Here is a 57449-nt window from a genome sequence, read left to right on the forward strand (position 1 = left end):
ACTTCGACAGCCCGGAGGAGGCTGCGGCTGACTACGCGCGCCGCCTGGCCGAAGCGGCAGCCGCGGAGCACGCGGCCGACATGTCCGATGACCGTCCGGCGAACCCGGGCACGCTTCCCCGGTTCGATGTGGTACTGCTCGGTGTGGGTCCGGATGCCCATGTGGCCTCGTTGTTCCCCGAGCAGGCTGGCATCCGCGAGAAGGAGCTCACTGTTGTGGGTGTCCGGAATTCGCCCAAGCCGCCCCCGGAACGGATTTCCCTCACCCTGCCCGCGATCAACACCGCCAGTGAAGTCTGGATGGTTGTTGCAGGCGAGGACAAGGCCGGCGCCGTCGGACTGGCTCTGGCGGGCGCAAACCCCGTTCAGGTCCCGGCGGCAGGACCGACCGGACGCTCACGGACCCTGTGGCTCATCGACGAGAACGCCGCTTCCAGGGTTCCGGAGCAGCTAGTCCGAAAAGGTCCCGCGGGCTCTTAGCCGTTCCAACGCTCCAGCCAGTACGTCTTCGGCGTCCTGGCTGGAGCGTCGTTCTTTAACGTACTCAAGGTGGCTCTTGTAGCCCTCGTCGGGACGGTGTGGAAGCTCCGCCGGGGACTCGTCCCGCGTCGCTGTGCCCCCGCAGCGGCGGCAGTCCCACACGACCGGGATCTGGTCCTCCGGGAGCTTAATGAAAACAGGCCGCGTCTCGTGTCCCTTGGCGCACCAATAGGAAACACGAATACGCGGCAACCGCTCACCGACAAAATCATTAGGCTGGATGTTGGGGCCCGACCCCTCTGTTACACCCACGCGGGTTCCCCGAAACCCTGAAGTAGCATGCACCATCGGGAACTCCTGGCTACTCGACTGACGGACTGTTGCAAGCAACAGCCACAGTTTAGTTCGGAGTTCCCGACGGCGGCAGGGCCGTTAGTACCGGTCGTGTAAATTCCCGGGAAATTCCGGGCCCGGTGTGTATCCGGCAGAAACTGCTAGGAGTCCCCGCCCGAGGAAAAGCGCATCAGCAGGCCAAGGGCGATGATAACAACGCCCCACGTGATGCCGAGGATAACCGTGAACCTGTTCAGGTTCCGTTCCGCCACGCCTGACGAGCTGAGGCCCGAGCTCATGCCGCCGCCGAACATGTCCGACAGACCGCCGCCCCGTCCCTTGTGGAGCAGGATGAGCAGCGTCAGCAGGAGGCTGGTGATGCCCAGGAGGATCTGCAGAATGACATGAAGAACGTCCACGACGGCCTTTCAGAAGTTGATGATTGCGGAGGTCAAGCCTTGTGTCCGGACTAATCCGTCAGCAGGTGACTCTCGAACCTGACAATATTAGCAAACTCAGCGGGATCGAGGCTGGCCCCGCCAACCAACACGCCGTCAACGTCGCGTTCGTCCAGGATGGCCGCCACATTGTTGGCCTTGACCGAACCGCCGTAGAGCAGGCGGACCTTCGCAGCAACTTCGTCGCCAAACAGGGTGGTCAGTTCAGCACGGATGGCTGCGCACATTTCCTGCGCGTCCTCCGGGCCTGCCACCTCGCCGGTGCCGATGGCCCAGACGGGTTCGTAGGCAACCACAAGGGCGGCTGCTTCTTCGGCTCCGAGGCCCTCGACGTCGGCGCGCAGCTGGTCCAGCGTGTGCTGGACGTGCGTGCCGGCCTGCCGGATCTCGAGGCCCTCGCCGACGCAAAGCACCGGTGTAACCCCGTGGCGGTAGGCGGCCTTGACCTTGGCGTTGAGGACATCGTCCGACTCGTTGTGGATGGTGCGGCGTTCGCTGTGGCCCACCAGGACGTACTTGCAGCCCAGCTTGTTCAGGAACTGGCCCGAAATGTCACCAGTGTAGGCGCCCGAATCGAACTGCGACAGGTCCTGGCCACCGTAGACAACGTCCAGCTCATCGCCCTGGACCAGGGTCTGAACGCCGCGAAGGTCTGTGAACGGGGGGAAAACAGCAACTTCAACGCGGCTGTAATCATGCTTGGCATCGGACAGAGTCCAGGCCAGTTTCTGCAGCAGCGTGATGCCCTGGACGTGGTCCATGTTCATCTTCCAGTTGCCGGCAATGAGGGGCGTGCGGTCGAACTTGCCATTCGTTGACGTTGTCACGTGTTCTCCAAAAAGTGCTTGTCATGTGAACAGCCGGCAGGGCGCCCGAGATATTCGGTAGGGCGCCCTGCCGGCTGGAGGATCTAGCGGTCCAGGACGCTGAGGCCCGGCAGTTCCTTGCCTTCGAGGTACTCCAGGCTGGCGCCGCCACCCGTGGAGATGTGACCGAACTGGTCGTCGGCGAAGCCCAAGGTACGGACAGCAGCCGCGGAGTCGCCGCCGCCAACCACCGTGAAGGCATCCGCTTCCGTGAGGGCCTGGGCGATGGCACGGGTGCCGCCGGCAAAGGCTTCGAATTCGAAGACGCCCATGGGGCCGTTCCAGAACACGGTTTTGGCGCCCTTGATCCGGTCCGCAAATGCGGCGGCCGAATCGGGTCCGATATCCAGGCCGATGCCCTGGGCACCGAAGCTGCTGCCCTCGATGCCGTCAGCCGGGACCGTCTCGTGATCAGCGTCCGCGGCGAACTTGCCCGCCACTTCAACGTCAGTGGGCACGATGAACTCGGTGCCGGCGTCGGCCGCCCGCTTCAGGTAGTCCTGTACAACGGGGATCTGGTCTTCTTCCAGCAGGCTGCCTGCCACCTTGTGGCCGGCAGCTGCGAGGAAGGTGAACAGCATGCCGCCGCCGACCAGGATCGTGTCGGCCTTACCGATCAGGTTGTCGATGACCGCAAGCTTGTCCGAGACCTTGGATCCGCCGAGGACAACGACGTAGGGCCGCTGGGTGTCGGTGGTGAGCTTGCGCAGCACCTCGACCTCCGTGTGCACGAGGTCGCCCTGGTAGGACGGCAGCCGGGTGGCGACGTCGTACACGCTGGCGTGCTTGCGGTGGACGGCGCCAAAGGCGTCATCCACGTAGGCGCCGTTGTCTCCGGTCAGCGCAACCAGTTCATCCGCGAAGGCGCCGCGCTCGGCGTCGTCCTTGCTGGTCTCACGGGCGTCGAACCGGACGTTCTCAAGGATCAGCGCTTCGCCGTCCTGCAGCGACGCGGCCAGCTCCTTTGCCGAGGCACCGACGGTGTCCCCGGCAAGGGTGACCTTGAAGGAGGCCAGTTCGGCCAGCCGCGTCGCGGCCGGCTTGAGGGAATATTTCTCCTCCGGGGCGCCCTTGGGGCGTCCGAGGTGGGCTGTGACCAGCACGCGGGCACCGGCGTCCGTGAGCTTCGTCAGTACTGGCAGGGAGGCCTGGATGCGGCCGTCGTCAGTCACTTCAGAGCCGTCGAGCGGCACATTCAGGTCACTTCTGACCAGAATGTACCGCCCGCGGACACCATCAGCGATCAGTTCGTTGAGGGTGTGGAATGTCATGTGTCTAACCCTAGCCCAGCTTGGATGCGACGAGCTCCGTGAGGTCGACAAGCCGGTTCGAGTAGCCCCATTCGTTGTCATACCAGGAAACAACCTTGACCTGGTTGCCAATGACCTTGGTCAGTCCTGAGTCGAAGATGGAGGATGCGGGGTCGCCGACGATGTCCGAGGAGACGATCGGCTCATCCGTGTAGGTCAGGAAGCCCTGGAGGGCCTCGGACTCAGACGCCTTCTTCAGGGCTGCGTTGACTTCCTCAACGGTGGTCTCGCGCGAAACGGTGACCGTAAGGTCGGTTGCGGAGCCGGTGGGGACCGGTACGCGGATGGCGTAGCCGTCCAGCTTGCCCTTGAGCTCCGGGAGCACCAGGCCGATGGCTTTGGCCGCACCGGTGGAGGTGGGGACCATGTTGATGGCGGCGGCGCGGGCGCGGCGGAGGTCGTTGTGCGGGCCGTCCTGCAGGTTCTGGTCGGCCGTGTAGGCATGGATCGTGGTCATCAGGCCGCGTTCGATGCCGAACTCGTCGTTGATGACCTTGGCCAGGGGGCCGAGGCAGTTCGTGGTGCAGGAGGCGTTGGAGATGATGTTGTGGGCTGCGGAGTCGTAGAGCTCGTGGTTCACGCCCATCACAATGGTGATGTCCTCGTCGGAGGCGGGGGCGGAGATCAGGACCTTCTTGGCGCCGGCGTCGATGTGCTTCTGCGCAGCGGCGGCCTTCGTGAAGAAGCCGGTGGACTCGATGACGATGTCAACACCGAGCTCGCCCCACGGGAGGTTGGCGGGATCGCGCTCGGCCAGGACCTTGATGACGTTGCCGTTGACAACGATGTTGCCGTCCTTGACCTCGACGGTTTCCTTCAGGCGGCCGCCGACGGAGTCGTACTTGAGCAAGTGGGCCAGCGCTTCGGGGCTGGTGAGATCGTTGACGGCAACGATTTCGAGGTCCGCACCCTGTGCGAGTGCAGCGCGGAAGTAATTGCGGCCAATGCGGCCAAAGCCGTTGATACCAATACGGGTCGTCACTTTTTTAGTCTCCTTGGTGCTTGTAGAAGCACAACTAGTTAAGCGGGCGTTCAAGCCAACTAACAGATCCCGCACGCCATTGGGCAGAGATGATTACCAGATCGGAGGGCGACCAGCCACATTGCTGAAGGCTAACCGCCTTCCGTGATCCATCTTACGTTTAAGAAGGTCTGCCCCCGCAAGTGCGGGGGCAGACCGTCCACGATTCGGCCCGAAACGGCCCAAATGTGAACTTTGTTACATGTGGATGTCTTCCACATCACACCAGAAGCGCATTACAGGGTAATGAGGCCCGTTGCGTTCTTGCGTGCACCTTCGAAGCGCTTGGCGACGTCGGCCCAGTTCACGATGTTCCAGAAAGCCTTGACGTAGTCGGCCTTGACGTTGACGTAGTCCAGGTAGAAGGCGTGCTCCCACATGTCGAGCATCAACAGCGGAGTGGTGCCGAGCGCCACGTTGCCCTGCTGATCGTAAAGCTGCTCGATGACCAGGTTTCCGCCGATGGGCTCGTAGGCCAGGAAGCCCCAGCCGGAGCCCTGCAGGCCGAGTGCTGCGGCGCTGAACTGAGCGCGGAACGCGTCAAAGGAACCGAAGGCGTCGTCGATGGCTGCTGCCAGCTCGCCCTCGGGCTTGTCGCCGCCGTCCGGGGACAGGTTGTTCCAGAACACGGAGTGGTTGACGTGGCCGCCGGTGTGGAAGGCCAGGTCCTTCGAAAGGCGGTTGATGTTGGCGAAGTCGCCCTTTTCGCGTGCCTCGGCCAGCTGCGCCAGCGCGTTGTTGGCGCCGGCAACGTAGGCAGCGTGGTGCTTGCTGTGGTGCAGCTCCATGATGCGTGCGGAGATGTGGGGCTCCAGCGCTGCGTAATCGTAGCTGAGTTCAGGCAGTACGTACTCGGTCACAAAATCCTCCAATGTCGTGGACAGGTTGTCCGGTTTGGTAACTCTCGGATTGTGCATCCGGATGACAGGTCACCCGGAAATCTATAGGGGACGGAATCCGGCGGGATCCGGCAGGCCATGGCTCCCAGGGGGCACAACCGCCGAACGCCGCGAGGTATTTCCGTCACCCGGTCTCGATTCTAGGGGCGCCGCTACTCGTCCAGCATTTCCGGCGTCACATTGGCCTCGGTCCCGGGAATCCCCAGGTCCAGGGCACGTTTGTCCGCCATTGCCAGCAGCCTGCGGATCCTGCCGGCGATGGCGTCCTTGGTCATGGGCGGATCAGCCAGACGGCCGAGTTCGTCAAGGCTCGCCTGCTTGTGGGCCACACGGAGCTCACCGGCATATTTGAGGTGATCCGGGACGTCGTCTCCGAGGATCTCCAGGGCGCGGTCCACCCTGGCGCCGGCGGCCACCGCGGCCTGGGCGGAGCGGCGGAGGTTGGCGTCGTCGAAGTTGGCCAGCCTGTTGGCGGTGGCGCGCACCTCTTTGCGCATGCGGCGCTCTTCCCACACCATCAGCGCGTCGTGGGCACCCATCCGCGTGAGCAGGGCGGCGATGGTATCACCGTCCCGGATGACCACCCGGTCCACTCCCCTGACCTCTCGTGCCTTGGCCTGGATGCCGAGCCGGCGGGCCGCGCCGACCAGTGCAAGGGCAGATTCAGGACCGGGGCAGGTGACCTCCATGGCCGAGGACCTCCCCGGCTCTGTCAGCGACCCGTGGGCAAGGAACGCGCCGCGCCATACGGCCTCGGCGTCGGCGGCCGAGCCGTTGACCACCGCCGAAGGCAGGCCCCGGACGGGGCGGCCGCGCGCGTCCAGCAGCCCGGTCTGGCGTGCCAGCGCCTCACCGTCGCGCACCACCCGCACCACGTACCGGTTGCCGCGGCGGAGACCGCCGCCGGAGACCACGATGATCTCGCTCTGGTGGCCGTACACCTCGGCGATAGCGGCACGCAGCCGGCGCGCCGTGGAGGCGAGATCGACCTCGGCCTCAATGACGATCCGGCCCGAGATAATGTGCAGGCCGCCGGCGAAGCGCAGCATTGCGGAGACTTCAGCCTTGCGGACCGAGGACTTCTTTATGTCCAGGCGGGACAGTTCTTCCTTGACTGATGATGTCAGTGCCATGGCACCTTCCTAACTGTTCCCGAAAATATCGTGGTACGCCGTTGCCAGACGCAGGGGGTCGTGGATCGGACGGCGGCTCGACGCCCCTACTTTACCCAACACCACCTCGGCACCGAGCATCCCCGCGGCCCGCTTGAACTCCTCAATGTCCGGTACGGACACCGGGTCCGCAAGCACGACGTCGATGCTGAAGTCGGGCGCGTAGTTTCGCAGCACATGCAGGTGGTCGGCAGCGGACATCCCAGACGTTTCCTTGGTATCCGTGGCCAGGTTCATGGTCAGGCACCGCTTGGCCGGGGTGTCCGACAGTGCCTGGCGCATTTCCGGCAGCAGGAGGTGCGGCAGCACGGACGTGTACCAGGAGCCCGGGCCGAGGATGACCCAGTCCGCCAGCTCGATGGCCGTCAGGGCCTCAGTGCAGGCCGGGGCCGACTCCGGCAGGAGCCGGACGCTCTCCAGCGAGCCCGCCACAGCGCATTTGGCCTGGCCCCTGACGGTCTCCAAGGTGAAGCCACCGTCCGGTCCGGGCACCCGGACATCGCCTTCGATGGTCAGCGGCTCACTGGACATGGGAAGGACCTGCCCGCGGGCGCCCAGGAGGGCGCCGGCCCACTTCAGGCCGCCCACGGTATCGCCCAGCAGTTCCCAGAGCGTGACGATCAGCAGGTTGCCCATGGCGTGGTCGTCGAGTGAGCCGCCACGGCCTGCCCCGGGCTGGAAGCGGTGCTGCATAACGTCCCGCCAGGTCCGGCCCCAGTCGGTGTCGTCACACAGTGCGGTGAGCGCCATCCGGAGGTCGCCGGGCGGGAGGACGCCGTACTCCTCGCGCAGGCGCCCGGAAGACCCGCCGTCGTCCGCTACGGTGACGATGGCGGTCAGCTCGGAGGTCAACAATCTCAAGGCGGACAGCGAAGCTGACAGTCCGTGGCCACCGCCGAGGGCGACGACGGACGGACCTTTGTCCAGCTGCGCGCCGCCGGTGCCACTCGCCGGCGGCACAAGGGGCAGCGGCCCGGTAAGCATCCCCATTATTCGCGGCCCAAGTCCCGATGAGTGGTGGTCACGGTGACGCGGGGGTACTGTGCCAGCTTCTTGGACAGTTCCATGGCGACGGCCACCGAACGGTGCTTGCCGCCCGTGCAGCCCACGGCGATGGTGGCATAGTGCTTGTTTTCCCGGCGGTAGCCGTCCAGCACAGGCTCGATGGCCAGCACGTAGCGGTCCACGAAGCTCTTGACCCCTTCGGCTTCGAGGACGTAGTCGCTGACGTCCTTGTCCAGACCGGTGTGCGGGCGCAACTGCGGAACCCAGTGCGGATTCGGGATGAAGCGGGCATCGACCACAAAGTTCGCGTCCACCGGCAGCCCGTACTTGAAGCCGAAGCTCATGACGTTAAGCCGCAGGGCCACCGGACCGGTTTCGCTGAAGAGCTCCGTGATGGCCGTGGCGAGGGCGTGGACGTTGAAGTCGGAGGTGTCCAGCACGATGTCCGCGGAATCGCGCAGTTCATGCAGCAAATCCCGCTCCGCGGCGATTCCGTCGAGGATCCGCCCGCCTTCCTGGAGCGGATGCGGACGGCGGCCCTGCTCGAAGCGGCGCACCAGGACGTCGTCGTTGGCGTCCAGGAACAGGACACGGAACGTGACGCCGCTGGCCTCGAGGGTTTTCAGCGCCGCCCGGATGTCGGCGAAGAGAGCCGTGCTGCGCACATCAACCACCACGGCGAGCTTGGGGATGGACTGCGGGGCGTGGGACACGAGTTCGGCCAGCGTGCCGAGCATCTGCGGTGGCAGGTTCTCAACGACATACCAGCCATGGTCTTCGAGGGCATCCGCGGCGGTGCTGCGCCCCGCCCCGGACATACCCGTCACCACGAGCAGTTCCGCTTCAACGGGCCTGACGGGCGTCATGCCGTCCTGTTCCGCTTCGGATCCTGCCGTTGACTCTGCCATGAGCAATGCCCCATTCCTGCTATGTAATTCGACGCAACCGCGCGTTCCGCTTCAGCTCCTTACCCTAGCTAAGTTTCAATGATTTCGCCGGTCGTCATATTGATTGACGGCCCTTCCGCACCGGAGGCCGCGGCGCCGTTGCTGAAATGGCTGACGATTGCGTCCGCCAGCGAGGGGCCGATGCCCTTGGCCGTCGTTAGTTCGGCCGCGCTGGCGGTCCGGATGCTCTTGACCGAGCCGAACTGTGCGAGCAGCGCCTTGCGCTTGGCCTCGCCCAACCCGGGAACGCTGTCCAGGGCGGAAACCGTCATGGCCTTGCCGCGCTTCTGCCGGTGGAAGGTGATGGCGAAACGGTGGGCTTCGTCGCGGATGCGCTGGAGAAGGTAAAGACCCTCGGACGTCCGCGGCAGGATCACCGAGAAATCACTGTCCGGCAGCCAGACTTCCTCCAGGCGCTTGGCCAGGCCGACGACGTAGACGTCCTCGATGCCGAGTTCCGCCAGGGCGCGCGACGCGGCGTTGACCTGGGGCTTGCCGCCGTCAACCACCACCAGGTTTGGCGGGTAAGCGAACTTCGCGCGGGGTGCCGGCGTGGTGGTGTCCTGCACGGAGGCGGCGGCAATGGCTTCGAGCGCGGCCTGATGCCCGGGCAGCTGTGCCGCTTCCGCCTGCGCCGACTTCTCCTGCAGGTAATTCCGGAAGCGCCGCGTGAGGACGTCGTGCATCGCCGCGGTGTCATCCACGGCTGCGGCGCCGGTGATGGAGAACTTTCGGTAGTCGGACTTCTTGGGAAGACCGTCTTCCACCACCACCATGGACGCCACCACGTTCGTCCCCTGCACGTGGGAGATGTCGAAGCACTCGATGCGGAGCAGCGCCACCGGCAGGTCCAGGGCTTCCTGGAGTTCCTGCAATGCGAGGGACCGGTTGGTCAGGTCGCCGGCACGGCGCGACTTATGGAGTTGCAGGGCGTGCTCGGCGTTTTCCCGGACGGTGGACATGAGCGCTGCTTTGTCCCCGCGGCGCGGAACCCGGACGTCCACCTTGGCGCCGCGCAGGCCGGAGAGCCATTGCGTCAGTTCGGCAGCGTTGCTCGGTTCCTCAGGGACCAGGACTTCCCGGGGCATCCGGCCCTGGCTGTCGCCCTCCTCGCCGTAGACCTGCTGGAGCAGGTGCTCGACGAGGTCCGGAGTGGTGGAATCCTCGACCTTTTCCACCACCCAGCCGCGCTGGCCCCGGACGCGGCCGCCCCGGACATGGAACACCTGGACGGCCGCCTCCAGCTCGTCCTCATGCAGCGCGAACACATCGGCATCGGTGTCCTCGGCCAGGACCACGGCATTGCGTTCGAAGACTTTCCGCAGGGCGATGATGTCGTCCCGGACCCGGGCGGCGCGCTCGTAGTCGAGCTCGGCAACCGCCGCGGCCATGTCCTTCTCCAGCCGTGCGATGAAGCGTTTGGCTTCGCCGCCCATGAACGAACAGAAGTCCTCCGCCAGCGCCCGGTGTTCCTCCGGGGTCACCCGGCCGACACACGGTGCGGAGCATTTGTCGATGTAGCCGAGCAGGCACGGCCGCCCGCTCGCCTGGGCCCGCTTCAGCACGCCGGGACTGCAGCTGCGGACGGGAAAAACGCGCAGCAAGGTGTCCATCGTTTCGCGGATGGCCCCGGCCGTGTACGGGCCAAAGTAACGGGTGCCTTTGCGGCGCTCCCCGCGGAGCACCTGGACCCGCGGGAACTTCTCCCCCATGGTCACCGCAAGGTAGGGGTAGGTTTTGTCGTCCCGGAAGACCACATTGAACCGCGGCTTGAATTCCTTGATCCAGGTGTATTCCAGCTGGAGGGACTCCAGTTCGCTCCCGACGACGGTCCACTCCACGCTGCTGGCCGCGTGGACCATGGCGTATGTCTTGGGCAGCAGGCCCCCGGGGTTGGCGAAGTACGAATTCAGCCGGGACCGCAGGCTCTTGGCCTTGCCGACGTAAATGACGCGGCCGTGCGGATCCCGGAATCGGTACACGCCGGGGTTGGTGGGAATTTCACCCGTTTGGGGTCGGTAACTAGCTGGATCTGCCACGATTCAAGTCTACTGAGGATGCAGGGGCGTCCCCGACGCTACTCCGTTGCCTTGCTCTGGTTGTAGCTGGTGGAGCGCTCCTGGCCGCTGAGCTCGGCGATGGCGTCCATGATCCGGTCCGTGACTTGGCGCCGGGCAGGCAGTGAGTGGTCGGGGCCTGTCTTTTCGAAGTACAGCGGCTCGCCCACCTTCATGGTGAAGTGCTGCGGCTTCACGCCGTTCTGGCCCGCCGGCTGGAGGTTTTCGGTACCGATGAGGCCGACGGGAATCACCGGGGCACCGGTGGTCAGCGCAAGCCAGCCGACGCCGGTGCGGCCGCGGTACAGGATCCCGTCCCGGGAGCGGGTTCCCTCGGGATAGATCCCGATTCCCTTGCCTGCCTCGAGGATGTCAAGCAGTGTCTTGAGGGCGGCGACGCTGGCCGCCTGCTCGCCGCGTTCCACGGGAATGGAGCCCACGGATTCGAAGAAGGACTTCATGACCTTCCCCTTCACACCGCCCGTGGTGAAGTATTCGGCCTTGGCGAAGAACGCCACCGGGCGGGGCATCAGTGCCTGCACAATCACGCTGTCCAGGAACGACAGGTGGTTGGGGGCGACGATGAAAGGCCCGTCCTTGGGGACGTTCTCCAAGCCGATGACCGTCGGCCGGCAGGTTCCGGAGATCAGCGTGCGGGTGGTCCAGCGGATCGCATCAAACAACGCCATCGTCGTGCACCTCACTCATGGCTGCGTTCCGGATGGCGTCCATGTTGTCAATTGCTGCCGCGAGGCCTTTGGTGGAGTCCACGATTGCGACGGCGCCGGCCTCGTGGAGCTCGCCGTGGGGAGCAAATCCCCAGCTGACGCCGATGCAGTCAAGGCCGTTGGCCATGGCCCCGGCCACGTCCTGGGCGCGGTCCCCCACCATCACGGCGTGCTGTGTGCGCAGGTCGGACAGGGCAGCTGCCACAATTTCGGTTTTGCCAAGCGGGGCGGTGACGCCGGCGGCCTCATCGGCGGCTGACCCGCGGATGAACCGGAAGGAGGCAGCGATGCCGTGGTGCTCGAGCACAATCTTTGCGAGCCCTTCCGGCTTCTGTGTCGCCACGGCAATGGGCCGACCGGAGGAGGCGTAACCTTCAACGAGTTCCCGGATGCCGGGGTACAGCCGGCTCTGGGCGATGCCGGTTTCAAGGTAGTAGGCCCGGTAGACGCGGATGACCTCGGCAAGATGCTCGGGCGGAACGCCGGCGATATTCAGGAGGGAGTCACTGAGTTTCGGACCGATCATCGCGTCCAGTTGGGCCGGGGCCGGGACCCTGATGCCGAGTTGGGTAAGGGCCGCGGAGATTCCGCCCGTTATTCCCCCCGCCGGATCGACAAGAGTGCCGTCCAGGTCGAAGATCACGGGCACTGTTGAAAGGGTCACCGGCTTAGTTTCTCACGAGGACGCGAATGGCTGAAACTCGCATTCCCGGACAGGAATACTTCTTCCCGCCGGATCAGCAAGCTCCAGCCATTCGGTGTGCCGGGGTCCGGGCTAGGCCAGGATCTCCGCCAGGAACGTTGCAGTGTAGCTCTTGGTTGACTTCGCGACCTGTTCCGGGGTGCCTGTTGCGATGATCTGGCCGCCGCCGGAACCGCCGTCGGGCCCAAGATCCACGATCCAGTCCGCGCTCTTGATGACGTCGAGGTTGTGTTCGATGGTGATCACGGTGTTGCCCTTGTCCACCAGCCCCTGCAGGACCATGAGCAGCTTGCGGATGTCCTCGAAGTGCAGGCCGGTGGTGGGTTCGTCCAGGACGTAGATGCTCCGACCGTTGGACCGTTTCTGGAGTTCCGCGGCCAGCTTCACGCGCTGCGCCTCGCCGCCGGACAGCGTGGTGGCAGGCTGCCCCAGCCGCACATAGCCCAGCCCGACGTCGACGAGCGTGCGCAGGTGGCGCGCAATCGGCGAGAAGGCGGCAAAGAACTCAGCGCCTTCCTCGATGGGCATGTTGAGCACGTCCGCGATGGTCTTGCCCTTGTAGTGGACTTCCAGGGTTTCCCGGTTGTACCGCGCACCGTGGCAGACCTCGCAGGGCACGTAGACGTCCGGCAGGAAGTTCATCTCGATCTTCAGCGTGCCGTCGCCGGAACATGCTTCGCAGCGCCCGCCTTTGACGTTGAACGAGAACCGGCCGGGCTGGTAGCCGCGAACCTTGGCCTCGGTGGTCTCGGCGAAGAGCTTCCGGATGTTGTCGAACACGCCGGTGTAGGTGGCCGGGTTGGACCGCGGCGTCCGGCCGATGGGGCTCTGGTCGACGTGAACCACCTTGTCCAGATGCTCGAGGCCCTGGATCAATTTGTGCCGGCCGGCCACCTGCTTGGCGCCGTTGAGCTTGTTGGCCAGCACTTTGTAGAGAATTTCGTTGACCAGGGTGGACTTGCCCGAGCCGCTGACGCCGGTCACAGCCGTCAGCAGTCCCAGCGGGAAGGCGGCGTCCACGTTGACGAGGTTGTTTTCCCGGGCGCCGATGACCTTCAGTTCGCGCTTCTTGTCGTACTTGCGCCGCTTCTTGGGGATCTCGATCTTCTTCCGGCCGGAGAGGTAGTCGCCGGTCAGCGATTCGGTGTTTTCCAGGAGTTCCTTGTAGGACCCGGAGTGCACCACCTGGCCACCGTGCTCGCCGGCGCCCGGTCCGATGTCCACAACCCAGTCAGCTTCCTGGATGGTGTCTTCGTCGTGCTCCACCACAATGAGGGTGTTGCCGAGGTCCCGCAGGCGGGTGAGCGTTTCGATCAGCCGGCGGTTATCTCGCTGGTGCAGGCCGATGGAGGGTTCGTCGAGGACGTAGAGGACGCCGACCAGGCCGGAACCGATCTGCGTTGCCAGCCGGATGCGCTGTGCTTCGCCGCCGGACAGGGTGCCGGAGGGACGCTCCAGGTTCAGGTACTCCAGGCCGACGTCGAGGAGGAAGGTGAGGCGGGCCTGGATTTCCTTGAGGACCTGGTGGGCGATCTGGGCCTCGCGGCCGGTGAGTACCAGGGTGTCCAGGAAGTGGGCGCATTCACGCATCGGCATCGCTGCCACTTCGGCGATGGACTTGCCGTTGATCAGCACGGAGAGCGAGGCCGGGTTCAGGCGGGCGCCGTTGCAGGCGGGGCAGGGAATCTGCCGCATGTACTCTTCGTACCGGTCCCTGGCCGAGTCTGAATCGGTCTCCAGGTGCTTGCGGTGGACGTACTGGACGACGCCCTCGAAGCCGGTGCTGTACTTGCGCTCCCGGCCGAAGCGGTTGCGGTATTGCACCACCACCTTATGGTCCTTGCCGTGCAGCACGGTCTGCCGGATGTCGTTGGGAAGCTTCTGCCACGCCGTCTTCATCGAGAAGTCGAGTTCCTTCGCGAGCCCGGACAGCAGCCTGTTCCAGTACTCGCTGGTGGCCGTACCAAGCGACCAGGGAGCGATGGCGCCCTCGTCGAGGGAGAGTTCCGGGTTCGGGATGATGAGTTCCTCATCCACTTCCAGCTTGGTGCCGATGCCGCTGCAGGCGGAACAGGCGCCGAATGGGTTGTTGAACGAGAACGAGCGGGGCTCGATTTCGTCGATGGCGAGGGGGTGCTCGTTGGGGCAGGCCAGGTGCTCGGAGAATGCCCGGATCCGTTCTGCATCATCCGCTTCGAGGTCGACGAATTCGGCGAGCACGCGGCCTTCAGCCAGTCCAAGGGCGGTTTCGACCGAGTCGGTCAGGCGCTGGCTGATGCCTTCCTTGACCACGAGCCGGTCCACCACCACTTCGATGGTGTGTTTGAACTGCTTGCCGAGCTTGGGGGGATCGCTCAACTGGATGAGGTCCCCGTCCACGCGCGCACGCGAATAGCCCTTGGCCGTCAGTTCCTTGAAGAGGTCGACGAATTCGCCCTTGCGCCCGCGGACGACGGGAGCGAGAACCTGGAAGCGTGTGCCGGCCGGCAGTTCAAGCAGTTGGTCCACGATCTGCTGCGGCGTCTGCTTCGCTACCGGTTCGCCGCAGATGGGGCAGTGCGGACGGCCCACGCGGGCCCAGAGCAGGCGCATGTAGTCATAGATCTCGGTGATGGTGCCCACGGTGGACCGGGGGTTCTTGCTGGTGGACTTCTGGTCGATGGAAACGGCCGGGGACAAACCCTCAATGAAGTCCACATCCGGCTTGTCCACCTGTCCCAGGAACTGGCGGGCGTACGCGGACAGCGATTCCACGTAGCGGCGCTGGCCCTCCGCGAAAATCGTGTCGAACGCCAGGGATGATTTTCCGGACCCGGACAGTCCGGTGAAAACGATCATGGAGTCCCGCGGCAGGTCCAGGTCCACGTTGCGCAGATTGTGCTCCCGTGCCCCCTTCACCACAAGGCGGGAAAGGTCCGGGCGCGCCGGTTTCCCTTGGTTTAGGGGTACGACAGCGGAGCGGGCATCAACGGCTGGTTCTTCAGCTACGGCTTTAGGCACCCACTAATGCTAATCGAAAACTTCTTCGAATTTCCATGCCGGCCCCTATTCGGCGTCGTAGGCCGCCGCCAGCAGCTGTACTGCCTCCGCAAAGCTTGCGCCCTGGGCCTTTGCCGCCGTGGCGAAATCAGCAGCAGCCGCAGTCAGCGAGGTCCATGCTTCGTCCCTGGCGCAGACGGTGGTTCCGTGCCGGCCGCGGGTGGCAACAATCCCGGCCGCTTCCAGCTCCTTGTAGGCGCGGGCCACGGTGTGCGGGGCGACGCCCAGAGCGGTGGCAAGGGCGCGCACTGCGGGCAGGCGCGTGCCGGGGGCCAGGGCACCGCTGTCCGCCCGCTCGATGATGTTCAGCCGCAGCTGTTCAAAGAGCGGAACCGAACTGGCCTGGTTCGGCTTCCAGGTCCCCGGAAACTCATTTACGCCGCTCACTGTCCGGACTCCCCTGCGCGCAAGGCATCAGCCCTACCCGAGAACTGGGCATCGTAAAGCCTGCTGTAGTGCCCGTTGGCTGCCAGCAGCTGTTGGTGGTTCCCGTGTTCGACGATTCGTCCGTGGTCCATGACGAGAATTAGATCAGCGTCCCGCACCGTGGACAAACGGTGGGCAATCACAAAGCTCGTCCTGCCCCGCCGCAGCCGCTGCATCGCCTGCCGGATCTGCACTTCAGTGCGCGTGTCCACAGAACTTGTCGCCTCATCCAGGATGAGGATGCTGCGGCCGGCGAGCTGGGCCCTCGCGATGGTGATCAGCTGCCGCTGCCCCTGGCTGAGGGAATCGCCGTCGTTGCCCAATTGTGTGCCGTAGCCGTCAGGGAGGGCGCGCACGAAGTGGTCCACGTGCGTGGCTTCGGCGGCGGAGAAAATGTCGGTGTCGCTGGCGCCGGGCCGCCCGTACTCGATGTTCTCCCTGATGGAGCCGGTGAACACCCAGGCGTCCTGCAGCACCATGCCGATCATGGAACGCAGCTCGTCCCGGCCGCGCCCTGCGATATCCACGCCGTCGACCGTGATCCGGCCGGAATCGAGCTCGTAGAACCGCATGAGCAGGTTCACCATGGTGGTTTTACCGGCCCCGGTGTGCCCGACGATGGCCACGGTCTGCCCGGGCTCAGCGGTAAAGGACAGTTCCCTGACCACGGGCGGACCGCCGTTGTACCCGAACGTCACGGCGTCGAACACCACCCGGCCGCCGGTAGCTGCCGCCACCTCAGCGCCCGCCGGCTCCCCGCCGGCCAACTCCTTCCCGGCCTGCTCCGTGCCGGCCTGCTCCGTGCCGTCACGGGGAATTTCCGCGGCATCCAGGAGGGCGAACACACGTTCAGCCGACGCGAGGCAGGACTGCATCAGGGTCAGCATGCCGCCAATCTGCCCGATCGGCTGGCTAAAGAGCCTGCTGAACTGGATGAAGGCCTGGACCCCGCCGATGGTCATGGCACCGGCGGTGACCTGTAGCGCGCCGACCACGGCCACGGCAATGTAGTTGACGTTGGACACGAAAACCAGGAGCGGCTGGACGGCGCCGGAAACATACTGGGCGCGCGCGCTGGTCCGGGAGAGCCTGTCGTTGCTGGTGGCGAACACCTCGGTGGCCATGCCCTGCCGGCCGAAGGCCTTGAGGACCTCATGGCCCGTAATGTACTCCTCAAGGTGTGCGTTGAGTTCGCCGGTGGTGCTCCACTGCTCCGAAAAGTGCGCCTGGGACTTCCGGGCGACGAGGACAGTGACCACCGTCGAAAACGGCACGGTCACCAGGGCAATGACCGCCAGGAGTGGGGAGAGCCACAGCATCATGCCGAGCGCGCCGAGCAGCATGAGCACCGACAGGATCAGCTGGTTCAGCAGCTGGTTCAGTGCCTGGGAGATGTTGTCGACGTCGTTGGTGGCCCGGCTGAGGACGTCCCCTCGCCGTTGCTCGTCGAAATGCGCGGACGGCAGCCGGTGCAGCTTGTCCTCCACGGAGGCCCGCAGCCGGTAGCTCACGTGTTGTACGGCGGTGGCGGTGACAGCTCCCTGTACCCAGCTGAAGAGTGAAGCGGCGATGTACATCACCGCCACGAGCAGAAGCAGGGCGGCAAGTTCCTGTTCGTTGAAGGTCCCTCCAAAAACACCTTCAACCACGACGTCGGTTGCGTCGCCCAGCAGTTTGGGGGCCGACACGTTGAGCGCCACAAACGCGCAGGTCGCCGCAACGGCGCCGAGCATCCTCCACCTGACCGGGCGCAGCAGTCCCAGAAGGCGCCTGCTGGTGGCCCAGGCGGCACCCGGGGCGGCGACCGCCGTCGTCGTTGAGGTCATACCCTGCCTCCGAGCGCAAGCTGCGAGGCGGCAATCTCCTGGTAGACCGTCGACGTACGCATCAGTTCGCTGTGCGTGCCCTGGGCGACGAGCCTGCCGTTGTCCAGCACCAGGATGAGGCCGGCGTCGAGGATCGTCGCGATGCGTTCGGCCACGATGATCACCGTGGAGCGGCGAGTGAGCGGGCTAAGGGCCTCGCGGAGGCGGGCGTCCGTTGCATGGTCCAGCGCTGAGAGGCTGTCGTCAAAAAGGTACACCGGGGCGTCGCGGAGCAGTGCGCGGGCGATGCACAGCCGCTGGCGCTGGCCGCCGGAAAAATTCGTGCCGCCCTGGCTCACCGGGGTGTGGAGACCGTGGGGCAGGTCGCGCACAAAGTCCTCCGCCTGGGCGGTGCGGAGCGCGCGGAGGAGGTCGTCGTCGCTGGCGTCAGGCGCCGCAATCCGCAGGTTCTCGGCAACAGTACCGGAGAAGAGGTAGGCGCGCTGGGGCACCAGCGACAGGCTGTTCCGCAGGAAATGAAGCGGAAGTGATTTCACGTTGTGGCCGCCGATCAGGACCTCCCCCGACGTGGCGTCCAGGAAGCGGGGCAGCAGGTTGAGCAGGGTCGACTTTCCGCTGCCCGTCGAACCGATGATGGCGGTGAACGTGCCCGGCGACGCGGTGAAGCTGATGCGGTCCAGGACCGGCGCCTCCGCCCCCGGGTAGGCAAAGGTGACGTCGCGGAATTCCACGGTTCCGCCTGCGGTGCGCTGTGCGTGCGGCAACCCGGCCCGCGAGATCGCCGGATCGGCGATGGCGGGGCGCGTGTCCAGCACCGCCTGGATCCGTTCCGCGCAGGCCGCCGCGCGGGGAGCCGTCATCAGGACGTACATCGCCATCATGATGGCGATGAGGATCTGCAGGATGTAGGCGATGAAGGCCGTCAGCGCGCCAAGCTTCATGTCGCCTGCCTGGATTCTGTGGCCGCCGAACCACACCACCGCCACCGATGACAGGTTCACCACGATCATGATCAGCGGCAGCATCCCGGCCACCAGCAGGGCGGACTGCAGGTTGTTGCGGGTCAGCTCACGGTTGACGACGGCGAACCGGCGCGCTTCGTGCGCCTGGCGGACGAACGCCCGGATGACATTGGCCCCGATGATCTGCTCCCGCAGCACCCTGCTGATGCGGTCGATCAGGATCTGGCCTTCCCTGTAGAGGGGCACGAGCCGGCGCACGACCAGGTACATGATGACCACCAGCACGGGCACGATTGCCACCACGATGCCGGAGAGGACCACATCCTGGTTCAGGGCCAGGACGATGCCGCCGATGCCCATGGCGGGAGCGGCCACAAGCATGGTGAAGACCAGCACGGCCAGCCCCTGGATCTGCTGGACGTCGTTGGTGGCCCGTGTCACCAGGCTGGGCACGCCGAATGACCCCACCTCCTGGGAGGACAGGGACTGGACCTTCGCGAAGAGCTCCTGGCGCAGCTGGCGGCCAAGCTTCATGGCCACGTTGGCGCTGTAGTAGCCGGCCGCGAGTGCCGTGGCAACCTGGACGGCGGCAATTCCTGCCATCCATCCGCCCAGCCGAAGGATGAGGTCCGTGTTCCCCATGACGATTCCGTCGTCGATGATGGCGGCATTGAGGGTGGGCAGGAGGAGGTTGGCCGTGGTCTGCAGGAGTTGCAGGACCACGATGGCCAGGACCGCCGGCTTATGCGCGGCGAGCAGCCGCATCATCATGCCTGCGAGCATCCGACCTCCCTCCGCCGCGACGGCATGGTCAGCCCCGTTTCCGCGCGACTGCGAAAATCCTCCGGAACGGAAAGACGGTGCCGTGCGCAGTAGCAGGGTAGGCGCCGTTGAGCAGCGCCGAATACTCCGCTTCGAAGTCCGCAGCGTCCGCCTGCGGGAGCGCTGACAGCACAGGCCGCAGGCCGGCTCCCCTGACCCACTGCAGGACCGGATCCGGTCCGTGCAGAACCTGCTGGTAGGTGGTTTCCCAAGCATCCGCGTCACAGCCTGCGTCGAGCATGATGTTGAGGTATTCGGCGGGTTCAGCGACGGCGTCATCGTGCCGCAGGACGCCGTCGAGGGCCTCCTTCCAGCGGCCGGACTCTGCAAGGTGCCGCATCAGCACATGCGACGGGGAACCGAAATTCCCCGGAACCTGCAGGGCGAACCAGGCGCCGGGCCTGAGGGCCTCCAGCCAGCTGGCCAGCAGGGCCGGGTGGCCGGGGACCCACTGCAGGGCCGCATTGGTCACCACAACGTCTGTACGGTCTGACGGCATCCACCGGGCGATGTCCGTCAGTGCGAAGGAGAGGTTGGCCGACCGCGCGGCGTGGGTTTCCGCCTTCTGCAGCATTTCGCCGGACGAGTCGATCCCCAGCACTTCGGCGCCGGGCCAGCGCTCCGCGAGGGTCGCCGTGAGATTGCCGGGCCCGCAGCCGAGGTCCACCACATGGCGCGGATGGTCCGCGTGGATACGCGCGGTCAGGTCAAAATATGGCCGGTCGCGGTGGTTTCCGAACTCCACATACTTAGCGGGATCCCATTTCAAGGACGTCCTCCAATGACTCGAGCAGTTGCCGTCAGGCCGAGCCTAGTCCGGGCCGGCCCCGCGACCAAGGACGAACCACCCCTTGGCTCCGGGCACTAAGCTTGAAAGCAATGAAACTCGTTGAGCAGCTCCCTGTCCCGGCCGAACGTACCTCCAGCGGGGCGGACCACGATCCGGATGAGCTCTACACCCGTTTCGTTGAGTGGACGCAAAGCCGCGGGCTGTCCCTCTACGCCGCACAGGACGAGGCCATCATGGAACTCGCCTCCGGGGACAACGTCATTCTGGCCACTCCAACGGGGTCCGGCAAGTCCCTGGTGGCCATTGCCGCGCACTTCCAAGCCATGGCCCGGGGGGACCGAAGCTACTACACGGCACCCATCAAGGCCCTCGTATCGGAGAAATTCTTCGCCCTGTGCGAGATCTTCGGTGCCGAAAACGTAGGAATGATTACCGGCGACTCCGGCGTCAACCAGGACGCACCAATCATCTGCTGCACCGCCGAAATCCTGGCCAACATCGCCCTCAGGGAAGGCGCCGGGGCGGACCTTGGCGCGGTGATCATGGACGAGTTCCACTTCTACTCCGACCCGCAGCGCGGCTGGGCCTGGCAGGTGCCGCTGCTGGAACTTCCGCAGGCGCAGTTCCTGCTGATGTCCGCGACCCTGGGCGACGTCAGCCGCTTTGAGGCCGGCCTCACCGATCTGACGGGACGCCCGACGACGACCGTCAGTTCCGCTGAACGCCCGATCCCGCTGCACTACTACTACGAGCAGACGCCTGTCCACGAGACCCTCGAGGAGCTGCTCGCCACCAAGCAGGTCCCCGTCTATGTGGTCCACTTCAGCCAGCTTGAGGCAATCGACCGGGCGCAGAACCTGATGAGCATCAACGTCTGCACCCGCGAGGAGAAGGACAAGATCGCCGAGTTGATTGCCGGCTTCCGCTTTGCGGCAGGCTTCGGCAAGACCCTCAACCGGCTGGTCCGCCACGGCATCGGCGTTCACCATGCCGGCATGCTGCCGAAGTACCGGCGGCTGGTGGAGCAGCTGGCACAGGCCGGCCTGCTCAAGGTCATCTGCGGCACCGACACGCTGGGCGTGGGCATCAACGTGCCCATCCGCACGGTACTGCTCACCGCCCTCAGCAAGTACGACGGCGTCCGTACCCGGCTGCTGAACTCACGCGAGTTCCACCAGATCGCCGGCCGCGCAGGGCGGGCCGGGTACGACACCGCCGGCACCGTGGTGGTGCAGGCCCCCGAACATGTGACCGAGAACGTCAAGGCGATGGCCAAGGCCACCGCCAAGTTCGGCGACGACCAGAAGAAGCTCCGCCAGGTGGTGAAGCGGAAGCCGCCCGAGGGCTTCGTGTCGTGGGGCGAACCCACCTATAACCGGTTGGTGGGCTCCGTCCCCGATCCGCTGACCTCCAGCTTCACCGTGACGCACGCCATGCTGATGAACCTGATGGAGCGGCCCGGCGACCCCTTCAAGGCTGCCCGCCGGCTGCTCACGGACAACCACGAACCCCGCACTTCGCAGCTGCAGCTGATGAAGAAGGCCCTGGGCATTTACCGGGAACTCCTGGCCGCAGGCGTTGTGGAGCGGATCCCGCCCGAGGAACAAGGCCCGGACGGCAGGACCGTCAGGCTCACTGTCCACCTGCAGGCCAACTTCGCGCTGAACCAGCCGCTCTCCCCGTTTGCACTGGCAGCGCTGGAACTTCTTGACCCGGAGTCGCCGTCGTACGCCCTGGACGTGGTGTCCGTCATCGAATCCACGCTGGAAAAGCCCCGGCAGATCCTGTCGGCCCAGCAGAAGAAGGCCCGCGGCGAAGCCATCGCCGCCATGAAGGCCGACGGCATTGAGTATGACCAGCGCATGGCCATGCTGGAGGACGTCACCTACCCCCAGCCGCTGGCGGAAATCCTGGGCGAGGCCTTCGATGTCTACCGCAAGGCTGCGCCCTGGATCGGCGACTTCGAGCTTGCCCCCAAGTCCGTGGTCCGGGACATGTACGAGCGGGCCATGAACTTCGGCGAATTCGTTCAGTTCTACGGCCTGGCGCGCTCCGAGGGCATTGTGCTGCGGTACCTCGCCGACGGTTTTAAGGCGCTCCGCCAGACGGTCCCGCAGGATTCCCTCCGGGAAGACCTTGAGGACCTGATCGCCTGGCTGGGTGAGCTGGTCCGGCAAGTCGACTCCAGCCTGCTGGATGAATGGGAGGAGCTAACCTCCGGAGCCGCACCGACCCCGCACGACGCTCCCCCGCCGCCGCCGCCGTCCCTGACGTCCAACATCAGGGCGTTCCGGGTGATGGTCCGGAACGAAATGTTCCGGCGCGTGGAACTTTTCGCCGATGAAGCGGCCACGGAACTCGGCGAGCTCGACGGTGGCACCGGCTGGGATGCTGACCGCTGGGAAGATGTCCTGGACGACTACTTCGACGAACACAATGACATCGGCACCGGACCGGACGCCCGTGGCCCGGGCCTGCTGATCATCACCGAAGAGCCCGGCATGTGGAAAGTCCGGCAGATTTTCGACGACCCCGCCAGCAACCACGACTGGGGAATCTCCGCAGAGGTGGACCTGGCGGCGTCGGACGAAACCGGCACGGCCGTGGTCCGGGTGACCGACGTCAACAGGCTTTGACCGGGCTTCCGTCCTCAGCCCAGGGCAGCGCCCATTGTGTCTGCCCATAGCCGTTGTCCCGCGGAATTCGGGTGCACATTGTCCGTGAGTAGTCCCGGCAGGCCCCCGCGTGCGCGGAACGCTGCGTTGACGTCAATGGCCGGATAGCCGGCACCCGGCGCCCAATCCCGAAGTGCAGCAACGCTGCCGGCTGTATGCTCCTCCCACGTCCCCAGCGACGGGTTCTGCAGCACAATCGCTGCGGGAACCCGTGCGGACCATTTGGCGTCAGCGGCCGCCAGCAGTTCCGCCGCACCCTTGTCCGCCCGGTCCGGGGCCGGGTTGTGCCCGAAGTTGAGCACGGTGAGCGAAGGTTTTGAAGGCTGGATGCGGTCCAGGTGCTCAAGCGGATAGGCATAGCTGGCGCCTGAACGGGAACCGTTCCAGACGGTGATAGGGCGGTCCGGGCCCGGGTACACGGTCGGCTGCGGTTTCCAGTCATCGGTGGCCCCGTCCCAGAAGTGCAGTGTCACGGTTCCGCGCTTCGACAGGTCCCGCGCCCATAAGTCAACCCATTCGCCCGGTTCGTCGCCCGTGGAGTCCCCCAGGACGCTGATGATCAGCGGGTCACGACTGCGGACTATGGCGCGCAGGTCCCCGGCTGTCACGGCGCCTTCAGGAGCGGCAGCAGGCGGGTCCGCGGCGGACACCGATGACTTCCCGGCCGGGGACACCGGTGCGGAACGGGCGTCCATCAACTGCAGCAGCGTTATGCCGGCAAGCGCGGCCAATCCAACTGCCAACACGGCGATGAGGAGGCCTATCCCCCGGGTGCGCCGCCGCTTCTGGTCGTTCATTACTCCCCGCCGGTCGGTCGTTGTTCGGAGACCGCCCGGATCCCACGGCGTCGAGCAGCAGGGCGGCGGAATTCAGTAGAGTGGACATCAAGCCCGAGTTTCAAGACACCCTCCAGCAGGGAGAGACGAGAACCCCATCATGAGTGTAATCCGGCCAGCCACCGTAGAAGACGTTCCCGTCATCCTGCAGATGATCCACGAACTGGCCATCTACGAAAAAGAGCCCCACGCGGTCCGGAACACCCCGCAAATGCTGACGGACGTGCTGTTCGACGAGAACCCCCGGGTCTACGCCACGATGGCCGAAAACGCGGCGGGCGAGGTCCAGGGATTCGCCCTCTGGTTCCTCAACTACTCGACGTGGGAAGGTGTCCACGGCATCTACCTCGAGGATCTCTACGTGACTCCGGCAGCCCGCGGCGAGGGCCACGGCAAGGCTCTGCTGCAGCACCTGGCGGCCACCGCCGTCGAACGCGGTTATGCGCGCGTGGAGTGGAGCGTACTGGACTGGAACGAACCGTCCATCAATTTCTACAAGAAGCTGGGTGCATTCCCCATGGAGGAGTGGTCCACCTTCCGGCTGACCGGGGAGGCCCTGGAGGCCTTCGGCGCTGCCCGCGAGGCACACGTCCGTGGCTGACCTGCCCGTGACCGGGCTCGCCGCAGTGGCAATGCTGGAGGCCACGGCCGGCCTTGCCAAGACCGTTCCACACTCCATCAGGGCACGGCATAAGTACCGCGGGATGCGCACGGCCGAACACTATTTCGAGGTGCCCCTGGACCACTTCAATGGCGGCGCCGGGACGATCACCGTGTTTGCGCGCGAGTACGTCTCCACGGACCACAGCGAGGAGGAGGCCACCCAGCTGCCTTGGCTGCTGTACCTGCAGGGAGGCCCCGGCGGACGGGGCAACCGGCTCGCCGCCCTCGGCGGCTGGACCAAAGCCGCCGCCCGGGACTTCCGCATCCTGATGCTGGACCAGCGCGGTACCGGGCTGTCCACTCCCATCGACCGCAACACGCTCCCGCTGCGCGGAACCGAGATGGAGCAGCTGGGCTATCTGACGCATTTCCGGGCAGACTCGATCGTCGCGGACGCCGAGGCCATCAGGCATGCCCTGGGATCCGGCCCGTGGTCCATCTACGGGCAGAGCTATGGCGGCTTCTGCGCGCTCAGCTACCTTTCCTTCGCCCCGGAGGGCCTGCGTGAGGCACTCATCACCGGCGGGCTCGCGCCGCTGGAGGGCCCCGCGGACAGGGTGTACCAGGCCACCTTCCGCCGGGTCGCCGCCCGCAACGCCGAATACTTCGCCTCCTATCCCGAGGACCGCGCCGCGGTCAGCAGGATTGCCCGGCACCTGCGCGGGACAGATGAGTACCTGCCCGACGGCGGGCGGCTCACCGTTGAGCGGTTCCAAATGGTGGGGTCGTTCCTGGGCGGCAACACCAGGGTGGACACACTGCACCATCTGCTCGAGGACGCCTTCGTGGAAACGCCCGGCGGCGAACGCCTGTCGGATGCGTTCCTGGAACAGGTCCGCGGCATTGTCTCGCGTGCCGCCAACCCTCTGTATGCCCTCATGCACGAATCCATCTACGGCCAGGGCGGGGCGACGGACTGGGCAGCACAGCGGGTGCTTCAGGACTTCCCGGAGTTCAGCCCAGATGCCGCCGAGCCACTCCTGACCGGCGAGATGGTCTACCCCTGGTACTTCGAACAGGACGCAGCGCTCCGCCCGCTGCGGAACGTTGCCGGGCTCCTGGCCGGGAAGCCCGACTGGAAGCCCCTGTACGACCCGGAACGGCTGGCGTCGAACAGCGTGCCCGTGGCCGCCGCGGTGTACAGCGAGGACATCTACGTTGACCGGGATCTGTCCTTGGAAACGGCCTCGGCCGTGCGCGGGCTCCAGGTCTGGGAAACCTCGGACTTCCACCATGACGGGATCGCAGACGACGGTGAAGGCATCTTCTCGCGGTTGCTGGGAATGGTGCGCTCAGTCCGCCCCTGAGCGGCCGCCGGCCGAAGCCCGCCACGGTCACCGTTGCAACCAGCACGGCGAATCCCAGGACAATGGTCTGCCTGCGTCCGGGCTGCGGGGCCGGCAGCCCCGGCCGGGGAACCGCCTGCTGAACGCAGACAACCCCGGCCAACGATGTGGCCGGGGTTGTCTGGAGCGTGCTTGAAGCGGTGGGGTGCCTACTCCGCTTCGCTCATGCTCTTGCGTGAGTCCTCTTCGAGACGGGCATCCACCTTCGCCTGGGCCGCTTTCGAGCTCAGCAGGCTGGCGATGACGGCGACGATGATGGTGCCCACGATGACAGCCAGGGACACGAACGTGGGGATCTCGGGAGCCCATTCGATGTGGTGGCCGCCGTTGATGAACGGGAGCTCGTTGACGTGCATTGCGTGGAGTACCAGCTTGACGCCAATGAACGCCAGGATGAAGGACAGTGCGTGCTTCAGGTAGATCAGGCGGTTCATCAGCCCGCCCAGCAGGAAGTACAGCTGGCGCAGGCCCATGAGGGCGAAAAGGTTCGCCGTGAAGACAATGAACGGGCTCTGCGTCAGGCCGAAGATCGCCGGAATGGAGTCAACGGCGAAGAGCAGGTCGGTCAGGCCGATGGTGACGAAGACGATCAGCATCGGGGTGAAGACCTTCTTGCCGTCCACCACGGTGCGCAGCTTGCCGCCGTCGAACTTCTCCGACATGGGGATCACCTTGCGGAGCTTGGCGATCAGCGGGTTTTCCTTGTCCTCTTCGTCTTCGCCCTCGTCCTGGGCCTGCTTCCAGGCGGTCCAGAGCAGGAAGGCGCCGAAGATGTAGAAGACCCAGCTGAACTGCTCGATCACGATGGCGCCGAGCAGGATGAAGATGCCGCGCAGGATCAGCGCGATGATGATGCCCACCATCAGCACTTCCTGCTGATACTTACGGGGCACCGAGAAGCGCGCCATGATGATGATGAAGACAAACAGGTTGTCGATGCTCAGGCTGTATTCCGTCACCCAGCCGGCAACGAACTGCCCGCCGAACTCCGGGCCGGTGAACGCGAACATCGCGCCGGCGAACACCAGGGCCAGAGTGACGTAGAACGCCACCCACAGGCCGGCTTCCTTCATGGAAGGTTCGTGGGGACGCCGGATAACCAGAAGAAGGTCGATGGCGAGGATCAGGCCGAGGACGACAAAGGAGCCGATCTCGAACCACACGGGCAAATCGAGCACAGGATGGCCTTTCGCAGGGTACGGAACAGTGGTGTAAGTCTCTCCGGCCAGCCTGTGCACTTTGTGCTGAATTGGCAGCCCGCTACGCCCGGCACGGCATCAGTGCCGTGCGTGTTGACGATCGTAGCGCTTGGGATACTCCCCTACGTGACATCAACCTTACCTTAGGCGTGGCCAGCAGCCTGCATCTGGCGCAGTTCCTTCTTCAGGTCTCCCACTTCGTCGCGCAGCCGGGCAGCCAGTTCAAACTGCAGTTCGCCGGCTGCGGCGTGCATTTGTTCGGTCAGTTGTTCGATGAGGCCCACGAGGTCCTCCGCCGGTGCGGCCGCAAGGCCGTCCGCCCGCACGGTGGACGCGCCCTTGCCCTTGCCGCGCGTCTTTCCCGCCGTGGCGAGCAGTTCGCGGGTGTCCGCGTCCTCCTTGGCCAACTGGTCCGTAATGTCCGCGATCTTCTTCCGCAGGGGCTGCGGGTCGACACCGTTCTCCGTGTTGTACGCCACCTGAATTGCGCGGCGCCTGTTTGTTTCGTCGATGGCGTGCGCCATTGAGTCGGTGATGCGGTCCGCGTACATGTGAACCTGCCCGGAGACGTTACGGGCGGCGCGGCCGATGGTCTGGATCAGCGAGGTGGACGAACGGAGGAAGCCCTCCTTGTCCGCATCCAGGATGCTGACCAGGGACACCTCCGGCAGGTCGAGGCCTTCGCGGAGCAGGTTGATGCCCACCAGGACGTCGAAGGTGCCCATCCGCAGTTCACGAAGCAGTTCCACGCGGCGGAGGGTGTCCACGTCCGAGTGCAGGTACTCCACTTTGACGCCGTGGCCCAGCAAATAGTCGGTGAGGTCCTCGGCCATCCTCTTGGTGAGGGTGGTGACCAGGATGCGTTCGTTCTTCGCTGTCCGGGTGCGGATCTCGCCCAGCAGGTCATCGATCTGGCCCTTGGTGGGTTTGACCACGATCTCGGGATCGATCAGGCCGGTGGGACGGATGATCTGCTGCACGAAGCCGTCCGCCTTGCCGAGTTCGTATTTGCCGGGAGTGGCGGACAGGTAGACGGTCTGGCCCACGCGCTCAAGGAATTCATCCCATTTGAGAGGTCGGTTATCCATGGCCGAGGGCAGGCGGAAGCCGAAATCCACGAGATTCCGCTTGCGGGACATGTCGCCCTCGTACATGGCGCCGATCTGCGGCACGGTGACGTGGGATTCGTCGATGACGAGCAGGAAGTCGTCCGGGAAGTAGTCGATGAGGCAGTGCGGGGCGGTTCCGCGGGCGCGTCCGTCAATGTGCGACGAGTAGTTTTCGATGCCGTTGCAGAAGCCCATCTGCTGCATCATCTCAAGGTCGTAGGTGGTGCGCATCCGGAGCCGCTGGGCCTCCACGAGTTTGTTCTGGCTTTCCAGCACCTGGAGCCGTTCGGCGAGTTCGTCCTCGATCCGCTTGATGGCCCGGGCCATCCGCTCGGGCCCGGCCACATAGTGCGAGGCGGGGAAGACATACATTTCCTCTTCGTCCCGGATCACCTCGCCGGTCAGCGGGTGCAGGGTATGGATGTTCTCGATCTCATCCCCGAAAAATTCGATCCGGATGGCCAGTTCCTCATACATCGGGATGATTTCCACGGTGTCGCCGCGGACCCGGAATGTGCCGCGGTGGAAGTCCATGTCGTTGCGCGCGTACTGCATGGCGACGAATTTCCGGAGGAGATCGTCGCGGTTCATCTCCGCCCCCTTACGGAGGGTGACCATGCCGGCAATGTATTCCTCCGGCGTGCCCAGGCCGTAGATGCAGGACACCGTGGCAACGACGATGACGTCGCGGCGGGTCAGCAGGGCGTTGGTGGCGGAGTGGCGGAGCCGTTCGACTTCCTCGTTGATGGAGGAGTCCTTCTCGATGAAGGTGTCAGTCTGCGCAACGTATGCCTCGGGCTGGTAGTAGTCGTAGTACGACACGAAGTACTCCACCGCGTTGTTGGGCAGCAGTTCGCGGAACTCGTTGGCCAGCTGCGCGGCCAGGGTCTTGTTCTGCACCATCACCAGGGTGGGCCGCTGGATCTGTTCAATCAGCCAGGCGGTGGTGGCGCTTTTTCCTGTACCGGTGGCTCCGAGCAGGACTACGTCCTTTTCACCATTCTTGATCCGTTCAGTCAGATCGGCGATGGCGGCCGGCTGGTCGCCGGCCGGCTTGAACTCGCTGATGACCTCGAAGGGCGCCACGACACGGTTGATTTCCTGGGCAAGGCTCATGAATATAATCTACCGCCGGGCACTGACATCGTGGCCCCATTCAGCTTTGGGCGGTACCGGCGGCACTTTCGGCAGCAGTTCCGGCGTCAGTTCCGGCGGCAGTTCCGGCGTCAGTTCCGGCGGCAGTGACTGCCGCATAGGGCGGAGGGCGCCAGCCGGTCCGCTGCACCCATGCATCCATCCGGACGGCGGCATACTCGGTGAACCACGCCTCCTTGTCCGCGGCGTAGCCCGCCGTCGACTTGTCCACGCTGTGGAGGGCGGCGACCCTGCGCTTCTCCGCGAGATAGTCTCTCCGCGCTTCCGCGTCATCGCGCAGCCAGTCCCGGAAGCACAGGGCGAACCGACACCCGGGTGATCCCGCGGGCCGGACGTGCAGGTTCACCGGCCGGCCTGGGTCGGCGTTCGCGTGCAGGCGCTTGGCCCAGTCGGCCGGGTCGGGGTGCGAGGGTTTCGGATTGTCCGCGAGCACACCGGGCCACAGCGGGTACCCGGCTGCGGCCAGCAGCGGCGCGATCCGGTCCGCCATCGCCAGGTCCGCAACAATCAGTTGGAGGTCGATGATGTCCTTGGCATCGAGTCCCGGAACGGCGGTGGATCCGATGTGGTCCACGGCAAGGATGCCTGCCGGGGCCGCCGCCTCAAGGCGGGCGGCCAGCCGGGCTGCCTGGGCCTCCCACGTCGGGTCGGCAGGGACCAGTACGGGCCCGCCCTTGCGGGGTGCCGCCCGTTCATGGCTGATGTTATTCGCATAGGGTGCCAGCCGGCGCCTCCACAGGGCGTCCACCGACTCCCTCAGTTCCTGCACGGTGCCGGAGTTGTCCAGCACCACGTCCGCCGCGGCGAGGCGGACGTCCCGCGCAGCCTGTGCCGCCATCCTGGACAGAGCCTGCTCTTCGGTCATCTTCCGGTGCTGCACCATGCGCTGCACCCGCACATCGTCCGGGGCGTCCACCACCAGCACCAGGTGAAAACTGCTGCCCTGGCCGGTTTCCACCAGCAGTGGAATGTCCTGGACGACGACGGCGCCAACGGGGGCGGCGGCGATCACCGCCGCCGCCCGCTCCCGGACGAGGGGATGAACGATGCCGTTGAGGGCCGTGAGCCTGTCGGGGTCGCCGAACACCAGGGCGCCAAGCTTCGCCCGGTCGAGCCCGCCGTCGGCTCCCAGCATTTCCTCCCCGAAGGCCTCCACCACCTGCGCAAGGCCGGCGGTGCCCGGCTCCACGACTTCACGGGCGAGTGCGTCGGCATCGACCAGCACAGCCCCCAACTCCCGCAAACGCGATGCGACAACTGACTTCCCCGAGGCGATGCCGCCCGTCAACCCGATCTTCAGCACCCCACCAGACTAGTACCCTGCCCCACTGACCTCGCTTCGCTCGCCCAGGAGGAACCCTGACGGCGTGGGCCCATGCCCGGACTAGACTTGGGCGGTGCAAGAGCAAGAAAGCAGGGTCACTGCCTACACCACCCTTGCCGCCGGGCCGGACTTCCGCCACGAGCTGGAGGTCAAGCGGTCACGGTTCATCACCGTGATCCGGCGTACCGGGGACGAGGACGGCGCGAGGGCGCTGGTGGCCGGACTGCGCAAGGAATTCCACGACGCCCGGCACCACTGCTCAGCCTTCATCCTGGGTCCGGACCGTGACATCCAGCGTTCCAGCGACGATGGCGAACCGTCCGGAACCGCAGGCATCCCGATGCTGGAAGCACTCATCCGGCGGGAGACAACGCCCGGGGTGACGGACCTCAGCGACATCAGCGCCGTCGTCGTCCGCTATTTCGGCGGGATCCTCCTCGGAGCCGGCGGACTGGTGCGTGCGTATTCGGAATCGGTGTCCTCCGCGCTGGACCTCGCCCCGCTGGTCCGGCGCAGCCGGCTGCGGATCTGCTCCGTTGAGGTGCCGCATTCGGCGGCCGGAAGGCTGGAAAACGACCTCCGTGCAGCCGGCTACGTGATGGCGGAAACCGGTTACGGGGCGCAAAACACTCTCCTACGGATAGCCCTGGCGGACCAGGCTGATGAACTTGCCCGGGCAGCCGAACGGCTCGCTGCCATGACGGCAGGAAGCGCTGTCCTCGTGCCGGGGAAGACGGAGTGGATTGATGTCGCCCACTGACCACACCTTACGGTCGCGCCGCGTGCAGCTGCTCGACGTCACTGCAGGCATCCTGCCAGCTCCGAAGCAAGCCCTCCCGGGCGAAGCCGCTCCGCTCCGCGGCTCGCCAGGATGCCTCGTTCCACGGTTCCACGTGCAGCTCCAGCCGGTGGATACCCGGTTGCTGGAGGGGACCGTGGTGATCAGCGGGATGAGCGGATCGCCTGACGCCTCCATGACCACCGGAACGTCAGCCGGGCTCCACGGCCGGAGCCTGAAAGGCAGCGCTTCCAGCACTGGCGGTTGCAGGGCTTCCATGGACCACACTCTAAGCGATCTGCTGCAGCACGCCGGTAAGGGCCTCGTCAGGAGGCGGGGCCGGTGGTTGGATGGACATGTCCAGCTGAGATGCGGAGGAAGCCGATGGAAGATCCTTTCGACCTTGAGCGGTTCGTGTCGGCCCAGGAGGCCGGTCGGACATACCAGCGGGCCCTGGAGGAGCTCCGCAACGGGGAGAAGCAGTCCCATTGGATGTGGTTCGTCTTTCCCCAGGTCGCTGGCCTGGGACAGAGTCCCACGTCCAGGAAATACGCCATCACGTCACTGGGGGAAGCTCAGGCCTACCTGCGGCACCCTCTACTCGGTCCGCGGCTGGTGGAGAGCGCCAACGCTGTTGCCGCCCACACCGGACTCAGCGCGGTGCGGATATTCGGCGGCATCGACGCGCAGAAGCTGAGGTCATCCATGACGCTTTTCCTGCGCGCCGCTCCGAAGGAGCCCGCGTTCCAGGAGGTCCTGGACCGGTACTTCGACGGAAGTCCCGACCCAACAACCGACCGGCTGCTGAAGTGAACAAAAAAGGTGGCCGCCCCCTTTCGGGGACGGCCACCTTCAGCGAGCTAACTGCCTGGGCCCTTGGGGGAATGCACCCTCAGGGACAACGGGGCAATTAGTTGCCGGTCAGCTTCTCGCGCAGTGCTGCAAGAGCCTCGTCCGAAGCAAGCGTGCCTGCACCAGTCTCGGCTGCAGCCGGCTCGGAGGAGTAGCTGGTGGTGCCGGAATCGCTGTCACCGGACGTTGCAGCTGCAGCGTCGTCGGCAGCGTGCTGGGCAACCTGCTTCTTGTGTGCTTCCCAGCGGGTCTGGGCGTCAGCGTACTGCTGCTCCCAGGCTGCACGCTGGTTCTCGTAGCCTTCAAGCCACTCGTTGGACTCCGGGTCGAAGCCCTCCGGGTACTTGTAGTTGCCCTCTTCGTCGTACTCAGCGGCCATGCCGTAGAGAGCCGGATCGAATTCGGTGCTGTCGGCGTCAACGCCCTCGTTAGCCTGCTTGAGGGAGAGGGAGATGCGGCGGCGCTCGAGGTCGATGTCGATGACCTTGACGAACAGCTCGTCACCAACGGAGACAACCTGCTCAGCCAGCTCCACGTGGCGGACTGCCAGTTCGGAGATGTGAACGAGGCCTTCGATGCCGTCTTCGACGCGTACGAACGCACCGAACGGAACGAGCTTGGTGACCTTACCCGGAACAACCTGCCCGAGGGCGTGGGTGCGGGCGAAGGTCTGCCACGGATCTTCCTGCGTAGCCTTGAGCGACAGGGAAACACGCTCGCGGTCCAGGTCGACTTCGAGAACCTCGACGGTGACTTCCTGGCCAACTTCGACAACCTCGGACGGGTGGTCGATGTGCTTCCAGGACAGCTCGGAAACGTGAACCAGGCCGTCTACGCCGCCCAGGTCCACGAAGGCACCGAAGTTGACGATGGAGGAAACGACGCCGGGACGAACCTGGCCCTTTTCCAGCTTGTTGAGGAACGTGGAGCGGACCTCGGACTGGGTCTGCTCGAGCCATGCACGGCGGGACAGCACAACGTTGTTGCGGTTCTTGTCCAGCTCGATGATCTTGGCTTCGATCTGCTGACCGATGTACGGAGCAAGGTCGCGCACACGGCGCATCTCGACGAGGGATGCGGGCAGGAAGCCGCGCAGACCGATGTCGAGGATAAGACCACCCTTGACAACCTCGATGACGGTACCGGTAACGACACCGTCTTCTTCCTTGACCTTCTCGATGTCGCCCCAGGCGCGCTCGTACTGAGCACGCTTCTTGGAGAGGATCAGGCGGCCTTCTTTGTCTTCCTTGGTGAGCACCAGGGCTTCGACCTGATCGCCAACGGAGACGACGTCTCCGGGATCAACGTCGTGCTTGATGGACAGCTCGCGGGAGGGGATGACACCTTCGGTCTTGTAACCGATGTCGAGCAGAACTTCGTCGCGGTCGACCTTGACGACGGTACCTTCGACGAGGTCTCCGTCGTTGAAGTACTTGATGGTGGCGTCGACTGCTGCGAGGAAGTCCTCAGCGGTACCGATGTCGTTAATCGCGACTACGGGGGTACCGGGCTTCTCGGTGGAGGTGATGGTCATGTAGTAGGGGCTCCGTTGTGGATAGTTAGTCGGTCAGGCGGACCGCCGCACACCCGTATGGACGGGGGCACGGGTGATGGCAGACCACATGGACCTGCCAGGTTCATCCTGATTTTGTGGATTCTAGATACGTGCACGTAGTACACGCCCGTTTATTCTAGTCGTACCCTCCAACGCCGGTCAAAGCGGCCGGGGCCGGACTGAGGGCCCGAAACGGCTCAGAAATGCGTCAGGCAGTGGGGCACGCGCTCGACGGCGAACATCAGGGCGGCGCGGAAGGCTGCGTCAGGCGTGCGCTCGAGGATGCGTCCCGAGTCAACCAACGTCACCGGATGCACACCACCCAAGTACATCGAGGACAGTGCCGCCACATCCAATTCAAGGTCCGCAGGGCTGGCGCCCGCGTCCGTGACCACGGCGGATCCTCCGCTCACGTCGAGGGCGAACGTGCCGTCCGTCAGGCCTAGCGAATCGGCAACTTTCAGCACAAGCCGTCCGTCGGCCGGGTAGTGGCGGGCTTCCAGTGCCCGCTTCACATCCAGGATCCGCAGCCAGAGCATATCCCGGGCAGCCGAGGCCTCGACACAGCGGGCGTCCTCGAGCGCCCAGCTGAGCGCGTCGTCAACAGGGGCTTCCTCGCAGGAAACCTGTTCAACCAGGTCAATGGCCCCAAGGTACTGCCACAGTTCCAGGTACGCCGGACCGGTCGCCGCCACCAGGTCAAGCACTTCCATGGTGTAGGGCTTGCTGGACCAGCCGGAAAACTTATACGAGACGTAGCCGTCCACCCCGCCGTCGGGCCCGTAGTGCAGCGCGACCTTCACTTTCGGGTCCTCGCCGCCGTCCCGGCTGATGGATCCCGAAATGAACTCCCGGTAGAACTCATGGCGGTCGATTGACCCGGGCGTGACGCGGTGCTTCTGGTCAAAAACCACCGGGGCCAGGTCCAGGAGGACTTTGGGGTCGGCCACTTCGACGCTTCCCACAGGAATGTGGTTCAGCTTGAACCTTGTGGTGGTGTCCACTTTGATGGATTGCTCGGAGGTTGCCACGCCAAATCCGAACCGGCCATAGATCGACGCCTCGGAGGCCGTGAGCGCGGCCATTGCCAGACCGTCCTGGCGGGCAAGCGCCAGGTCTTCGACCATCATGCGGCGCAGCAGCCCGCGGCGGCGGTGGGAAGTCCGGACGGTCACCGCGGTGACCAGCCGGGTGGGCAGCAGCCTGCCAAAGCCGATGTTCAGGCTCTTCACCAAGGTTCCGAAAGTGGCGACAGGCACGTCGGCGCCCAACGAATGGCCTGCGACAGATCCCGTTTGGTAGACGCCGGTCATCACGCGCCCGTCGGCCCGCTGCATCTCGATGCCTTTGTCCACCCGCTCATCGGAACGGCGGGCATCGTGGAAGCCGAAGGCCACGGCCCGCATCCATGCAACCGACTGCGGGTATGCAGGATCGTCTTTGGCTGCCGGCTCAAACCGCCGGATTTCATAGTCCGCACTCAAATTAGGCACAGTGCCGAGCCTAGCCAATACTGCCGCCGGTCCGGTACCGGCACGCCGCTGGCGCGCCGGCACCGGACGCAGGACCCACTAACCCTAGTGGCCGGCGTCGTACCAGCTGGGACCGACGCCGATCTGGACATCCAGCGGAACGCTCAGGTCCGCGGCGGCTGCCATCTGTTCGGTGACGAGTTTCTCCACGGCCGGGCGCTCCCCTGCCGCGACTTCAAGGACCAGTTCGTCGTGGACCTGCAGGAGCATCCGCGACTTCAGGCCCTGAGCCGCCAGTTCGGCGTGCACGCCCAGCATGGCTCGCTTGATGATGTCCGCCGCCGAGCCTTGGATGGGTGAGTTCAGCGCAATGCGTTCCGCGTTCTCGCGCAGCTGGCGGTCCGTGCTGGTGAGGTCCGGGAGGTACCGGCGGCGCCCCTCGATGGTGGCGGTGTAGCCGTCGATCCGGGCCTGGTCCACCACACCCCGGAGGTAGTCGCGGACAGCGCCGAACCGGTCGAAGTATTCCTTCATGAGGGTCCGTGCCTCGTCAACGGAAATCTCCAGTTGCTTGGAGAGACCGAACGAGGTGAGGCCATAAGCGAGGCCGTAGGACATGGCCTTGACCTTGGAGCGCATGGCGCTGGTCACCTGGTCGGTGGGCACATGGAAGATGTTGGAGCCCACGAACCGGTGCAGGTCTTCGCCGTCCTTGTACGCCTGGATCAGGCCCGCGTCCCCCGAGAGGTGGGCCATAATGCGCATTTCGATCTGCGAGTAGTCCGCGGAAAGCAGGCAGTCATAGCCATCGCTGACCACAAAGATGCCGCGGACGCGCCGGCCTTCCTCGCTGCGGATGGGGATGTTCTGCAGGTTGGGGTTGTTGGAGGAGATCCGGCCCGTGGCCGCGACGTTCTGCGCGTACGTGGTGTGGATCCGGCCGTCTTCCGTGACGGACTTCTTGAGCGTTTCCAACATCTGGCGCAGCTTCGAGGACTCGCGGTGCGCCATCAGCTGGACCAGGAATTCGTGCCCGGTCTTTTCCAGCAGGTTCTTGAGTGACGCGGCGTCGGTGGTGTAGCCGGACTTGATTTTCTTGGTCTTCGGCAACTGGAGTTCGTCGAACAGGACGGTCTGCAGCTGTTTGGGCGATCCCAGGTTGACCTCGTGGCCGATCGCCGCGAAGGCAAGCTCCTGGGCGTTGTCGATCACCTTGGCGAGGTCCGCCAGCTGGTCGTCCATGCGCGGCATGTCGATGGCGATCCCCGCGAGTTCCATGTCGGCGAGAACCCGACTGACGGGCAGCTCCAGGGTGGTCAGCAGGTCCGCGGCCTTGCGTTCCCTCAGTTCCGATTCGAAGTACCGGCTCAGGGTCTGGACCACGGCAGCCACCCGGACCAGTTCGCCGGCAGCCGCGGCGTCGTCGCCGTCGAACGACAGCTCAAGCTGGCCTGCCTTGGCGGTCTCGGGCGAGATGCTGATGTTGAGGTGGTGCTGGGCCAGCTCAGCGAGCTCGTACGTGCGGCGGTCCGGCTGGATGAGGTACCCGGAGATTGAGGTGTCATCCACCACCCCTTCCAGGCCCAGGCCACGGCTGGACAGGGCCTTGAGGGCTGCCTTATAGCCGTGCATCACCTTCGGTGCTTCCCCATCCCGCAGCCAATCCGCCAGGACGTTTTCGGCTGCGGCGTCCTGCGCTGCGAGGTCGATGTACACGGCGGCGTCGTCACGGACAATGGCCAGTGCAGCGGCGTCTTCGCCGATCCGGCCGGGCACCAGGTCGACGGCGACTGCCGACCTCTTGCCGGCCCCCGCCGCCAGGAAGGCGCCCAGCTCGGCAGCGTCCGCGGGGATCACATAATCCGGCGTGTCGATGCTCTCCCGCTCCGCGGATTCCACGTCCTCGCTGCTGTAAAGGGCAAACAGCCGGGTACGGATGGTCTTAAATTCAAGGTCGTCGAACAGCTGCTCCAGGGCGGCCTCGTCCGGCCGCGGTTCCGCGAGTTCGTCCAGCGTTACCGGGAGGTCCAGGTCCGTGTGGAGCCTGTTCAGCCGCCGGTTGCGCTTGACGTCCTCAACGTTCTCACGCAGCGAGTCCCCCACCTTCCCGCCGATCGCGTCGAGGTGCTCCAGGACCCCCTCCAGCCCGCCGTAGAGGTTGATCCACTTTGCGGCGGTTTTCGGGCCGACCCCGGGAACGCCGGGGAGGTTGTCCGCGGTTTCCCCCACCAGGGCGGCGAGGTCCGAGTACTGCGGCGGCGTGACAAAGTACTTCTCCTGGATGGCTGCGGCGTCCAACCGGGGAATGTCGCTGACGCCCTTGCGGGGGTACAGCACAAACACGTTGTCGGTGATGAGCTGGAAGGCGTCACGGTCACCGGTTACGAGGAGCACCTCATAGCCGGCCTTCTCCCCCATGGCGGCGAGCGTTGCCAGGATGTCGTCAGCTTCATAGCCGGGCATTTTGATGGTCTTGATGCCCCATGCCTGCATGACCTTGTCGATGAGGTCGATCTGGCCGCTCATCTCCCGGGGCGTTTCGTTCCGGCCGCCCTTGTAGTCGCTGTACTCGGCCTTGCGGTGGGTGGTTTCATCCGACACATCGAACGCCACGGCAACGTGGGTGGGCTTCTGTTCCTTGATCAGGTTGATGAGCATGGACGTGAATCCATGGATCGCGTTGGTGTGCTGCCCGTTCGCGGTGGAGAACTTGTCCGCCGGCAGAGCGAAGAAGGCGCGGAACGCCATGGAGTGTCCATCCAGGACAAGGAGTCGCGGCTGGTCCGTGATGGGGATCACGGGAGCCTCGGTGGCGGAAACCGGCTCCGCGGTACGTGTGGTTTTCCGGGCGGGCTTGGCCGCAGTCACTGATTCGGAGTCAGGAGCCGGGAGGATGTCTGCTGCAGTGTCTGCAGAAAGGGGGGCAAGGGCCGGTTTGGTAGTTTCGCTCACAGGTGCCAGCCTAGTTCCCATGATGGACAATTTCACGCCCGGCCAGTTCGCGGACGAACTGATGGCCGCCGGCATCCCGGAAGAACTGCATGGATGGCTCGGTGAGTACGGTGTCGGCGCGCTGGTGGTGAAGATGGGCATCCACTTCCTCGAAATGAGCCCGGAGCGCACCGTTGCCACCATGCCGGTCGAAGGCAACACGCAGGTGGCCGGGATACTGCACGGCGGCGCCCATGTGGTGCTGGCCGAAACGCTCGGCTCATTCGCCGCCGGGATGCACGCCGGCCCGGCACGGCAGGCGCTCGGTATCGAGGTGGGAGCGACGCATCACCGCGCCATCGCCGGCGGCACGGTGACCGGAACCTGCACGGCCATCCACCTGGGCAGGACCCTGACCACCCACGAAATCGTGATGACGGATGAAAAGGGCCGCCGGCTGTCCACCGCCCGCATCACCAACCTGATCCGCGACATCTGACCCCGACAGTCCCGTCAGGACGGCGTCCTGACGGCGAGGGCTCAGCCTGACGCTGCGCCATGGGACGCTGCACCCTGCGACGGCGCGCCGCCGAGCCGGTACCGCAGCTCCACGATTCCCCTGCCCATGGCCTTGGACGCCACCAGCTCCATCGGTCGCAGGGGCCCGTCCTTGACGGGCAGCACGGGCTTACCGGCACCGAGCACCACCGGGATGATGGAAATGATGATTTCGTCCAACAGGCCGGCCTCGGCGAACTGGGCCGCGAGCTCTCCGCCGCCCACCAGCCAGACGTTCCCCGCCCCCGCCTCCGCGGTGAAGTCATCCATGAACTCGCGGACGTCGCCCCGCACAAAGGTGATGTTGGCTCCCCGCGGCGCGGAGTGTTCGTGGTGCGTAAAGACCCAGCACGGGGTGTCAGGATAGGGCCAGTTGCCGGGCTCGTGCTCCATCAGCCAGGCGTAGGTTTCCCCGCCCATCACAATGCAGCCGACATCGGCCATGAACGCTTCGTAACTTTCCCGGCCGCCCTCGAATCCGTCGAACTCGAGGAGCCATGCCAGGTTGTCATCGGACGTGGCAATGAATCCGTCAAGGGACGAGGCCACGAAGTACTGAAGACTGGACATGGGCCAAGCCTAGTCATTTCGACTCGGGGTTCCCATACTCCACGCGCATGCCGGGATCGTCACGCAGCACCACGACCTTGCCGCTCCGGAGTGTCCAGCCCTCATTGAGCAGGAAGATGCGTCCGCCGCTGACCACGAGCAGCCGGAGGCCGGTGTACTGGTACACGGGATGCTCCGCCGCGCCGCTGGACTGTTCGCGCACGTTGGGCGCACTGATACCCAGCCGGTCCTTGCTGTAGACAACTGCGGTGGGCAGGAGCATGGACCGCTGCTCATAGCTCACCGCCAGTCCCCGGCCGAGCGCCTGGGCGTAGTCTGAGGTGCCCCAGAAGAGCAGCAGGCTCACCAGGCAGAAGATGAGCGTCTTTTCGGATCCGCGGGAAAGCGCGGCGATGCTGCGTCCGGGCCCTTCGGTGGAACGCCGCCACAGGCTCAGGCCCCACGCGGCCAGCAGCACACCCGCAGCCATGATGTAGGGAACGAACAGCACGGTCCGTTCCGGCTGGAGGATCACCACCAGCCACATGGCCGCGGCACAGGCCACCCCGGCAAACAGGATCACTGCGGCAAGCCGCCGGATGCCGGCGACGCGGCCGGCCGTGATGTGTCCGGCCAGGAACCGGTCCACGGCAAGCCAGAGGACGGCAAGAATCAACAGCCAGACCAGCGGGATGAACAGGGACGGGATGCTCCTGAGGACGAAATCCTGCACGGTGTACCCGAAGAGGCTTACGTCCAGCCCCATTGCCTTGGCCTGGGCATCCGTCCGCGCCCAGCCGAAGTACACCAGCAGGGCCGTCGAAATGGTCAACGGCGGGCCGATGACCGCCAGCATATCGACGGCGCGTTTCCAGCGGGGATCCCCCACCGGTTCACTGCTCATGACCGCGCTCATGACGGCGGCAGCGGCGGGGCTTCGGCGGCCGGGGGCCCGACCGTCGGAAGTCCGGTTCCCGGCGGCCCCGGCGGCGCCGTCGTGGTCGGCTCTGTTGGTGCGGGACCGGGCGGCGTCGGGCCAGCGTAGAACAGGACGGCTTCACCGGACACCGGAGGCGTCGCCTCCACCGTCACACGCGCGGACTCGATGCCGTTTGCGGGCGGGGCGTAAAACACGAAGGGGCCGAACTGCGGGCCTTCGAATTCAACCGGATTGCCGTTCACCAAAACGTTGTCCACGCTCACGAAGAATCCCTCGAGCCGCACCGGCGTTCCCCCGCCCGCGGGGACGGTCGGAGCGGCCGCACCGGCATCGGGCCCGTCGAGGACCGTCAGTCCTGTCAGCCGGCGGGGGCAGTCATCGCCTGCGCCTGCGGCATCCACGAGGAGTTGGACCCCCTGGTGTGCGGTCCGGAGGTCCACGGCCTGCTGCAGGGATTCCGTGACCTTGATTTCCCAGCACCTTGCGGGCGGCAGGCTGGGGACACCGGCCAGTGCAGTCCGTGCCCGCTGCCAGTCCTGGGTCAGGTCTGTGGCCAGCGCCACGCAGGTAGCCTCAGCAGCGGTCCACACGGCAGGAAAGGCCGTGTTGAGGGTGGAGTCCAGCAAACCTGCGCAGTCCCTCTGGCGGAGGAGTTCGTAAAGCGTCCCCTCCGGCGGGTCGGTGGGGGCGGCGGGGCCGATGGGGATCCAGCGGATGACGGGTGCGGCCTCTGGCGGCGGGCCATCGCCCGGTCCCGGCAACGGCGAAGCCGTTGGTTCTCCGTTGGTGGAGGCAGTGCCCGAAGGTTCCGTGGCGGAGGGGGATGCCGACGTCGTCGTACCCTCCGCAGGCGACGGGGATGGCGGAGCGAAGCATCCAGTGGTGAGAAGCAGCAGGCAGCCGGCCGCCGCGGTTCTTACTGCTCGGGCAGTCGCCCCGGTTTGACTGTGCATGACAGACCCACCTGCTTGCGGTTCCCGGCAGGGGAACCGGCCTGGATAGAACCCTTCGGGAAAATTCCCGGCATCGGCCGGCGGCGGAGCCGGACCAAACACGCTGAAACAGTGTTAACTATTCCCCCGATGGGCAATATCCGCCAGAGCAGCCCCTTGCACTCCAGCCGTAACGCCTCAATGGACCGGCGGCCCCGGGCGTCCGCACTGAGTGGAAGCGGCAGTTATTTGCTGAAGTACGGAATGATCAGGTAGAGGCCAAACAGCACCGCGATGCCGCACAGGCCGAAGCAGGCGTAGGCCAGCGATTTCATCCACCGGGGCGTGGCCTGCTCGGGATCACCGGCGATGGCCGTGAACCGGACTCCGACGGAGTACAGGACAACCACCGTCACTGCGGCAATGAGCGTGGCGCCGGCAACCTGAATGAGTTCCAACCAGTGCATTTACTTGGCATCCTTCGACTTGTTGGCGCGGCTTGCGGCCATAGCCTTCTTCTTGCGGAAGCGGACCGCCTGTCCGGCCTCCTCGACTTCCACGGCATTGTGGTGGCCCACGTGGGATTTGCGGGACTGGACGAACATAAACAGGACTGCGCTGGTTCCGGCTACGGCAGCGATCAAAACACCCACGACGCCGGTCTTGACCAACAGGGCGGTGAGGGCACCCACGATCCCGGCGGCGGGGAGCGTAAAGAGCCAGCCGATGGCGATGCGGCCGGCTGTGCCCCAGCGCACCGAGGTACCCTTGCGGCCGAGGCCGGACCCGATCACGGATCCGGAGGCCACCTGCGTGGTGGACAGGGCGAAGCCCAGATGTGAGGAAGCGAGGATGGCGGAGGCGGTGCTGCTTTCCGCGGCGAAGCCCTGGGCCGGTTTGACGTCCGTGAGGCCCGAGCCCATGGTGCGGATGATCCGCCAGCCGCCGGCATAGGTGCCGATCGCGATGGCCAACGCGCAGGCTGCGATCACCCAGAACTGCGGGCCGGATCCCGGCTGCTGCGTTCCGGCAGCGATCAGCACCAGGGTGATGATGCCCATGGTCTTTTGCGCATCATTGGTTCCGTGCGCCAGTGCCACCAGGCTGGACGTGAAGATCTGGCCGGTGCGGAAGCCGCCGCGCTTCTGGGTGAGCTTGCTGCCGGTCTCCGGATCGTGCCGGGAGGTCAGCGCGTACGCCAGGCGGGTGCAGATGTAGGCCACGCCGCCGGCGATTACCGGAGCGAAGATGGCAGGGAGGATGACCTTTTGCATAAGCGAATCGAAGTTCACCGAATGGATGCCGATTCCGGCGATCGCTGCGCCGATCAGGCCGCCAAAAAGGGCGTGCGACGAACTGGAAGGGAGCCCTTTCAGCCAGGTGATCATGTTCCAGAGGATGGCGCCCATCAGTCCGGCAAAGATGATGTCCGGGGTGATCTGGATGCCATCGGCCCCTTCCTTGATGATGCCGCCGGATACTGTCTTTGCCACTTCCGTGGAAAGGAACGCTCCGACCAGGTTCAGGACCGCCGCCAAGGCAACTGCCGTCTTGGGTTTAATGGCACCGGTGGCAATAGGCGTGGCCATTGCGTTGGCGGTGTCATGAAAGCCGTTGGTGAAGTCGAAAAAAAGTGCCAGCGCTATTACCAGCGCCACCATGAAGGTGATTTCCACCTGTTGCCCAATCTGCAGAGTCGACGGTCAGCAGTTCCACTTTCCCCGTGCCCCGGCCGCACGCAGGATTGTTCCAGATGTTTTCTGGAAGTTCACACGGTGTTGTTCGGAAGGGGCTTGAAACCCTAACGATCGTACGCGTCAACGCCGTGAGGACAAAACACCATGCGCTCAAAGGAAAGCACGCACGGCGTCCAGCTCAGCACGGGACAATCCCCGCCGGGGATGCGGGGAAATCAACAGCAGGCGGGTGCCAATGATGGATGCCCAGGCGCGGGCCTCCGCTTCATAGTCGAGCTGGTCATCAATCCACACCGCACGGTCCGGCGCTGACGCCTCGATGTCCCGCTGCAGGGCCTGGAGTTTCCACCAGCTTTCGCCGCCGCCCGGGCCATCACTGGCAAGGACGGGCCATTCCTGCCCCGCGAGGCCGATCGCCGGGCAGAGATATTCAGGCGCCATCTCCTCCCAGCTGGTAAGCCAAACACACCGGAGACCGGGTCTCCTGGACAGCATGTTCAGGGACTCGACGAGCTCCCCGGCATAGGCCACCTCGAGCAGGCCGGCGGCGGAAACCTGCCACCTGCTCCCCCAGTCCGTGGTGCCAGTTGCCCCGAAAGGGCAGATCACGCCGTCCACGTCGAGATACAGGGAGACATTCATCACGGCGTCGCCCCTCCTCCCGGTGCAGAACGGGTGCAGCGCCGTCAGCGCCGCTGGATGTCGGTTGCCTCGCCGGCAGCGAGCACCCGTGCAACCTTTGCCTCCAGTGCAGCGATGGTCGGCTCCGGCAGGACGATCAGGCCTTCCAGCTCACGGCGGGCCCGCCTGTAGGCGGTCTGCCGTTCCGCCGGGGTCGCTGCCTCATCCTCGGCGATCCTCAGCAGCTTCCGTGCCTTGGCGAGGCGTTCGCGTTCCGGTCCCGAAAAGTTCCGGTCCTTGATGCGCCTGGCCTCCCGTTCGGCGACGTCGAAAGCGATCTGGAAACTGTTCACCGCGGCCCGGTACTCATCCATTCGGACCTTGCTGGTGATGTCCCCCGGCGCCACAGGCCGCAAGCCGTCGGCCTCGCGCTTGGCACGCAGGAAGGCTACCGTAAGCGGTTCGCGGACATCGGTCATCACCGGGTAGTCGATGAGTTTCCCGACGTCCAGTTCGTAGTCCAGCCAGCGCTTGTTGATGTCGGCATGGGTGTCCATCAGCAGCTGGACCTCCGCGGTGGTGGCCTGTTCGGCCTGAACGGCGTGGTGCTTGAGCTTGTACAGCTCCACTTTGCGCTGGTGCCGGCGCTCGCTTGCCTTCGACAATGCACGCAACCAGCCCCCGGTCATGCCGCTGAGCGGGAACACCAACCACCAATAGTGGGCGAAGAAATCCAGGAGGGGCTGCACGCTTCCATCCTCGCATCGCCTGCAGCCCGCCTCAATAGGATTGGGGAGCCGCTTCCCCGGCCCGGGACGCTGGGATGTCCGCAGCGTCCCGGCGGGTATGGGTGGGCCCGCTAATCCTCGTGCTTGACCTTGTGGACCCTGGTGACCACCGTGGGGCACGGAACATGCAGCAGAACCGCGTGGGCCGTGGAGCCAAGGACAAGACGGCTGAATCCCCCGCGTCCGCGGCTGCCGATGACCAGGAGGCGCGCGTTCGCAGCGGCCTCCACGAGGGCCTTGGCCGGATCTGTGTCCTTGTCCAGCAGCTGGTTCACCACCAGGTCGGGGTACTTGTCCCGCAGCCCTGCCACCGATTCCGCGAGCACGATCTTGTCCTCTTCCTCAATGACTTCCGCAAGGCCGCTGGCAGGCATCCCGCTCTGCACCCAGCGGGCGGGGCGCCGGAAAGCCAACACGGCTGTTAGTTCGTCCCCCTCGCGGTCGGCTTCCGCCGCGGCGAAGGCTACGGCCTGCAGGGACTCCTCCGAGCCGTCCACACCGACCACCACGCCGCGGCCCTCCGGCCCCTGATCCTGCGGAATAACCGCCACCGGGCAGTCCGACGCTGTGACGACCTGAAGCGCCCGGTCCGTCATGGGCCCTCCGTCGGCCCAATGGCGGTGGTGTGATCCGATGACCACCATGGCGGCGTCTTTGGACATCTCCTTTAGCGCGGCACCGGCGCTGCCGTGCCGCAACTGCACGTCGACGGCCACGTCGGGTTCCTTCTTGGCGGCATCCTCCTGCACCTGCCTCAGCAGCTCCATGCCTGATTCCCTGATCAGTTCGTGGTACTGGAAGTCCGGTGACATCCATCGGTCATCCACCGCATGGACGGCGATAATCGGAAGCTTGAGCCTGGCTGCCCGGTGGAGCGACCACGTCATTGCGGCCTCACTTCCGGTGGAGCCGTTGATGCCGACGACGATTGGTTTGCTCATTCTGAATCCTGCTCTTCTCCATCGCGTTTTCGGATCAGCACGCCGGAGGCCGCTGACACCTTCAGTGTGCTCCGAGGGGCAACTCCGGAGTTAGGGCCTTAAGCCCCGCACCCGGATCTGTCGCCGGGGGCACCGTCCCGGGACTTGCCCACGTGCATCTGCGCCGGAGCCCGACTGCACGGCATGAACTGGTAGGCAGCTCAGAAGCCCGTGGGTTCCGTTTCGAACTCCGGCTCATTTGGCGGAGCCTCGTGATGGAGCGGACGAAGCGCCGAGGTCTGTTCCATCCAGATGAGGGCGTCGTAACGCCCTCCCATCCGGGTGGGAACATAGTTGCCGAATTCCCTGTCCGGGCGGAAGACAACCCCGATTGCCCGGTGACCCAGCCAGGCTGACAGCCACGGCCCGGACCTGTCCCTGCCGAATTCCAACAATGCCGGCGCGCCAAGGGCCCTGTGCAGCAGGTCTTCATGGCTGCCGGTCCGGGCTTCCGGCACGGTAAGCACCCGTTCGGGGGAACCCCAGGCGTCCGCAGCCATCACCGTTCCCCGGTGCGATCCGAAACCCACCAGGGTCACGCCTTCGGAACCGTGGCGTTCGCGGAGCAACTGGCCCACGTTCACCAGCCCGTCCCGCGCCATGTCCGTGGCCCGGGCATCGCCCACATGGGTGTTGTGCTCCCAGATGATCCCTTTGGACGCAGGGCCCAGATGCTCACTCAGCCGGTCCACTGTGTCCGCCATGTGACGGTCCCGGATGTTCCAGGACTCGCGGTTCCCCCGGACCATGATCCGGTAGTAATGCTCGGCGTTGGCGGCAACCACGGCGTTCTGCACCGCGTCGAACGCCTCGTCGCTTTCGGCGCGCGGTTCGTGGTCCCGCAGTGCAAGTGCCCGGTTCCGCACCTCAGTGAGCAGTGCAACCACGTCAGCCTCGCACGATTCGGGGACCAGCCGGGTGCTCCAGGCGTATTCGTGCGGGTCCTCGTGATGCGGAAGGAAACACTGCCACGCCCGCATGGCAGCCGGAACGGCGTCGGGCTCGTTTTCCTCAAGCCAGCCGATGATTTCCCGAAGGGAATCCCACAGCGAGTAGACATCCAGGCCGTAGAAGCCCACCCGCTCCTCCGTCGGACGTTCCAGGTTCCAGCCGCGCAGCCAGTCAAGGAAGCCTGCCACTTCCTCGTTTGCCCACATCCAGGTGGGCCAACGCCCGAACCCGGCGAGCATGGTGTGCACGCCCGTATCCTGCCCGCTTTGGCCCCGCACCCAGCTGTTGATCCGCCAGCAGTCCGGCCAGTCGCCTTCGACTCCGATCCAGCCGTAACCCTGCTCTTCAATCAAGCGCATGCTCAGGCGGGCACGCATGGTGTAGTACTCGTGAGTGCCGTGGGATGCTTCGCCGATGGCCACAAAGCGTCCGGCACCGGCCCGGTGGACCAGGCGGTCAAGGTCCCGGATTCCGCTGAGAGGCCTTGCCAGGGTGCGGATTTCGTCCAGCATGCTCAGGACGGCACGGTTTCCGTCGGTCATGTCGGGTCCTCGAGCGAGATACCTTCAAGGTATTCCGGAACGCGCACCCGCCATCCGAGTTCGCGCTTAATGCGGATCCGGAGCGCATCGGACGCCTCCGGTTCGCCATGGGTGATGTAAGTCATCCGCGGTTCCCGCTCGGCGGCCCTCATCCACTCGATCAGCCCGTCGGAGTCCGCATGCGCGGACAGGCTTTCCATCTGGATCACTTCGGCGCGGATGCGAACGTCCTCTCCATAGATGCGGAGTTGCCGCACACCGGCTGCGAGCGCGGCACCGCGGGTTCCGGCGGCCTGGTAGCCGCTGAGGATGATTGCGTTCTTCGGGTCGGGTCCGTATTCGGCGATGTGGTGCAGGATCCTGCCTCCGGTGAGCATTCCACTGGCGGAAATTATCACCATTGGCCCGCCGCGGAGGTTGAGCAGCTTCGAATCGTCCACCGTTCGGGTCATCTTGGCCACTTTGTACATGTCCTCGTACTCCCGCTGCTTCAGCCGGTGTTCATTGGGGTGGCGCTGGTACATCCCGGACGCGTCGATGGCCATAGGGCTGTTCAGGTACACCGGGATGTCCGGAATCGCGTTTTTGCCGCGGAGGCGGGACAGATGCAGCATCAGTGTCTCCGCCCGTCCGACGGCGAACGCGGCAATCATGATCACGCCGTTCTTCTTCGCCACACGGGTGATGATCTCCCCCAGCTGCAGTTCAGGATCCAGGCTCGAGTGGTTGCGGTTTCCATACGTGGATTCGGTAACGAGAATCTCAGTGGCGCCAAGTCCGCGGGGCGGAAACATCAACGGATCATCGTTGCGCCCCAGGTCGCCGGTGAAATGGACGGAATGCTGGCCCACGTCGAGCCTGATCTGGGCGGCCCCCAGAATGTGGCCGGCCGGCAGGAACGTCGCCGAGATGCCGCCTCCCACATCCAGCGGAGTGTCGAAGCCCTGTTCCCGGAAACTGTCGAGCGACCGGACCGCGTCCGCAGCAGTGTAGAGCGGAACCGGCGGGTTGTGCCTGGCCGATCCGTGCTCGTAGGCGTATTTGGCTTCCTCTTCCTGCAGGTGCCCGCTGTCCGGCAGGAGCAGGGTGCACAGTTCGGTGGTGCCTTCCGTGGCATACACCGGCCCGCTGAAGCCATCCCGGACCAGGGCGGGAACGTAACCGGTGTGGTCAAGGTGCGCATGGGTCAGCAGGACGGCGTCGATGGAGCGTGGCTGAACGTGGAAGGGGATCCGGTTGCGGTCGCGGAGAACCTTGTAGCCCTGGAACAGCCCGCAGTCCACGAGGATGCGCTTCCCGCCGGCCTCAATCAGGTACCTGGATCCGGTCACGCTGTCTGTGGCTCCGAGGAACCGGAGTTGCGGGTGTCGGTGTTTCGTCATGCTCCCTGCTTCCTCGGGCAGCTTTCCTTCGGGCAGCGTTCCCGTTGAGGAGATGTACGTCCTAGCTTCCGCCTCTTCGGGAAGTCCCCCTAGGGCCGAAAGTCATGGCTGCCCGCGCGCTCCACCGCCTTTCGGGTAAGCCGAACCCGGCGGCACGCTGGAACCACCACCGACCTGGAGCTTGGGGCTTCGGCTCCGTTGATGTGAAGGAACTCGAAGAGGATCCGTTCAACGCCTACTTCGTGGCCCGGAAGTAGGCGCCGAACGGTCTTCCGTCCGTTACGCCGGGAACTTACTGCTGGGGACCGCCCTGCTGGGCGCCTGCGATGTTCACGAGCCAGGCGACACCGAACTTGTCCGTACACATGCCGAACGTGTCGCCCCACGGCGCCTTTTCGAGCGGTACCGTCACGGTGCCGCCGTCGGACAGCTTCTCCCAGTACCCGCGGAGTTCGGCGTCGTCCTCGCCGCTGAGGGAAACGGAGTAGTTGTCGCCAGGGGTGTAGCTCATGCCGTTGGGCGTATCGGCCCCCATCAGCACCATGCCGGATCCGGCGGTGAGCATGCCGTGCATGATCTTGTCCTGCTCGGATGGGTCCTCGCTGGCGTGGAACTCGCCAAAGGTGCTCAGCGCCAGTTCGCCTCCGAATACGGACTGGTAAAAGTTCATGGCCTCCCGCGCGTTGTCCCGGAAGCCGAGGTAGGGATTGAGTGTCGTGGTCATCGTCAGGTGTGTCCTCTCGTACCGGTCGATACCCGGACCACCCGTGGATCCGGCGGCGGCCCGGGCTTGGAACACTTCATATGTTGCCCCAGACCTGCGGAACTGCATAGGGCGGCGGTGGCCGCCAGCCTCAACTCCAGAGGGCAACGTGAACCTTGGAGCCCCGTCGTTCAAGCCCCCTGGAACCGCCCGGGGCAATCATGGCGGCTGTTGCATCCGAGGTGGTGACGAAGCGCTGCAGCGCCTTTGCCTTGGAGGTGGTCCGGCCATGGTCCAGTGTGCTTGCCCACCACAGACCTGATACCGGAGTTCCGACCACAGGCACGCGCACCAGCACTCCGGCCTGGAGGTCCGCCCGCACGATGTGCCCGACGGCGAGCGTCAGGCCCTCCCCTGCCCTGACCGCGGCGAGCGCATCGGTTTCGCTGCTGAGCCGGATGACTTCGGGTTGCATGCCCATTGACGACAGCCACCGCCCTTCATCCGTCTCCGCCTGAATGCCGGAGGGGCCCGCGAACCACGGGCGGTCCAGCAACCGGGCCAGTGGCACCGGCCCGTGCAGCCCTGCCAGGGGATGCGATCGCGCCACCACAAAGACCCGCTGATAACGCAGGAAGGGGACCATCTCCAGCCCGACGTCGGCACCTGCGCCTGCCGGCTGCGAGGGCCTGGCCCCGAGGGCTATGTCGTAGGCGCGGTCACGGAGCAGCGACGCTATGTCTGCGGCGGATTCGACGACGACATCGACGGAGGCTCCGGGGACGCGTTTGGTGAAGAGGTCAAGCAGCCGTCCGGCCGCATGTTCAGCGAAGGGGGCTGTTGCCACGATCCTCAGCAACCCGGCGTCGGTGGTTGCGTGGGAAACTTCCCACCGGGCCTGGTCGGCCAAACCCACGATTTCCTGGGCATAGTCCGCCAGCGCCCGGCCTCCGGGCGTCAGGGCAATGCCTCCGGCAGCCCTGACGAAGAGGGGGTCCCCGAGGTCCCGCCGGAGCGCGGCCAAAGCCGAGGAGACGGCCGGCTCGCTGACGGCCAGGGCCGCGGCGGCAGCGTGAAGCGACCCCAGTCTGGCCACGAGCGCAAATGCCCGCAGCTGGCTCAAAGTCATCGACACAGCTTCATAACCCTTCGCTTATGACGATATTGACACCCCGCTCGGGCCAGGGCAAGACTGACCTCAAATCGGCGCTTACAGTGTGCAGCGCCATGGAGTGAGGTAGGGACACATGCAGATTCCGGCTCCTTTTGACTACGTGCGGGCTACCACGGTGGCCGATGCCATTGAACTTCTTGCACGCCACGGTCCCGAGTCGCGGGTGGTCGCCGGCGGGCACAGCCTGCTGCCCATGATGAAACTCCGCCTGGCCCGGCCCGAATGGCTGATTGACATCAACGACCTGTTCGAACTCGACTTCATCCTTCTCGACGGGGATCAGCTGCGGGTGGGCGCACTGACGCGCCATACGGCACTCCTGGAATCAGCCGAAGCGGCCCGCCTCTTCCCGATCATTTCGGACGCCGAAGCGGTCATCGCGGATCCTGTGGTGCGCAACCGCGGGACCATTGGCGGTTCCCTGTGCCAGGCGGACCCGGCGGAAGACCTTTCCACTGTCTGCGACGTCCTGCGCGCTGTGGCGGTAATCCGCGGTCCCGGCGGCGAACGCCTCGTCAGCATGAAGGAGTTCCACCGCGGACCCTATGAAACCGCGGTGGCCCCAGACGAACTGCTGTGCGAAGTCCGGTTCCCCGTTCGTCCGAACTCGGGAAGCGCCTACGAAAAGGTGGAACGCAGGGTTGGCGACTGGGCGGTCGCAGCAGCCGGGGCGGCCATCTCGCTGGCCGATGACGGTAGCGTCGATGCCGCCGCCATCGGTCTGACGGCGTTGGGCCTCGACGGAACAGTCGCTGAAGCCGAGGGCGTGCTCCTGGGACAGCAACCCCGCGAGGAGCTGTTCGTCGAGGCCGGCCGGGTGTCAGCCAGTGCGTGTGATCCCATCGCGGACCAGCGCGGAGGGATCGATTACAAAAGGCATCTGGCTGACGAGCTCACCCGCAGAGTCCTGCGGCTGGCATGCGCCCGGGCTGCCGGAACACAGGAAGGTTGAGCTCCATGCAGATCAGCATGACCGTCAACGGAAGCGAAGTAGTCTCCGACATCGAACCGCGGGTGCTGCTGGTTCACTACATCCGCGAAGTCCTGGGGCTCACGGGCACGCACTGGGGGTGCGATACCACCAACTGCGGAACGTGCGTGGTCCTGATGGACGGCCAGCCCGTGAAGTCGTGCACCGTGCTCGCGGCAATGGCGGCCGGGCACGATATCCGCACCGTCGAAGGACTCGCCACGGCGGGCACTCTCGATCCGGTTCAGCAGGGGTTCATGGAGGAGCACGGGCTGCAGTGCGGCTTCTGCACCCCCGGGATGATGCTCACGGCCCGTGCCTTGCTGGACAAAAACCCGCATCCGGATGACATCGAAATCCGGAGGGCCATTTCCGGGCAGATCTGCCGATGCACCGGATATGCCACGATCGTCCGGTCCATCCAGTGGGCTGCCGCCCACCCGGTAGGGGCGGTCGCTGACGTTGCAGCAACAGACGAAGTCCTCGAGGGCACGGACACGGTGATCCCGGACGTCGCAGACGCAGAGGTGAAGGCATGACTGTCATCCACGATCGGCCCGGCAATCCGGCGGCCGGCGACGCCGACCGCCCGATCGGGTACGGGCGCATCCAGCGCAAGGAAGACCCCCGGTTCGTCCGTGGGCAGGGCCACTACATCGACGACATGGTGCTGCCTGGCATGCTGCACGGCGCCATCCTGCGCGCGCCGGTTGCCCACGCACGGCTGGTCTCGATCGACACCACCAATGCGCTGGCCCACCCGAAGGTGCTCGCCGTGATTACCGGCAAGGACCTGCTGGCGCTCAACCTGGCCTGGGCGCCCACGCTTTCAGCGGATGTGCAGGCGGTGCTCGTTACCGACAAAGTGCGCTTCCAGGGGCAGGAGGTCGCTTTCGTCGTCGCGGAAGACCGCTACGCCGCCCGCGACGCTTTGGAACTGATCGACGTCGAATATGACCTGCTGCCTCCGGTCATCGATGCGCGCAAAGCCCTGGACCCGGACGCCCCCCTGATCCGGGATGATCTGGAAGGCCGGACGGACAACCGGATTTTCGACTGGGAGATTGGCGATGAGGCAGAAACCGAGGCGATATTCGCCACGGCCGACGTCGTGGTGGCACAGGAGGTCGTCTATCCCAGGGTTCACCCGGCACCCATGGAGACCTGCGGCGCCGTCGCGGACTTTGATGCCGTCTCCGGCAAGCTGACGCTGTATGAGACGACCCAGGCCCCGCACGCGCACCGGACCCTCTTCGCGATTGTGGCCGGCATCCCGGAACACAAGATCCGCATCGTCTCCCCCGACATCGGCGGCGGGTTCGGCAACAAAGTGGGCATCTATCCCGGCTACATCCTCGCCGTCGTCGGTTCGATCGTCACTGGCAAGCCGGTGAAGTGGGTGGAGGACCGCTCGGAGAACCTGATGTCGACGTCGTTCGCCCGGGACTACATCATGCAGGGCGAGATCGCCGCCACGAAGGACGGCAGGATCCTCGCGCTGCGGACCAGCGTGCTGGCCGATCACGGCGCATTCAACGCCACCGCGCAGCCCACCAAGAACCCCGCCGGCTTCTTCTCGATTTTCACTGGCAGCTACGACCTGAAGGCCGCGTACTGCAAGGTCAGGGGCGTCTACACCAACAAGGCGCCGGGCGGCGTTGCCTATGCGTGCTCATTCCGGGTGACGGAGGCCGTCTACCTGGTGGAGCGGATGGTGGACATCCTGGCCCGGAAGCTGGACATGGACCCGGCGGAACTCCGGCTGAAGAACTTCATCAAGCCCGAACAGTTCCCCTACGCGAACAAGACCGGCTGGGTCTATGACTCAGGCAATTATGAAAAGGCCATGCGGCTGTCCATGGAAATGGCCGGTTACGAGGAGCTCCGGCGCGAACAGACCGAAAAACGCGAACGCGGCGAACTCATGGGCATCGGCGTGGCGTTCTTCACCGAGGTCGTGGGAGCCGGCCCGCGCAAGCATTTCGATATTGTGGGCCTGGGCATGGCCGATGGCGCCGAGCTGCGCGTCCACCCGACGGGCAAGGCCGTGGTGCGGCTTTCCGTCCAGAGCCAGGGACAGGGCCACGAGACCACCTTCGCGCAGATCGTCGCGGAAGAGCTGGGCATCCCGCCGGAGAACATTGACGTGGTCCACGGCGACACGGACCAGACGCCCTTCGGCCTGGGCACCTACGGGAGCCGGTCGACACCGGTCAGCGGCGGGGCAGTGGCCCTCGTCGCGCGGAAGGTCCGCGAAAAAGCCAAGCTTATCGCCGCAGCCATGCTCGAAACGCGTCCCGAAGACCTCGAGTGGGAGAAAGGCCGCTGGTTCGTCAAGGGCGATCCCGGCGCTGGAAAGACCATCGAGGAAATTGCCATGGCCGCCCACGGCACCATGACGCTGCCCGAGGGAATCGACGGCAACCTCGACGCCGAAGTCACCTACGACCCGCCGAACCTGACGTTCCCCTTCGGTGCGTACATCTGCGTGGTGGACATCGATCCGGGAACAGGCCACGTCAAGGTGCGGCGCTTCATCGCGGTGGATGACTGCGGGACCCGGATCAACCCGATGATCATCGAAGGCCAGGTACACGGCGGCCTGACCGACGGCGTCGGCATGGCCCTTATGGAAATCATTGAATTCGACGAGGCGGGCAACTGCCTGGGCGGCTCCTTTATGGACTACCTGATCCCCACGGCGATGGAGGTACCGGACTGGGAGACCGGATTTACCGTGACGCCGTCACCGCACCACCCCATCGGAGCAAAGGGCATTGGAGAATCAGCCACCGTCGGCTCGCCCCCGGCCATCGTGAACGCGATCGTCGACGCCCTGGCACCTTACGGTGTGGTCCACATGGACATGCCGTGCACGCCGGCCCGGGTCTGGGAGGCCATGCAGGGCCGGCCAAGGCCACCGATCTGACATGCAGGCCCTGGCAGAAACCCTAGCGGCAAGGGCAACGGAACTCATCAGCCGCCGGGAGCCGTTCGTCCGTGCCACGGTGGTCCGGGCGCAGCGGCCCACGAGTGCGCACGCCGGTGACACCGCCCTGATCCTGTCCACCGGTGAAATGAATGGCTTCGTGGGCGGAAACTGCGTCGAAGCCTCCGTGCGGGAATACAGCCTGAAGGCACTCGCCGCCCAGGAGCCGTTGTTGCTCCGCGTTGTGCCCGGCGAGCCGTCGCACCGGAGTGAGGAAGGCGCCGTCGAGGTGTCAAACCCCTGCCTCAGCGGAGGAACGGTGGAAATCTTCCTCGAGCCGCACATCCCGGCGCCGCGGGTCCTGGTGGTCGGCACCACCCCGGTGGCCCAGGCCCTGGCTTCACTCGGCGCCGGAGTCGGCCTGCAGATGGAACTGACCGACGGGCAGGCGGCCGACCCCCGGCCCGACGACGCCGCCCTGATCGTCGCCTCCCACGGCAGGGAGGAAGAAGGGGCGCTGGAAGGCGCACTGCGTGCCGGGGTGCCCTACGTCGCGCTGGTTGCCAGCGAAGTGCGGGGCGCCGCCGTCCTGGCATCACTGGATGTGGACGACGCCCAGCGCTCCCGCGTGTTCAGCCCGGCAGGGCTGGACCTTGGTGCCCGCACGCCGGGCGAGATCGCCGTGTCCATCCTCGCGCAGCTCATTGCCGAACGGGCCAAGGGGCGGCGCCCTGCGCCTGACCAAAGCCCATCGGCGACCCAAAGCTCACCGGCGTCGGCCGTTGACCCTGTGTGCGGCATGACCGTGGCCGCTGTCGAGTCAACGCTTCACCTCGAGCACGGCGGCACCACAATCTACTTCTGTTCCCGTGGATGCTACGAGGCATTCCGCAAAGATCCGGAACGCTATGGCGCCTCCCGCTGACGGCCGGCCCCATTACGGCCCCGGCCCTGACGCTGACCCGATGACACCCCGCCGTCGAACCGGAACGAACCGGGTTGCCGGGCTGGTCCTGGCCGCGGGCGGATCCCGCCGTCTGGGCCGTCCCAAGCAACTCCTTCCCTACGGGGACGGAGTGCTGCTCGACGCCGTATTGGCCACCGCACGGTCCTGCGGGTTCGCCCAGCTGGTGCTGGCGGTGGGCGGCTCGAGCGACGAGGTGCTGAAGGGCGTGGACACCGCAGGCTGCGATGTTGCCGTCAACCCGGACTTCGGCACCGGTTGTGGATCGTCGATAGCCGCCGCCCTGCCGGTGCTTCATTCCGACACTGATGTGGTGGTGCTGTTGCTCGGGGACCAGCCGGGGGTCATGGCCGGGAACGTGCACAGGCTGCTGGAGGGACGCGGGCAGTCCGGAATCGCCGTCTGCCGCTACGACGACGGAATCGGCCATCCGTTTGCCTTTGCCCGGTCCGAACTGCCGGCGCTCGCCGGACTGCACGGCGACAAGGCCGTGTGGAAACTGCTTGAGGAGCGCGCGCCGGAGGTGGTCGAGGTGGTGGTGCCCGGCGCCATTCCCCTGGACATCAACACCGATGAGGATTACGAACGGGTGCTCGACACGCTTCGGGGCGCACCATGAGCACCCCTGCGCGCAGCGGTGCCGAGAAAGATGTGCAGCAGCTCGTTCCGGACGTTCCCTCGCTAATGGCTGCACTGGACGACGGCGACTACCTCGCCGACGTCGGACTGGCGACGGCGCTGTTCCTGGCTGTGCGTTTGCCCCAGCCCATCCTGCTGGAAGGCGAAGCGGGGGTGGGCAAGACGGAGGCTGCCAAGGCGCTGGCCCGTGTGCTCAACACTCCCCTGTTCCGCCTGCAGTGCTACGAGGGGATTGACGCAGGTGAAGCGCTCTATGAATGGAACCACCAGCGCCAGCTGCTCGGGATCCGGCTGGCAGAAGTCCGCGATGCAGCCCTGAACGAGTCGGACCTTTTCGGGCCGCAGTACCTGCTGCGCCGGCCTCTGCTCCAGGCGATCGAGCATCCCGGACCGCGCCCGGCCGTGCTGCTGCTGGACGAGATCGACAGGGCCGACGCCGAATTCGAGGCGTTCACCTTCGAACTGCTGGCAGAGGCCGCTGTGACCATCCCGGAACTGGGCACCATCCGGGCCACGCATCCGCCGGTTGTTGTCCTCACGTCCAACCGGACGAGGGACCTCCATGACGCGCTCACGCGCCGCTGCCTGTATCACTGGATTGACTATCCCGCGCCCGCGCGGATTGCCGAGATCGTGCGGCGCCGTGTCCCCGGAAGCGCCGGTCCCCTGGCACAGGAGGCAGCGTCCGCCATCACGAAGATGCGTTCACTGGACATGGCCAAGCCTCCCGGGATCGCCGAAGCGATCGACTGGGTCTCCGCTTTGTCGGTGCTCGGCATCACGCACATCGATGTGCCCACCGTCGAGAAGACCTGGGGCTCGATCGTCAAGAACCGGGACGACCTCGAGCTCGTGGGGGCCCGTGGTGCGGCGTGGCTGGTCGGGGGCGATCATGGCTGATTTCAGTACCGCCGTCAGCCCGCCCGCGGTAGAGGCCGCCTCGCTGGCTGCCGGACTTGTCACGGCGCTGCGCCGTGCAGGCCTTCCGGCTTCCCCGGACCGAGCCGTCCGGCTGGCTGAAGCCCTCCGTCTGGTCCCGCCCCTCGCCCGGGAGCCGCTTTACTGGACGTGCCGGGTGGTCCTGGTGTCCGCCCGGGAGCACGTGCCGGTTTTTGACGCCGTCTTTGCGGCCGTGTTTGATGGCCGGCGTGACCCGGCAGACAGCAGGGGCGCCGCCAAGGAACCTCCGGCTGTCGGCGCCGGGGCGCGCCTCCGCCCGTCCCCGCCGTCAGGGCCGGCGGGTGTGCCGTCGGCTCTCCAGAAAGCTTCGCCGCCCGTCCTGCTTCCCGGCAGGGAACGCTCCGGAGGGGATGCCGGTCCTCAGGGCACCGCCATCCTGGCCATGGCCTCGGCGGAGGAAAGGCTGCACGAAACGTCCTTCGCTGAACTCTCCGCCGACGAACTGGTCCACGTACGCCGGCTCGTTCGCGACATAGCATTCTCGACGCCGGCACGCCTGAGCCGCAGGACCCGCAAGTCCTCGCACAGATCTGCACGGCTCGACATCCGCAGCACCGTCCGCGCAGCCCAGCGCACCGGCTCGGATGCCACGAGGCTCATCTACGCCCATCGCCAGCCCCGTTCGCGGCAGCTGGTCCTCCTGTGCGACGTATCCGCGTCCATGGAGCCTTACACGAGGGTGTTCCTGTCATTACTGCAGGGCGCCGTGGCCGGCGCCAGGGCGGAGGCGTTCGTGTTCTCCACCCGCCTGACGCGGTTGACGCGGCAACTGGCGGTCCGGAACCCTGACCAGGCGCTGGCCCGCGCCGCCGCGACGGCGCCGGACTGGGCGGGAGGGACGCAGATCGCGGAAAGCCTGCGGAGGTTCATTGACGCGCACGGCCGCCGGGGCTTGGCAAGGGGTGCGGTGGTGGTTGTGCTCTCCGACGGCTGGGCGCAGGACGATCCGGACCTCGTGGCCACGCAAATGGAACGCCTGAAACGGCTCGCCTACCGGATCGTCTGGGTTAATCCGAGGAAGGCGGAAGTGAACTACCAGCCGCTGGTGGCTGGCATGGCGGCGGCGCTCCCCTACTGCGACGCCTTTGTCAGCGGCCACAGCTATGCGGCCCTCGCGGAAGTCGCAGCCGCGGTCCGGGACGGACGCAGGACAACACAAGAGAGGCAGGGCAACCGCTCATGCAAATAGACAGCGCTTTCTCCGTAGTCGCTCCCATCGACAAAGTCTGGGACACGCTCATGGACTTCCAGCGGGTGGCCGGATGCGTTCCGGGGGCTGAGATCCTGAACAAGCTTTCCGACGACGCCTACCAGATTGGCATGAAGGTGAAGCTGGGACCGGTCTCCATGCAGTACAAGGGGCAGATGTCCGTCCTCGAACGGAACGCAGACGAACACCGCGCGGTGTTCAAGGGCCGCGCGCAGGAAACCC

52 protein-coding genes (2 of these 52 running past the window's edge) are annotated in these 57449 nt (G+C 65.5%); 16 read left to right on the top strand and 36 right to left on the bottom strand.

Features of this window, described 5'->3' with window-relative positions; all coding sequences use genetic code 11:
- Positions 1 to 479: the 3' portion of a 6-phosphogluconolactonase gene (pgl, locus tag AC1DRE_RS00805; protein ID WP_476982908.1), read on the top strand. Its footprint begins 340 nt before the window's first position; only the last 479 of its 819 coding nucleotides appear in the window; its start codon lies beyond the left edge, outside the window; it ends in the stop codon at positions 477 to 479.
- On the opposite strand, the gene AC1DRE_RS00810 is transcribed toward pgl, so the two are convergent.
- The 17 genes from AC1DRE_RS00810 to AC1DRE_RS00890 form a co-directional block, all read right to left on the bottom strand.
- Positions 450 to 827 carry an RNA polymerase-binding protein RbpA gene (locus AC1DRE_RS00810; RefSeq protein WP_476983321.1) on the bottom strand — a complete coding sequence of 126 codons (378 nt, stop codon included), beginning with the start codon at positions 825 to 827 and terminating at the stop codon, positions 450 to 452. The two genes, pgl and AC1DRE_RS00810, sit on opposite strands and share 30 nt — an antisense overlap.
- A 146-nt stretch (positions 828 to 973) precedes the next feature.
- The gene (secG, locus tag AC1DRE_RS00815; protein ID WP_104174187.1) at positions 974 to 1231 is read right to left on the bottom strand and encodes a preprotein translocase subunit SecG; all 258 of its coding nucleotides are present in this window, start codon (positions 1229 to 1231) and stop codon (positions 974 to 976) included.
- Positions 1232 to 1281: 50 nt separating this feature from the next.
- Positions 1282 to 2097: a triose-phosphate isomerase gene (gene tpiA, locus AC1DRE_RS00820; protein WP_476982909.1), complete on the bottom strand. Its 816-nt coding sequence runs from the start codon at positions 2095 to 2097 to the stop codon at positions 1282 to 1284.
- An 83-nt stretch (positions 2098 to 2180) separates the two neighbouring features.
- Complete coding sequence (locus AC1DRE_RS00825) at positions 2181 to 3407, bottom strand: phosphoglycerate kinase (protein ID WP_476982910.1); 1227 nt, start codon at positions 3405 to 3407, stop codon at positions 2181 to 2183.
- Between the two features lie 10 nt (positions 3408 to 3417).
- A complete protein-coding gene (gap, locus tag AC1DRE_RS00830; protein ID WP_104174184.1) occupies positions 3418 to 4428 on the bottom strand; it encodes a type I glyceraldehyde-3-phosphate dehydrogenase in 1011 nt (336 codons plus the stop codon).
- A gap of 275 nt (positions 4429 to 4703) precedes the next feature.
- Entirely contained in the window at positions 4704 to 5327 is a 624-nt protein-coding gene (locus AC1DRE_RS00835) for a superoxide dismutase (protein WP_104174183.1), read from the bottom strand.
- 191 nt (positions 5328 to 5518) lie between these two features.
- Positions 5519 to 6499, bottom strand: coding sequence for a DNA-binding protein WhiA (gene whiA / locus AC1DRE_RS00840; protein ID WP_011691931.1), 981 nt, complete (start codon positions 6497 to 6499; stop codon positions 5519 to 5521).
- 9 nt (positions 6500 to 6508) lie between these two features.
- Positions 6509 to 7528, bottom strand: a complete 1020-nt coding sequence (locus AC1DRE_RS00845; protein WP_476982911.1) for a gluconeogenesis factor YvcK family protein — start codon at positions 7526 to 7528, stop codon at positions 6509 to 6511.
- Positions 7528 to 8451 (bottom strand): RNase adapter RapZ, encoded by a 924-nt coding sequence (gene rapZ / locus AC1DRE_RS00850; RefSeq protein WP_476982912.1) that lies wholly within the window; start codon positions 8449 to 8451, stop codon positions 7528 to 7530. The genes AC1DRE_RS00845 and rapZ overlap by 1 nt, the downstream gene beginning before the upstream one ends.
- A gap of 68 nt (positions 8452 to 8519) precedes the next feature.
- Positions 8520 to 10529, bottom strand: coding sequence for an excinuclease ABC subunit UvrC (gene uvrC / locus AC1DRE_RS00855; RefSeq protein WP_476982913.1), 2010 nt, complete (start codon positions 10527 to 10529; stop codon positions 8520 to 8522).
- Between the two features lie 38 nt (positions 10530 to 10567).
- Positions 10568 to 11236, bottom strand: coding sequence for a lysophospholipid acyltransferase family protein (locus AC1DRE_RS00860; protein WP_476982914.1), 669 nt, complete (start codon positions 11234 to 11236; stop codon positions 10568 to 10570).
- On the bottom strand, positions 11223 to 11939 hold the full coding sequence (locus AC1DRE_RS00865; protein ID WP_476982915.1) for an HAD hydrolase-like protein: 717 nt from the start codon (positions 11937 to 11939) through the stop codon (positions 11223 to 11225). Before AC1DRE_RS00865 ends, AC1DRE_RS00860 begins: the two co-directional genes overlap by 14 nt.
- Positions 11940 to 12050: 111 nt before the next feature.
- Complete coding sequence (gene uvrA / locus AC1DRE_RS00870; protein ID WP_476982916.1) at positions 12051 to 14978, bottom strand: excinuclease ABC subunit UvrA; 2928 nt, start codon at positions 14976 to 14978, stop codon at positions 12051 to 12053.
- A gap of 45 nt (positions 14979 to 15023) precedes the next feature.
- Positions 15024 to 15404, bottom strand: a complete 381-nt coding sequence (locus AC1DRE_RS00875; RefSeq protein ID WP_476982917.1) for a GntR family transcriptional regulator — start codon at positions 15402 to 15404, stop codon at positions 15024 to 15026.
- Positions 15401 to 17269, bottom strand: coding sequence for an ABC transporter ATP-binding protein (locus tag AC1DRE_RS00880; RefSeq protein ID WP_476982918.1), 1869 nt, complete (start codon positions 17267 to 17269; stop codon positions 15401 to 15403). The genes AC1DRE_RS00875 and AC1DRE_RS00880 overlap by 4 nt, the downstream gene beginning before the upstream one ends.
- Positions 17266 to 19014, bottom strand: a complete 1749-nt coding sequence (locus tag AC1DRE_RS00885) for an ABC transporter ATP-binding protein (RefSeq protein ID WP_476982919.1) — start codon at positions 19012 to 19014, stop codon at positions 17266 to 17268. Before AC1DRE_RS00885 ends, AC1DRE_RS00880 begins: the two co-directional genes overlap by 4 nt.
- A gap of 28 nt (positions 19015 to 19042) precedes the next feature.
- On the bottom strand, positions 19043 to 19822 hold the full coding sequence (locus AC1DRE_RS00890) for a trans-aconitate 2-methyltransferase (protein ID WP_476982920.1): 780 nt from the start codon (positions 19820 to 19822) through the stop codon (positions 19043 to 19045).
- Positions 19823 to 19932: 110 nt separating this feature from the next.
- On the opposite strand from AC1DRE_RS00890, the gene AC1DRE_RS00895 reads away from it, so the two are divergent.
- A complete protein-coding gene (locus AC1DRE_RS00895; protein WP_476982921.1) occupies positions 19933 to 22479 on the top strand; it encodes a DEAD/DEAH box helicase in 2547 nt (848 codons plus the stop codon).
- Positions 22480 to 22493: 14 nt separating this feature from the next.
- On the opposite strand, the gene AC1DRE_RS00900 is transcribed toward AC1DRE_RS00895, so the two are convergent.
- Entirely contained in the window at positions 22494 to 23315 is an 822-nt protein-coding gene (locus AC1DRE_RS00900) for an SGNH/GDSL hydrolase family protein (RefSeq protein ID WP_476982922.1), read from the bottom strand.
- A gap of 139 nt (positions 23316 to 23454) precedes the next feature.
- Here AC1DRE_RS00900 and AC1DRE_RS00905 point away from each other — a divergent pair, with 139 nt between their 5' ends.
- Entirely contained in the window at positions 23455 to 23955 is a 501-nt protein-coding gene (locus AC1DRE_RS00905; RefSeq protein ID WP_476982923.1) for an N-acetyltransferase family protein, read from the top strand.
- Between the two features lie 31 nt (positions 23956 to 23986).
- Positions 23987 to 25324 carry an alpha/beta fold hydrolase gene (locus tag AC1DRE_RS00910; protein WP_476983322.1) on the top strand — a complete coding sequence of 446 codons (1338 nt, stop codon included), beginning with the start codon at positions 23987 to 23989 and terminating at the stop codon, positions 25322 to 25324.
- A 188-nt stretch (positions 25325 to 25512) separates the two neighbouring features.
- Here AC1DRE_RS00910 and AC1DRE_RS00915 read toward each other — a convergent pair whose 3' ends face one another.
- The 3 genes from AC1DRE_RS00915 to coaE form a co-directional block, all read right to left on the bottom strand.
- Positions 25513 to 26541 carry a TerC family protein gene (locus AC1DRE_RS00915; protein WP_476982924.1) on the bottom strand — a complete coding sequence of 343 codons (1029 nt, stop codon included), beginning with the start codon at positions 26539 to 26541 and terminating at the stop codon, positions 25513 to 25515.
- A gap of 164 nt (positions 26542 to 26705) precedes the next feature.
- Positions 26706 to 28787, bottom strand: coding sequence for an excinuclease ABC subunit UvrB (uvrB, locus tag AC1DRE_RS00920; protein ID WP_364121552.1), 2082 nt, complete (start codon positions 28785 to 28787; stop codon positions 26706 to 26708).
- A gap of 40 nt (positions 28788 to 28827) precedes the next feature.
- The gene (coaE, locus tag AC1DRE_RS00925) at positions 28828 to 30129 is read right to left on the bottom strand and encodes a dephospho-CoA kinase (RefSeq protein ID WP_476982925.1); all 1302 of its coding nucleotides are present in this window, start codon (positions 30127 to 30129) and stop codon (positions 28828 to 28830) included.
- A gap of 94 nt (positions 30130 to 30223) precedes the next feature.
- Here coaE and AC1DRE_RS00930 point away from each other — a divergent pair, with 94 nt between their 5' ends.
- Entirely contained in the window at positions 30224 to 30910 is a 687-nt protein-coding gene (locus AC1DRE_RS00930) for an IMPACT family protein (RefSeq protein WP_476982926.1), read from the top strand.
- 402 nt (positions 30911 to 31312) lie between these two features.
- Positions 31313 to 31741: a DUF1810 domain-containing protein gene (locus AC1DRE_RS00935; protein WP_476982927.1), complete on the top strand. Its 429-nt coding sequence runs from the start codon at positions 31313 to 31315 to the stop codon at positions 31739 to 31741.
- Between the two features lie 97 nt (positions 31742 to 31838).
- Here the strand turns inward: AC1DRE_RS00935 and rpsA are convergent, their stop codons facing one another.
- From rpsA to polA, 3 genes are all read right to left on the bottom strand, one after another.
- A complete protein-coding gene (rpsA, locus tag AC1DRE_RS00940) occupies positions 31839 to 33314 on the bottom strand; it encodes a 30S ribosomal protein S1 (RefSeq protein ID WP_011691911.1) in 1476 nt (491 codons plus the stop codon).
- A gap of 218 nt (positions 33315 to 33532) precedes the next feature.
- Positions 33533 to 34819 (bottom strand): GNAT family N-acetyltransferase, encoded by a 1287-nt coding sequence (locus AC1DRE_RS00945; protein WP_476983323.1) that lies wholly within the window; start codon positions 34817 to 34819, stop codon positions 33533 to 33535.
- A gap of 93 nt (positions 34820 to 34912) precedes the next feature.
- A complete protein-coding gene (gene polA, locus AC1DRE_RS00950; protein WP_476983324.1) occupies positions 34913 to 37555 on the bottom strand; it encodes a DNA polymerase I in 2643 nt (880 codons plus the stop codon).
- Between the two features lie 223 nt (positions 37556 to 37778).
- On the opposite strand from polA, the gene AC1DRE_RS00955 reads away from it, so the two are divergent.
- Complete coding sequence (locus AC1DRE_RS00955) at positions 37779 to 38237, top strand: hotdog fold thioesterase (RefSeq protein ID WP_476982928.1); 459 nt, start codon at positions 37779 to 37781, stop codon at positions 38235 to 38237.
- A 41-nt stretch (positions 38238 to 38278) separates the two neighbouring features.
- Here the strand turns inward: AC1DRE_RS00955 and AC1DRE_RS00960 are convergent, their stop codons facing one another.
- The 10 genes from AC1DRE_RS00960 to AC1DRE_RS01005 all read right to left on the bottom strand — a co-directional run bounded on the left by AC1DRE_RS00960 (position 38279) and on the right by AC1DRE_RS01005 (position 47678).
- Entirely contained in the window at positions 38279 to 38866 is a 588-nt protein-coding gene (locus AC1DRE_RS00960; RefSeq protein WP_476982929.1) for a dihydrofolate reductase family protein, read from the bottom strand.
- 13 nt (positions 38867 to 38879) lie between these two features.
- Positions 38880 to 39749: a hypothetical protein gene (locus tag AC1DRE_RS00965; RefSeq protein WP_476982930.1), complete on the bottom strand. Its 870-nt coding sequence runs from the start codon at positions 39747 to 39749 to the stop codon at positions 38880 to 38882.
- 8 nt (positions 39750 to 39757) lie between these two features.
- The gene (locus AC1DRE_RS00970) at positions 39758 to 40738 is read right to left on the bottom strand and encodes a hypothetical protein (protein WP_476982931.1); all 981 of its coding nucleotides are present in this window, start codon (positions 40736 to 40738) and stop codon (positions 39758 to 39760) included.
- Between the two features lie 224 nt (positions 40739 to 40962).
- A complete protein-coding gene (locus AC1DRE_RS00975) occupies positions 40963 to 41184 on the bottom strand; it encodes a hypothetical protein (RefSeq protein ID WP_104174156.1) in 222 nt (73 codons plus the stop codon).
- Positions 41185 to 42393 carry an inorganic phosphate transporter gene (locus AC1DRE_RS00980; protein ID WP_476982932.1) on the bottom strand — a complete coding sequence of 403 codons (1209 nt, stop codon included), beginning with the start codon at positions 42391 to 42393 and terminating at the stop codon, positions 41185 to 41187.
- Positions 42394 to 42564: 171 nt separating this feature from the next.
- Entirely contained in the window at positions 42565 to 43056 is a 492-nt protein-coding gene (locus tag AC1DRE_RS00985) for an HAD domain-containing protein (RefSeq protein WP_476983325.1), read from the bottom strand.
- Between the two features lie 44 nt (positions 43057 to 43100).
- Positions 43101 to 43784 carry a hypothetical protein gene (locus AC1DRE_RS00990; RefSeq protein WP_476982933.1) on the bottom strand — a complete coding sequence of 228 codons (684 nt, stop codon included), beginning with the start codon at positions 43782 to 43784 and terminating at the stop codon, positions 43101 to 43103.
- A gap of 110 nt (positions 43785 to 43894) precedes the next feature.
- Positions 43895 to 44764 carry a universal stress protein gene (locus tag AC1DRE_RS00995; protein ID WP_476982934.1) on the bottom strand — a complete coding sequence of 290 codons (870 nt, stop codon included), beginning with the start codon at positions 44762 to 44764 and terminating at the stop codon, positions 43895 to 43897.
- Between the two features lie 200 nt (positions 44765 to 44964).
- A complete protein-coding gene (locus tag AC1DRE_RS01000) occupies positions 44965 to 46296 on the bottom strand; it encodes an erythromycin esterase family protein (protein ID WP_476982935.1) in 1332 nt (443 codons plus the stop codon).
- A complete protein-coding gene (locus AC1DRE_RS01005) occupies positions 46293 to 47678 on the bottom strand; it encodes an MBL fold metallo-hydrolase RNA specificity domain-containing protein (protein WP_476982936.1) in 1386 nt (461 codons plus the stop codon). The genes AC1DRE_RS01000 and AC1DRE_RS01005 overlap by 4 nt, the downstream gene beginning before the upstream one ends.
- Before the next feature lie 104 nt (positions 47679 to 47782).
- Between AC1DRE_RS01005 and AC1DRE_RS01010 the strand changes: the two genes are divergently transcribed.
- Entirely contained in the window at positions 47783 to 47935 is a 153-nt protein-coding gene (locus AC1DRE_RS01010) for a hypothetical protein (RefSeq protein ID WP_476982937.1), read from the top strand.
- A gap of 35 nt (positions 47936 to 47970) precedes the next feature.
- Here AC1DRE_RS01010 and AC1DRE_RS01015 read toward each other — a convergent pair whose 3' ends face one another.
- Positions 47971 to 48402 (bottom strand): VOC family protein, encoded by a 432-nt coding sequence (locus AC1DRE_RS01015; RefSeq protein WP_476982938.1) that lies wholly within the window; start codon positions 48400 to 48402, stop codon positions 47971 to 47973.
- Positions 48403 to 48532: 130 nt separating this feature from the next.
- Positions 48533 to 49510 (bottom strand): LysR family transcriptional regulator, encoded by a 978-nt coding sequence (locus tag AC1DRE_RS01020; RefSeq protein ID WP_476982939.1) that lies wholly within the window; start codon positions 49508 to 49510, stop codon positions 48533 to 48535.
- 118 nt (positions 49511 to 49628) lie between these two features.
- On the opposite strand from AC1DRE_RS01020, the gene AC1DRE_RS01025 reads away from it, so the two are divergent.
- The 8 genes in view from AC1DRE_RS01025 to AC1DRE_RS01060 are tightly spaced (at most 40 nt apart) and all read left to right on the top strand, a layout consistent with a single transcriptional unit that may run on beyond the window.
- Positions 49629 to 50507: an FAD binding domain-containing protein gene (locus AC1DRE_RS01025; RefSeq protein ID WP_476982940.1), complete on the top strand. Its 879-nt coding sequence runs from the start codon at positions 49629 to 49631 to the stop codon at positions 50505 to 50507.
- A gap of 5 nt (positions 50508 to 50512) precedes the next feature.
- Positions 50513 to 51064 carry a (2Fe-2S)-binding protein gene (locus AC1DRE_RS01030; protein WP_476982941.1) on the top strand — a complete coding sequence of 184 codons (552 nt, stop codon included), beginning with the start codon at positions 50513 to 50515 and terminating at the stop codon, positions 51062 to 51064.
- The gene (locus AC1DRE_RS01035; RefSeq protein ID WP_476982942.1) at positions 51061 to 53454 is read left to right on the top strand and encodes an aerobic carbon-monoxide dehydrogenase large subunit; all 2394 of its coding nucleotides are present in this window, start codon (positions 51061 to 51063) and stop codon (positions 53452 to 53454) included. The genes AC1DRE_RS01030 and AC1DRE_RS01035 overlap by 4 nt, the downstream gene beginning before the upstream one ends.
- A gap of 1 nt (position 53455) precedes the next feature.
- A complete protein-coding gene (locus tag AC1DRE_RS01040) occupies positions 53456 to 54379 on the top strand; it encodes an XdhC family protein (protein ID WP_476982943.1) in 924 nt (307 codons plus the stop codon).
- Between the two features lie 40 nt (positions 54380 to 54419).
- Positions 54420 to 55037 (top strand): nucleotidyltransferase family protein, encoded by a 618-nt coding sequence (locus AC1DRE_RS01045; protein ID WP_476982944.1) that lies wholly within the window; start codon positions 54420 to 54422, stop codon positions 55035 to 55037.
- Entirely contained in the window at positions 55034 to 55957 is a 924-nt protein-coding gene (locus AC1DRE_RS01050) for an AAA family ATPase (RefSeq protein WP_476982945.1), read from the top strand. The genes AC1DRE_RS01045 and AC1DRE_RS01050 overlap by 4 nt, the downstream gene beginning before the upstream one ends.
- The gene (locus AC1DRE_RS01055) at positions 55950 to 57206 is read left to right on the top strand and encodes a vWA domain-containing protein (protein ID WP_476982946.1); all 1257 of its coding nucleotides are present in this window, start codon (positions 55950 to 55952) and stop codon (positions 57204 to 57206) included. Before AC1DRE_RS01050 ends, AC1DRE_RS01055 begins: the two co-directional genes overlap by 8 nt.
- A protein-coding gene (locus AC1DRE_RS01060; RefSeq protein ID WP_476982947.1) for an SRPBCC family protein crosses the window boundary here: on the top strand, positions 57197 to 57449 show its start. The gene runs 479 nt beyond the window's last position; only the first 253 of its 732 coding nucleotides appear in the window; its start codon is at positions 57197 to 57199; its stop codon lies beyond the right edge, outside the window. Before AC1DRE_RS01055 ends, AC1DRE_RS01060 begins: the two co-directional genes overlap by 10 nt.

This window comes from Arthrobacter sp. P4_H3, from assembly GCF_056400885.1.

What these genes read in the sequence shown, in the direction of transcription:
- AC1DRE_RS01030 (WP_476982941.1), top strand. Translation starts at nt 50,513, where the DNA reads ATGCAGATCAGCATGACCGTCAACGGAAGCGAAGTAGTCTCCGACATC.
- AC1DRE_RS00995 (WP_476982934.1), bottom strand. Translation starts at nt 44,764, where the DNA reads ATGAGCAAACCAATCGTCGTCGGCATCAACGGCTCCACCGGAAGTGAG.
- AC1DRE_RS00965 (WP_476982930.1), bottom strand. Translation starts at nt 39,749, where the DNA reads ATGAGCAGTGAACCGGTGGGGGATCCCCGCTGGAAACGCGCCGTCGAT.
- AC1DRE_RS01045 (WP_476982944.1), top strand. Translation starts at nt 54,420, where the DNA reads ATGACACCCCGCCGTCGAACCGGAACGAACCGGGTTGCCGGGCTGGTC.
- rpsA (WP_011691911.1), bottom strand. Translation starts at nt 33,314, where the DNA reads ATGACCATCACCTCCACCGAGAAGCCCGGTACCCCCGTAGTCGCGATT.
- polA (WP_476983324.1), bottom strand. Translation starts at nt 37,555, where the DNA reads ATGGCGTTCCGCGCCTTCTTCGCTCTGCCGGCGGACAAGTTCTCCACC.
- uvrB (WP_364121552.1), bottom strand. Translation starts at nt 28,787, where the DNA reads ATGAGCCTTGCCCAGGAAATCAACCGTGTCGTGGCGCCCTTCGAGGTC.
- AC1DRE_RS00860 (WP_476982914.1), bottom strand. Translation starts at nt 11,236, where the DNA reads ATGGCGTTGTTTGATGCGATCCGCTGGACCACCCGCACGCTGATCTCC.
- AC1DRE_RS01015 (WP_476982938.1), bottom strand. Translation starts at nt 48,402, where the DNA reads ATGACCACGACACTCAATCCCTACCTCGGCTTCCGGGACAACGCGCGG.
- whiA (WP_011691931.1), bottom strand. Translation starts at nt 6,499, where the DNA reads ATGGCACTGACATCATCAGTCAAGGAAGAACTGTCCCGCCTGGACATA.
- AC1DRE_RS00900 (WP_476982922.1), bottom strand. Translation starts at nt 23,315, where the DNA reads ATGAACGACCAGAAGCGGCGGCGCACCCGGGGGATAGGCCTCCTCATC.
- AC1DRE_RS00880 (WP_476982918.1), bottom strand. Translation starts at nt 17,269, where the DNA reads ATGACCTCAACGACGACGGCGGTCGCCGCCCCGGGTGCCGCCTGGGCC.
- AC1DRE_RS01050 (WP_476982945.1), top strand. Translation starts at nt 55,034, where the DNA reads ATGAGCACCCCTGCGCGCAGCGGTGCCGAGAAAGATGTGCAGCAGCTC.
- AC1DRE_RS01000 (WP_476982935.1), bottom strand. Translation starts at nt 46,296, where the DNA reads ATGACCGACGGAAACCGTGCCGTCCTGAGCATGCTGGACGAAATCCGC.
- AC1DRE_RS01025 (WP_476982940.1), top strand. Translation starts at nt 49,629, where the DNA reads ATGCAGATTCCGGCTCCTTTTGACTACGTGCGGGCTACCACGGTGGCC.
- AC1DRE_RS00935 (WP_476982927.1), top strand. Translation starts at nt 31,313, where the DNA reads ATGGAAGATCCTTTCGACCTTGAGCGGTTCGTGTCGGCCCAGGAGGCC.
- AC1DRE_RS01035 (WP_476982942.1), top strand. Translation starts at nt 51,061, where the DNA reads ATGACTGTCATCCACGATCGGCCCGGCAATCCGGCGGCCGGCGACGCC.
- AC1DRE_RS00810 (WP_476983321.1), bottom strand. Translation starts at nt 827, where the DNA reads ATGGTGCATGCTACTTCAGGGTTTCGGGGAACCCGCGTGGGTGTAACA.
- AC1DRE_RS00845 (WP_476982911.1), bottom strand. Translation starts at nt 7,528, where the DNA reads ATGGGGATGCTTACCGGGCCGCTGCCCCTTGTGCCGCCGGCGAGTGGC.
- AC1DRE_RS00985 (WP_476983325.1), bottom strand. Translation starts at nt 43,056, where the DNA reads ATGAATGTCTCCCTGTATCTCGACGTGGACGGCGTGATCTGCCCTTTC.
- AC1DRE_RS01040 (WP_476982943.1), top strand. Translation starts at nt 53,456, where the DNA reads ATGCAGGCCCTGGCAGAAACCCTAGCGGCAAGGGCAACGGAACTCATC.
- AC1DRE_RS00970 (WP_476982931.1), bottom strand. Translation starts at nt 40,738, where the DNA reads ATGCACAGTCAAACCGGGGCGACTGCCCGAGCAGTAAGAACCGCGGCG.
- AC1DRE_RS00905 (WP_476982923.1), top strand. Translation starts at nt 23,455, where the DNA reads ATGAGTGTAATCCGGCCAGCCACCGTAGAAGACGTTCCCGTCATCCTG.
- AC1DRE_RS00975 (WP_104174156.1), bottom strand. Translation starts at nt 41,184, where the DNA reads ATGCACTGGTTGGAACTCATTCAGGTTGCCGGCGCCACGCTCATTGCC.
- AC1DRE_RS01020 (WP_476982939.1), bottom strand. Translation starts at nt 49,510, where the DNA reads ATGACTTTGAGCCAGCTGCGGGCATTTGCGCTCGTGGCCAGACTGGGG.
- AC1DRE_RS00885 (WP_476982919.1), bottom strand. Translation starts at nt 19,014, where the DNA reads ATGCTCGCAGGCATGATGATGCGGCTGCTCGCCGCGCATAAGCCGGCG.
- AC1DRE_RS00825 (WP_476982910.1), bottom strand. Translation starts at nt 3,407, where the DNA reads ATGACATTCCACACCCTCAACGAACTGATCGCTGATGGTGTCCGCGGG.
- AC1DRE_RS00955 (WP_476982928.1), top strand. Translation starts at nt 37,779, where the DNA reads ATGATGGACAATTTCACGCCCGGCCAGTTCGCGGACGAACTGATGGCC.
- AC1DRE_RS00895 (WP_476982921.1), top strand. Translation starts at nt 19,933, where the DNA reads ATGAAACTCGTTGAGCAGCTCCCTGTCCCGGCCGAACGTACCTCCAGC.
- AC1DRE_RS00910 (WP_476983322.1), top strand. Translation starts at nt 23,987, where the DNA reads ATGCTGGAGGCCACGGCCGGCCTTGCCAAGACCGTTCCACACTCCATC.
- rapZ (WP_476982912.1), bottom strand. Translation starts at nt 8,451, where the DNA reads ATGGCAGAGTCAACGGCAGGATCCGAAGCGGAACAGGACGGCATGACG.
- AC1DRE_RS01010 (WP_476982937.1), top strand. Translation starts at nt 47,783, where the DNA reads ATGGCTGCCCGCGCGCTCCACCGCCTTTCGGGTAAGCCGAACCCGGCG.
- AC1DRE_RS01055 (WP_476982946.1), top strand. Translation starts at nt 55,950, where the DNA reads ATGGCTGATTTCAGTACCGCCGTCAGCCCGCCCGCGGTAGAGGCCGCC.
- AC1DRE_RS00960 (WP_476982929.1), bottom strand. Translation starts at nt 38,866, where the DNA reads ATGTCCAGTCTTCAGTACTTCGTGGCCTCGTCCCTTGACGGATTCATT.
- AC1DRE_RS01005 (WP_476982936.1), bottom strand. Translation starts at nt 47,678, where the DNA reads ATGACGAAACACCGACACCCGCAACTCCGGTTCCTCGGAGCCACAGAC.